51 protein-coding genes and 1 pseudogene (1 of these 52 cut by a window edge) are annotated in these 57,671 nt (G+C 57.7%); 17 read left to right on the top strand and 35 right to left on the bottom strand.

Annotation, left to right across the window (positions count from 1 at the left end; translation table 11 throughout):
- A protein-coding gene (locus D3871_RS15465) for a gamma-glutamyl-gamma-aminobutyrate hydrolase family protein (protein ID WP_119770098.1) crosses the window boundary here: on the bottom strand, window positions 1-273 show its 5' end (the start). It extends 693 nt beyond the left edge of the window; only the first 273 of its 966 coding nucleotides appear in the window; its start codon is at window positions 271-273; the stop codon falls past the left edge of the window.
- 214 nt (window positions 274-487) lie between these two features.
- Between D3871_RS15465 and D3871_RS15470 the strand changes: the two genes are divergently transcribed.
- Window positions 488-847, top strand: coding sequence for an ArsC/Spx/MgsR family protein (locus tag D3871_RS15470; RefSeq protein ID WP_119770099.1), 360 nt, complete (start codon window positions 488-490; stop codon window positions 845-847).
- 15 nt (window positions 848-862) lie between these two features.
- Here D3871_RS15470 and D3871_RS15475 read toward each other — a convergent pair whose 3' ends face one another.
- From D3871_RS15475 to D3871_RS15500, 5 genes are all read right to left on the bottom strand, one after another.
- The gene (locus D3871_RS15475) at window positions 863-2,491 is read right to left on the bottom strand and encodes a tetratricopeptide repeat-containing response regulator (RefSeq protein WP_119769710.1); all 1,629 of its coding nucleotides are present in this window, start codon (window positions 2,489-2,491) and stop codon (window positions 863-865) included.
- A 134-nt stretch (window positions 2,492-2,625) separates the two neighbouring features.
- Entirely contained in the window at window positions 2,626-4,056 is a 1,431-nt protein-coding gene (locus D3871_RS15480; protein ID WP_119769711.1) for a DHA2 family efflux MFS transporter permease subunit, read from the bottom strand.
- An 86-nt stretch (window positions 4,057-4,142) separates the two neighbouring features.
- Window positions 4,143-4,358, bottom strand: coding sequence for a DUF2905 domain-containing protein (locus D3871_RS15490; RefSeq protein ID WP_119769712.1), 216 nt, complete (start codon window positions 4,356-4,358; stop codon window positions 4,143-4,145).
- An 11-nt stretch (window positions 4,359-4,369) separates the two neighbouring features.
- Window positions 4,370-4,567 (bottom strand): DUF2905 domain-containing protein, encoded by a 198-nt coding sequence (locus D3871_RS15495; RefSeq protein WP_119769713.1) that lies wholly within the window; start codon window positions 4,565-4,567, stop codon window positions 4,370-4,372.
- Window positions 4,568-4,622: 55 nt separating this feature from the next.
- On the bottom strand, window positions 4,623-5,786 hold the full coding sequence (locus D3871_RS15500) for a class I SAM-dependent methyltransferase (protein WP_199724779.1): 1,164 nt from the start codon (window positions 5,784-5,786) through the stop codon (window positions 4,623-4,625).
- A 126-nt stretch (window positions 5,787-5,912) separates the two neighbouring features.
- On the opposite strand from D3871_RS15500, the gene D3871_RS15505 reads away from it, so the two are divergent.
- The 3 genes from D3871_RS15505 to ttcA are packed head-to-tail and all read left to right on the top strand — an operon-like array spanning window position 5,913 to window position 8,023.
- The gene (locus D3871_RS15505) at window positions 5,913-6,680 is read left to right on the top strand and encodes an SDR family oxidoreductase (protein ID WP_119769714.1); all 768 of its coding nucleotides are present in this window, start codon (window positions 5,913-5,915) and stop codon (window positions 6,678-6,680) included.
- Window positions 6,681-6,692: 12 nt separating this feature from the next.
- On the top strand, window positions 6,693-7,085 hold the full coding sequence (locus D3871_RS15510; protein WP_119769715.1) for a dihydroneopterin aldolase: 393 nt from the start codon (window positions 6,693-6,695) through the stop codon (window positions 7,083-7,085).
- 14 nt (window positions 7,086-7,099) lie between these two features.
- Window positions 7,100-8,023, top strand: coding sequence for a tRNA 2-thiocytidine(32) synthetase TtcA (gene ttcA / locus D3871_RS15515; protein WP_119770102.1), 924 nt, complete (start codon window positions 7,100-7,102; stop codon window positions 8,021-8,023).
- A gap of 69 nt (window positions 8,024-8,092) precedes the next feature.
- Here the strand turns inward: ttcA and D3871_RS15520 are convergent, their stop codons facing one another.
- Window positions 8,093-8,980: a DUF6279 family lipoprotein gene (locus D3871_RS15520; protein WP_233575623.1), complete on the bottom strand. Its 888-nt coding sequence runs from the start codon at window positions 8,978-8,980 to the stop codon at window positions 8,093-8,095.
- Between the two features lie 18 nt (window positions 8,981-8,998).
- Here D3871_RS15520 and glmU point away from each other — a divergent pair, with 18 nt between their 5' ends.
- The gene (gene glmU / locus D3871_RS15525) at window positions 8,999-10,357 is read left to right on the top strand and encodes a bifunctional UDP-N-acetylglucosamine diphosphorylase/glucosamine-1-phosphate N-acetyltransferase GlmU (protein ID WP_119769716.1); all 1,359 of its coding nucleotides are present in this window, start codon (window positions 8,999-9,001) and stop codon (window positions 10,355-10,357) included.
- A gap of 49 nt (window positions 10,358-10,406) precedes the next feature.
- Here the strand turns inward: glmU and D3871_RS15530 are convergent, their stop codons facing one another.
- On the bottom strand, window positions 10,407-10,877 hold the full coding sequence (locus tag D3871_RS15530) for an Lrp/AsnC family transcriptional regulator (protein WP_119769717.1): 471 nt from the start codon (window positions 10,875-10,877) through the stop codon (window positions 10,407-10,409).
- Between the two features lie 150 nt (window positions 10,878-11,027).
- Here D3871_RS15530 and glmS point away from each other — a divergent pair, with 150 nt between their 5' ends.
- Both glmS and D3871_RS15540 read left to right on the top strand, forming a co-directional pair.
- The gene (glmS, locus tag D3871_RS15535) at window positions 11,028-12,845 is read left to right on the top strand and encodes a glutamine--fructose-6-phosphate transaminase (isomerizing) (RefSeq protein ID WP_119769718.1); all 1,818 of its coding nucleotides are present in this window, start codon (window positions 11,028-11,030) and stop codon (window positions 12,843-12,845) included.
- A gap of 344 nt (window positions 12,846-13,189) precedes the next feature.
- The gene (locus D3871_RS15540) at window positions 13,190-13,708 is read left to right on the top strand and encodes a winged helix-turn-helix domain-containing protein (protein ID WP_119769719.1); all 519 of its coding nucleotides are present in this window, start codon (window positions 13,190-13,192) and stop codon (window positions 13,706-13,708) included.
- A 438-nt stretch (window positions 13,709-14,146) separates the two neighbouring features.
- Here the strand turns inward: D3871_RS15540 and D3871_RS15550 are convergent, their stop codons facing one another.
- The 15 genes and pseudogenes from D3871_RS15550 to D3871_RS31375 form a co-directional block, all read right to left on the bottom strand.
- Window positions 14,147-14,605, bottom strand: coding sequence for a cache domain-containing protein (locus D3871_RS15550; RefSeq protein ID WP_119769721.1), 459 nt, complete (start codon window positions 14,603-14,605; stop codon window positions 14,147-14,149).
- Window positions 14,606-14,726: 121 nt separating this feature from the next.
- Window positions 14,727-14,966 (bottom strand): annotated as a pseudogene (locus D3871_RS31695) (putative quinol monooxygenase); the annotation flags it as partial.
- Window positions 14,967-15,082: 116 nt separating this feature from the next.
- Window positions 15,083-16,777 carry an AMP-binding protein gene (locus D3871_RS15560; RefSeq protein ID WP_233575624.1) on the bottom strand — a complete coding sequence of 565 codons (1,695 nt, stop codon included), beginning with the start codon at window positions 16,775-16,777 and terminating at the stop codon, window positions 15,083-15,085.
- A 396-nt stretch (window positions 16,778-17,173) separates the two neighbouring features.
- Entirely contained in the window at window positions 17,174-17,935 is a 762-nt protein-coding gene (locus D3871_RS15570; protein WP_119769724.1) for an enoyl-CoA hydratase, read from the bottom strand.
- Between the two features lie 48 nt (window positions 17,936-17,983).
- Window positions 17,984-18,958 (bottom strand): NAD(P)H-dependent flavin oxidoreductase, encoded by a 975-nt coding sequence (locus D3871_RS15575; RefSeq protein WP_119770105.1) that lies wholly within the window; start codon window positions 18,956-18,958, stop codon window positions 17,984-17,986.
- A 115-nt stretch (window positions 18,959-19,073) separates the two neighbouring features.
- Complete coding sequence (locus D3871_RS15580) at window positions 19,074-20,258, bottom strand: acetyl-CoA C-acyltransferase (RefSeq protein WP_119769725.1); 1,185 nt, start codon at window positions 20,256-20,258, stop codon at window positions 19,074-19,076.
- 31 nt (window positions 20,259-20,289) lie between these two features.
- A complete protein-coding gene (locus tag D3871_RS15585) occupies window positions 20,290-21,195 on the bottom strand; it encodes an SDR family NAD(P)-dependent oxidoreductase (protein WP_119769726.1) in 906 nt (301 codons plus the stop codon).
- Window positions 21,195-21,671, bottom strand: coding sequence for a MaoC family dehydratase (locus D3871_RS15590; protein WP_119769727.1), 477 nt, complete (start codon window positions 21,669-21,671; stop codon window positions 21,195-21,197). The genes D3871_RS15585 and D3871_RS15590 overlap by 1 nt, the downstream gene beginning before the upstream one ends.
- A 15-nt stretch (window positions 21,672-21,686) precedes the next feature.
- Complete coding sequence (locus tag D3871_RS15595) at window positions 21,687-22,511, bottom strand: SDR family oxidoreductase (protein WP_233575625.1); 825 nt, start codon at window positions 22,509-22,511, stop codon at window positions 21,687-21,689.
- Window positions 22,492-24,240, bottom strand: coding sequence for an acyl-CoA dehydrogenase family protein (locus tag D3871_RS15600; RefSeq protein ID WP_119769729.1), 1,749 nt, complete (start codon window positions 24,238-24,240; stop codon window positions 22,492-22,494). The genes D3871_RS15595 and D3871_RS15600 overlap by 20 nt, the downstream gene beginning before the upstream one ends.
- 17 nt (window positions 24,241-24,257) lie before the next feature.
- Entirely contained in the window at window positions 24,258-25,043 is a 786-nt protein-coding gene (locus D3871_RS15605; protein ID WP_119769730.1) for an enoyl-CoA hydratase/isomerase family protein, read from the bottom strand.
- Between the two features lie 116 nt (window positions 25,044-25,159).
- On the bottom strand, window positions 25,160-26,722 hold the full coding sequence (locus D3871_RS15610; RefSeq protein ID WP_119769731.1) for a long-chain-fatty-acid--CoA ligase: 1,563 nt from the start codon (window positions 26,720-26,722) through the stop codon (window positions 25,160-25,162).
- A gap of 143 nt (window positions 26,723-26,865) precedes the next feature.
- A complete protein-coding gene (locus D3871_RS15615) occupies window positions 26,866-27,543 on the bottom strand; it encodes a Crp/Fnr family transcriptional regulator (RefSeq protein WP_119769732.1) in 678 nt (225 codons plus the stop codon).
- Window positions 27,544-27,644: 101 nt separating this feature from the next.
- A complete protein-coding gene (locus tag D3871_RS31370; RefSeq protein WP_274381742.1) occupies window positions 27,645-27,779 on the bottom strand; it encodes a hypothetical protein in 135 nt (44 codons plus the stop codon).
- A gap of 79 nt (window positions 27,780-27,858) precedes the next feature.
- Complete coding sequence (locus D3871_RS31375; RefSeq protein ID WP_274381743.1) at window positions 27,859-27,984, bottom strand: hypothetical protein; 126 nt, start codon at window positions 27,982-27,984, stop codon at window positions 27,859-27,861.
- A gap of 176 nt (window positions 27,985-28,160) precedes the next feature.
- Between D3871_RS31375 and D3871_RS15620 the strand changes: the two genes are divergently transcribed.
- The 4 genes from D3871_RS15620 (at window position 28,161) to D3871_RS15635 (ending at window position 33,418) form a co-directional block, all read left to right on the top strand.
- On the top strand, window positions 28,161-28,487 hold the full coding sequence (locus tag D3871_RS15620; RefSeq protein WP_119769733.1) for a helix-turn-helix transcriptional regulator: 327 nt from the start codon (window positions 28,161-28,163) through the stop codon (window positions 28,485-28,487).
- The gene (locus tag D3871_RS15625; protein WP_119769734.1) at window positions 28,484-29,782 is read left to right on the top strand and encodes a type II toxin-antitoxin system HipA family toxin; all 1,299 of its coding nucleotides are present in this window, start codon (window positions 28,484-28,486) and stop codon (window positions 29,780-29,782) included. Before D3871_RS15620 ends, D3871_RS15625 begins: the two co-directional genes overlap by 4 nt.
- Before the next feature lie 393 nt (window positions 29,783-30,175).
- On the top strand, window positions 30,176-31,228 hold the full coding sequence (locus tag D3871_RS15630; RefSeq protein ID WP_119769735.1) for a glycosyltransferase family 4 protein: 1,053 nt from the start codon (window positions 30,176-30,178) through the stop codon (window positions 31,226-31,228).
- Window positions 31,229-31,240: 12 nt separating this feature from the next.
- Window positions 31,241-33,418, top strand: a complete 2,178-nt coding sequence (locus D3871_RS15635) for an amylo-alpha-1,6-glucosidase (protein ID WP_119769736.1) — start codon at window positions 31,241-31,243, stop codon at window positions 33,416-33,418.
- 9 nt (window positions 33,419-33,427) lie between these two features.
- Here the strand turns inward: D3871_RS15635 and D3871_RS15640 are convergent, their stop codons facing one another.
- From D3871_RS15640 to D3871_RS15680, 9 genes are all read right to left on the bottom strand, one after another.
- Window positions 33,428-33,799, bottom strand: coding sequence for a VOC family protein (locus D3871_RS15640; RefSeq protein WP_119769737.1), 372 nt, complete (start codon window positions 33,797-33,799; stop codon window positions 33,428-33,430).
- 77 nt (window positions 33,800-33,876) lie between these two features.
- A complete protein-coding gene (locus D3871_RS15645; protein WP_119769738.1) occupies window positions 33,877-34,236 on the bottom strand; it encodes a DUF1428 domain-containing protein in 360 nt (119 codons plus the stop codon).
- Between the two features lie 283 nt (window positions 34,237-34,519).
- Window positions 34,520-35,500 carry a tripartite tricarboxylate transporter substrate-binding protein gene (locus tag D3871_RS15650; protein ID WP_119769739.1) on the bottom strand — a complete coding sequence of 327 codons (981 nt, stop codon included), beginning with the start codon at window positions 35,498-35,500 and terminating at the stop codon, window positions 34,520-34,522.
- 102 nt (window positions 35,501-35,602) lie between these two features.
- Window positions 35,603-37,978 carry a DUF6351 family protein gene (locus tag D3871_RS15655; RefSeq protein WP_119769740.1) on the bottom strand — a complete coding sequence of 792 codons (2,376 nt, stop codon included), beginning with the start codon at window positions 37,976-37,978 and terminating at the stop codon, window positions 35,603-35,605.
- A gap of 304 nt (window positions 37,979-38,282) precedes the next feature.
- Window positions 38,283-38,921, bottom strand: coding sequence for a response regulator (locus tag D3871_RS15660; protein ID WP_119769741.1), 639 nt, complete (start codon window positions 38,919-38,921; stop codon window positions 38,283-38,285).
- Window positions 38,914-40,029, bottom strand: a complete 1,116-nt coding sequence (locus D3871_RS15665; protein ID WP_119769742.1) for a PAS domain-containing sensor histidine kinase — start codon at window positions 40,027-40,029, stop codon at window positions 38,914-38,916. The genes D3871_RS15660 and D3871_RS15665 overlap by 8 nt, the downstream gene beginning before the upstream one ends.
- Complete coding sequence (locus tag D3871_RS15670) at window positions 40,029-41,057, bottom strand: Bug family tripartite tricarboxylate transporter substrate binding protein (protein ID WP_119769743.1); 1,029 nt, start codon at window positions 41,055-41,057, stop codon at window positions 40,029-40,031. The genes D3871_RS15665 and D3871_RS15670 overlap by 1 nt, the downstream gene beginning before the upstream one ends.
- Before the next feature lie 150 nt (window positions 41,058-41,207).
- The gene (locus D3871_RS15675) at window positions 41,208-44,132 is read right to left on the bottom strand and encodes a sensor domain-containing protein (RefSeq protein WP_158597943.1); all 2,925 of its coding nucleotides are present in this window, start codon (window positions 44,130-44,132) and stop codon (window positions 41,208-41,210) included.
- A 126-nt stretch (window positions 44,133-44,258) separates the two neighbouring features.
- Entirely contained in the window at window positions 44,259-44,555 is a 297-nt protein-coding gene (locus tag D3871_RS15680; protein WP_420799650.1) for an ANTAR domain-containing protein, read from the bottom strand.
- A 239-nt stretch (window positions 44,556-44,794) separates the two neighbouring features.
- On the opposite strand from D3871_RS15680, the gene D3871_RS15685 reads away from it, so the two are divergent.
- Complete coding sequence (locus D3871_RS15685) at window positions 44,795-45,826, top strand: GGDEF domain-containing protein (protein ID WP_119769745.1); 1,032 nt, start codon at window positions 44,795-44,797, stop codon at window positions 45,824-45,826.
- Between the two features lie 65 nt (window positions 45,827-45,891).
- On the opposite strand, the gene D3871_RS15690 is transcribed toward D3871_RS15685, so the two are convergent.
- Window positions 45,892-46,524, bottom strand: a complete 633-nt coding sequence (locus tag D3871_RS15690; protein WP_119769746.1) for a LysE family translocator — start codon at window positions 46,522-46,524, stop codon at window positions 45,892-45,894.
- 150 nt (window positions 46,525-46,674) lie between these two features.
- Here D3871_RS15690 and D3871_RS15695 point away from each other — a divergent pair, with 150 nt between their 5' ends.
- The 3 genes from D3871_RS15695 to D3871_RS15705 all read left to right on the top strand — a co-directional run bounded on the left by D3871_RS15695 (window position 46,675) and on the right by D3871_RS15705 (window position 51,870).
- Window positions 46,675-47,121: an Lrp/AsnC family transcriptional regulator gene (locus D3871_RS15695; RefSeq protein WP_119769747.1), complete on the top strand. Its 447-nt coding sequence runs from the start codon at window positions 46,675-46,677 to the stop codon at window positions 47,119-47,121.
- 33 nt (window positions 47,122-47,154) lie between these two features.
- Complete coding sequence (locus D3871_RS15700; protein WP_119769748.1) at window positions 47,155-48,090, top strand: LysR substrate-binding domain-containing protein; 936 nt, start codon at window positions 47,155-47,157, stop codon at window positions 48,088-48,090.
- A 219-nt stretch (window positions 48,091-48,309) separates the two neighbouring features.
- Window positions 48,310-51,870: an indolepyruvate ferredoxin oxidoreductase family protein gene (locus tag D3871_RS15705; protein WP_119769749.1), complete on the top strand. Its 3,561-nt coding sequence runs from the start codon at window positions 48,310-48,312 to the stop codon at window positions 51,868-51,870.
- A gap of 63 nt (window positions 51,871-51,933) precedes the next feature.
- On the opposite strand, the gene D3871_RS15710 is transcribed toward D3871_RS15705, so the two are convergent.
- On the bottom strand, window positions 51,934-52,590 hold the full coding sequence (locus tag D3871_RS15710) for a Crp/Fnr family transcriptional regulator (RefSeq protein ID WP_119770106.1): 657 nt from the start codon (window positions 52,588-52,590) through the stop codon (window positions 51,934-51,936).
- Window positions 52,591-52,832: 242 nt separating this feature from the next.
- On the opposite strand from D3871_RS15710, the gene rarD reads away from it, so the two are divergent.
- Window positions 52,833-53,717, top strand: coding sequence for an EamA family transporter RarD (gene rarD, locus D3871_RS15715; RefSeq protein WP_119770107.1), 885 nt, complete (start codon window positions 52,833-52,835; stop codon window positions 53,715-53,717).
- Between the two features lie 26 nt (window positions 53,718-53,743).
- Here the strand turns inward: rarD and D3871_RS15720 are convergent, their stop codons facing one another.
- Entirely contained in the window at window positions 53,744-55,621 is a 1,878-nt protein-coding gene (locus D3871_RS15720; protein ID WP_119769750.1) for a potassium transporter Kup, read from the bottom strand.
- A gap of 270 nt (window positions 55,622-55,891) precedes the next feature.
- Here D3871_RS15720 and ettA point away from each other — a divergent pair, with 270 nt between their 5' ends.
- Window positions 55,892-57,559 carry an energy-dependent translational throttle protein EttA gene (ettA, locus tag D3871_RS15725; RefSeq protein ID WP_119769751.1) on the top strand — a complete coding sequence of 556 codons (1,668 nt, stop codon included), beginning with the start codon at window positions 55,892-55,894 and terminating at the stop codon, window positions 57,557-57,559.
- The last annotated feature ends 112 nt before the right edge of the window (window positions 57,560-57,671 follow it).

The following is a 57,671-nucleotide window of genomic DNA, read 5'->3' on the forward strand; positions in this document are numbered from 1 at the left end:
TTGAAGGGTCTTGCTTCGCAAACCTTTGGCACCTGCTTCAGGGTGAAAAATTCTGGCGGATACCCCGATTTTTAGAGTCCTTTGGGTGATGCGCCTGAGAATACGATCCGATGCTGCGCGCAAGCGCGCGCCGATAATGCGCTGGGTTTGCGTCCAAGGCGATTCGTTCTTACGTGCCGGTTGCGGTTGTGGAACGCTGGGAGCGGAAGCAGGAGTAGCTTCAGAAAGCCTGTCCGGTACGGCGCTGTCATCAGAGTTGTTTTTTTCAGGCATAGACAGAAGCACAAGAATGTCGCGATAGACCCGGAGATAATTGCACGGCGATAGCCGAACTAAATCGCCGATTCGTTTTTCTGACACAATCAATTGCGGCGGGTTCAATGCCGGCATTCAAGCTTATGGCATGCTGGATTTTACTACCCGCTTATGTTCCCATGGAGAGCGTTAGAATGCTCGGTATAAACAACGCCGATTGTTATTTGGAATCATGCTAACCATCTATCACAACTCCAATTGCTCCAAATCACGCGAAGCTCTGGTTCGTGTCGAACACTATGCGCGCCAGCACGACTTACCGGTCAAAGTAGTCAATTATCTGGAAACGCCTTTAAACATGACGCAGTTAAGCTCCTTGCAAGAACTGCTTGGTGTTGGAGCGCATGACTTGGTGCGAGCAAATGAAGAGGAATATGCTGCTTTAGGCTTGGAACAGGCGGACGACATTACGTTGTTGAAAGCCATTGCTGCAACTCCGAAACTTTTGCAGCGGCCTATCGTCGTCTTTGGGGAAAAGGCAATCATCGCACGACCACCCGAACTTCTTGGCCGCTTGCTGCCGCAAGAATGACGCATTGCCATTTTCTTAACTGATACTTGGCGGCTTGATGCCGTATTTTTTTTGGATCGCTTGATACAGTTCCCCAAGCGGCGCCAGACGAGGATTGTTGGGATCAAGCCGGCGCGCCGATTCGATGTAACCGCGCACCTGTTCACCGCGTTGATTATCCCAACCCACATTTTCAAGATATTTTAAAACTGCAACAGCGGCATTGAAGACTACCTGCGGGTTTTCCGGAAGCTTGCGCACCGCGGCGGTCATCAATGCAACTGCCCCCTCGAAATCGCCCTGTTTCGCTTTTTCGGCCCCGGACGATACCAGTTCCACAACCTGTTTGCGGCTTTCCTTGGCGACTTTTTCCGCGAGTTCGCGACGCCCAGCCTGTTCAAAGACTTTCATCGCCTTTGCCAGCGCAGTTTCATCCGCCGCATTGCTCATCACGTCGCGCATGACTTCGGACGCGCCTTCATCCAGGTTGTGGTGGAGGCAGTTTTTTGCCAGTTCCATCTTCATGTCATTGGAAATGCCATCCGTCTGGCGGCATGCCGCCACGGCCACTGCCAAATCCTGCGCAGCTTGCTCGGCGTTACCCAACTCCGTTTGTACCAATGCCGATGAAAATGCGCGGCATGCGGGCGTCTTGTCGATGTTGTTGAGCGATTTCTCCATATCCCGGATCACCGTCGACGCCTGCTGGGTATCGCCTTTCTTTACCAGCGTGCGGATCAGCCGCACATGATCTTCGGGATCGCGGAATTCGGAATACTTTGCCTTTGCGACTACCTTCTGGAAGGACTTTTCTGCGGTCTCGACATCGCCCGTTTCAAGCGCGACCTCGCCGAGTTTGCGCAGGCGGCGCACTGCATGCGGCGAAATTGCGACTGCGCCGGCGAGCACTTCTTTTGCTTCCGGCAACTGGTCGATCGCCACATGGGTCTTGGCCAGCCAGTCATAGGCATCCATGTATTTGCTGTTCTCTTCCACCAGCGTTTTTAACAGCATTTCAGCTTCGCCGAATTTCTGCTGCATGAAAAGCGTTTTGGCTAGTCCCAGACGTGCCCACGCGACCACCTTGGTAGCAAGCAAGGCCTGATAGATCGCTTCCGCGGCCTCTGCTTCGCCGAGAATGACATGCAGTTCGGCACGCAAACGCATGAAATCGGTCGCATAGCGCCGGTATTTTTCTTCGCCGACTTGGCAGATTTCGATGGCTTCGTGCAGGTTGCCGTGCTCCATCAAATGGTAAACAGGAAGAAATGCCGTGCGCTTTTCGATCGCCTTGCCTATCCGGTCCAGCAGTGTGTCGGCAGTAAACGGCTTGAGGATATAGTCGGTCGGCGCAAGTTCAGCCGCACTGACTACCTTTTCGTACACGCGCTCGGCTGTGACGATAATGAACACCGTCCATAGCGGAATCAACTTGTTGTGCCGCAGGTCTTCCAGCAATTGCTGACCGTCCTGGCCATCGCCCAAGTCGTATTCGCACAGTATCAGGTCATAGGATTTGTTTTTGAGCGGACGGATCGCCGTGCCGGAACTGACTGCATGATCGATCTTCGTAATGCCGCACAGATTGAGCATGTTATGCAAGTTCGCACGCATGCCGGACTGCGGTTCCACGATTAATGCGGTCAAACTTCGAAGCGAGGTCATGTCTAGAGTTCCGTGCAATGCAAACTGATCAGTAGCAGGGGCACGAAGGCTGAAGCCGGCCCGGGGAGCGCACAGCAGCCCGCGCTCAAACCGTCAAAATACCATTGTCATGCGGAAATGCAAGCCTGCCGTGGTCATGCAGGCTCAGGCGCCTGCTCCGCCGCCGGGCGCATGCGCCACGCTGCCAGAACCGCGGCCGCGCACAAGATCGCCACCAAGAGAAAGGTTTCATTGAAAGCCTGCACCCGCTCGCCTTCCTGCGCCACGGACGCGACTTGATGAACGGCGAGCCGCCATTCGAGCACGATGCCGACCAAGCTGACGCCAATGGCGCCGCCCAGCTGGCGGACGAAGTTAATGATGCTCGATCCCTGCGCAATCATGCCGAAAGGAACGCCGCGCATGGCGCCCAGACTGAGCGCCGGCAGCACAAAACCGAGACCGATGCGGCCGATGATGGCAATGCCCATGAGCGCGATATAGCCGGTATTCCTGGAGCCTGCCGCCATCATCCCGAAAGAAAGCGCAAGTAATGCCAATCCGATGGATACGAGGATATTAGGTGGAAACCGGTCGGCAAGTTTGCCCGCCAGGATAATCGTTACGGCCAGAACGATGCCGGCCGGCAGAAGGACCAGGCCTGCTTGCGAGGGCGCATAGTGCAGCGCCATTTGCATATATACCGGCAACAGGTAGGTGGATCCGAACAAGCCTGCGCCATAGATAAAGGCGACCAGCGCGCCCATCGCGAACTGCCGATACCGGAACAGTTGCATGTTCATCAACCCATCTTCGGTGCGCAATTGGTAAACGACGAAGCTTGCAATAACGGCAATGCCCGCCAATAGCAAGGCTACTGCATGGAGCCCGTCGTCGTGCAAATGCACCAGGCCGTTCAACAGCATGATGATGCCGCATGCCGCAAGCACCAGACCCTTCCAGTCCAGCGGACGGGGATCCCCGATCATCGGCGAGTTGACAGCAAGCAGACGTCGCACCATGAACAACACCAAAAGACAGAATGGTACGACCACAAAAAAGATTGAGCGCCAGCCGAACAGCTCGACCAGAAAGCCGCCGACGCTAGGCCCGAGCGCCGGCGCGAGAACCACGCCAAAGCCGAATACCCCCATGGCGCGGCCCTGCTCATGCGGCTCGAACGCCCGCAGTATAACGATCGCGGGAATCGGTTGCAGGATGCCGGCGGCGAGCCCTTCGACCACGCGCATGGAAAGCAGCATTGGATAATTGAGACTGAATCCGCCGACAATCCCGCCAAACAGCAGCAGCAGGATCGCTCCCGAATACGTACGGCGCAAGCCGAAGCGCAACAGCAGCCAAGGGGTAGTCAGCATCGACAGCGTCATGGCAAGCATGAATCCCGCCGATACCCACTGCGCCCGTTCCTGGCCCAGCGTGAAGTGCCGGCTCAGGTCGGGCACCGCGACGTTGACAATTGTTGAAGCAAGGATGGATGCCATGGTACCGATCATCACGGTAATCAGCACCAGCCATTTATAGCGTGCGCCATAGCGCTCGCGCAGTTGTTCCAGGGTCGGTTGCATGCAAGGGACGGAAGGTTGATCCAGCCGGACAGTATATTTGTTCGAGCATCAACACGTTTGCGCCGGGTATAACGATGACAATGGCTCTAACAGAACGCGCAAGTCCAGCTGACGACCTCGGCGATCAGGAATGCGGCCAGTGACCAGATGACGGCGGATCCGAAAGGCAGGCAAAACACGACGCCGCGGAAACGGAAACGAATGTCGGCCGGCATTCGCCCGACACGCAAGCGATCGAGGAAAGGCAGTAGCGGATAAAACACCACCAGGGCAAGAAAGATCACGACAACCCAGCGGATCATGAAGCGCCTTTCTAGCGCAGCAAGCGCGCCACCACGACGACCACCATCGAGAGCAACAGTGTGGATGCGAACGGCAGAAAGAACTTGCGGCCGAACAGCGTGAACCGGACATCACCCGGCAAGCGTCCGACGCCAAGCTTTTCCAGCCAGGGCAAGGCAGCCGAGAACACGACCAGCGCGATAAAAATGGTGAGCACCCAACGGATCATGCGCAATTCCTCGGCAATGTTTTATCGACGACCGTATCGGCGGCAGCGTGTGTCTTCACAGTCGATAGCTCCTGTCGTTGCGATGAAAATGCTCCGGCAGGGCCACATGCTTGCCTGTCACGAGCACCTTGAACAATTCCCCCATTTCAGCCGGCGACATCAGCTTTTGCATCGCATTGGCCTGCGGCAGGTAGCGCTTCGCATCTTCCGCGGGTGTGCGCACCAGCAGGTCGCCGATACCGGCATCGATCAGGAAGGCAGCCTGGCTGGTATAACCCAGCACATCAAGACCGCCGTCGATGGCCGCTTGCGCCATCGCGCTGAAATCGACATGCGCGGTCACATCCTGCAAGCCCGGCAGGTAAAACGGGTCGGGGTGCGCATGATGTCGATAATGGCACATCAGCGTGCCTTGCGAACGTTGCGGATGATAGTACTCATGTGCCGGAAAACCGTAGTCGATCAGGAGCGCTGCGCACCCGCGCCCGGATTGCGCATGGCCGGCTGCAATCATCGCGCCGAGCGAACGCATGAAGGCTGCGGCGACTGCATGCGTCTCGGTGAGGTAACCGGGCGGTAGCGATTCCTGCTCGGGAATCTGCCTGTGCAGCACAGCTCCACAGGGCTGGTCACAAAACCGGAAGCTGCCGTCGGGCGCCAGCGCGACGCCGCGCTCTTGCCAACCGTCGCCGGTCTTGACGACCAGATCGACCGGCATCGCGTCGAGCACTTCATTTCCCAGCACGACACCGGAAAAGGCTTCCGGAAGCTGCTCCAGCCAGGTGACTTCGGGAAAATCACGCAAGGTCTGTTCTTGCCGGGCTCGCAACTCGCCGGATACTTCAACGATGGCATAGCGCTCGACGGCGATCCCCATTGCCTGCAATTCCGTCAACACATCGAACGCCAGCCGACCGGTTCCAGCCCCGAATTCAAGGATTTGAAAGCCGGTTTGCTGCATCAGGCCGGCAACGACCCGCGCGATCGCCCCACCAAAAAGCGGCGTGATTTCGGGCGCGGTTGTAAAATCCCCTTCTTTACCGAGTTTTGCAGCCCCGCCGCTGTAGTACCCCAATCCCGGCGCATACAAAACCAGTTCCATATAGCGAGCGAACGAGATCCAGCCGGACTGGCGTTGGATTTCGCCGGAAATCAGCTGATGGAGTGTGGCCGAGGCGGCCAGCGCGTCGGCGGAAGCTTGGGGCAATTGCAGTTGCATGCCTCGTATTGTATTGAAATCGGCCGGAAGCTTGGAAATTAATCCGATTGATCCGCTGATAAATTCATTGCGGATACGCAGATGCGGCAAACGCAAGATTGAACCATCATTGACAGCTAAAGCATCATGACAACAGGAAACGGCAAAGTTGCTCTTGTGACCGGCGCAGGCAAACGCATCGGACGCGTCATTGCGCTCGCGCTTGCACGTCGTGGCTGGGATGTGGCCGTTCACTATGGCCGTTCGGAAGCAGAAGCCAAGGCGGTGGTACAGGAGATCGCCATGCTGGGTCGCGGTGCCATGGCGATCTCCTGCGAGCTGTCTGACGAGCAAGCGGTCAAGGCCTTGCTGCCGCAAGTAACGCAAGCGCTCGGACCGGTTGGCTGCATTGTCAACAATGCCTCGCTATTCGCCTATGACGACGCGGCCGGGTTTTCGCATGACTTGCTGGACCGGCACATGCATGTCAATGTCGCCGCCCCGCTGCTGCTGGCGCAATCCCTATACGCGCATACGCCGGATGGTGCGCAGTCGGTGGTCATCAATCTCCTTGACCAGAAACTATTTAACCTGAACCCGGACTTTCTTTCCTATACGATGTCGAAAGCTGCGCTGCACACCGCAACCACGATGCTGGCCCAAGTGCTGGCGCCGAAAGTGCGGGTCGTCGGCGTCGCTCCCGGAATTACCCTGGTATCCGGCGAACAGAACGAGGAAGGTTTCGCCAAGGCGCATACGGTCACGCCTCTTGGCCGGTCGAGCACGCCGGATGATGTGGCTTCCACTGTCTGTTTTGTCGCCGAGTCGCCCGCGATTACCGGCACCACGCTGGTCGTCGATGGCGGCCAGCATTTGATTCCCCTCCAGCGCGACGTCATGTTCGTCGCCAAATAACCTGCTTACATTATGCTTTCCACCCTCTCGCATCCCAGCCTCACTGACTGCCGTCGCCTGTTCCTGCGCAACTACGAAGTGATGATCAATATCGGCGTTCACGAATTCGAAAAAAAAGGCGAACAGCGCGTGCTGGTGAATGTCGACCTATTTATTCCGTTGGCCGAATCGACTCCGAAAGGCGACCATCTGCATGAAGTCGTCGATTACGATTTCATGCGCGACACGATTGCCAAGCGCATGGCGCAAGGCCATATCCATCTGCAGGAAACCCTGTGCGATGACGTGGCCCGTGAAATGCTGAAGCATCCGAAAGTGCGTGCAGTGCGCGTATCCACCGAAAAGCCGGACGTTTATCCCGACTGCGACAGCGTCGGCGTCGAAGTCATTCACATCAAGTCATGATGGCGGAGCAGGCAATGAATCAGGTGATGAACGAGGATCCGAGCATCAGCATCAAGAAGGCGGAAAAGATCGCCTACGAAAACAACAAGTTGCACAAGCGGCTATGCCGCCAGGTTGGTCAAGCCATTGGCGACTTCAACATGATCGAGGCAGGCGACAAGGTGATGGTCTGCCTGTCGGGCGGCAAGGATAGCTACGGCTTGCTCGATATCCTGTTGACGCTGCGCGAGCGCGCGCCTATCGATTTCGACATCATCGCGGTTAACCTCGACCAGAAGCAGCCGAACTTCCCTGCCCATGTGCTGCCCGCGTATCTGACCAGGATCGGTGTGCCATTTCATATCGAAAACCAGGATACCTATAGCATCGTCAAACGCGTGATCCCTGAAGGGAAGACCACTTGCTCGCTCTGTTCGCGGCTGCGGCGCGGCATCCTGTATCGGGTCGCTGATGAACTCGGCGCGACCAAGATCGCGCTCGGCCACCATCGCGACGATATCCTCGAAACCTTTTTCCTCAACATGTTTTTCGGCGCCAAGCTCAAAGGCATGCCGCCCAAGCTGCAATCCGACGATGGCAAGCACATCGTGATCCGCCCGCTCGCGTATGTGAAGGAAGCGGATATGGAACGCTATGCCGAGGTCAAGCAATTCCCGATCATTCCCTGCGACCTGTGCGGCAGCCAGGAAAACCTGCAGCGCAAACAGATCAAGGCCATGCTGCGCGAATGGGAAAAGAAGCATCCGGGCCGCGTGGAGAATATTTTTTCATCCTTGTCGACGGTCGTGCCTTCGCATCTGATGGACAAGGACATGTTCGGTTTTGCCGATCTGAAGGCGACCGGAGAAGCGGTGAGCGATGGCGACATCGCGTTTGACGAGGAACCGTGCGCGCCGCCGACCGCGAATGTCGTGCGCTTCGGCGGGCTCGAGGACTAATTTTTGACAGGCCAGGTTTCAACTGGGGCGCTCGCAACAGGCCCCCTGTTCTCGCCCTGATACCGGCCTTCACCTTGCTGCCAGCGTATGGCAGTCATCGATCCAGCCTTGCAGCCGCTTGGCTGCGTGCGCGCGCTGCTCGGGTGTAGCCACATTCGCCATCACCGCCAGCATGTTCGACGCGCTCGTTCGCGTGTTATCGAAAAACTCCTTGTTTTCGGCATAGCTGAAATTTTCGAAGCTGCGTTCGACATACTGGCGCAGCATCGCCGAGACTGCTTCCTGCGACGGCTGTTCCGCCTGGATTTTTTTCAGGATGCGCAGCAACTCCTGTTGCCGCAATTGGCGCTCGGCCGCCCATAGTTCGTTATCCAAAGGACGCGCATCGGACGCTGCCCGTATCTGCGCTTCCTGTTGCGCATCGAAATCGCCGAACCAGTATTTGGCCTGTTTCATGACTTTCTTGAAACGATGGAGTTGACGGTCCTCAAGGTCGCCCTTCAGGTACTCTTTACGATAAGCGTCGTTGTTGGCGGCGAACTTCTTTTCCAGGCGGGCGATTTGTTCAGGCTTCAAGTCCATGGCCAGCTTGCTTAACTCGGGCAAGGCTTTGTCGACGACCAGCATGACGCGCTTTCTGGTTGCCGCATAATCGCCCATGACCTCTTCCGGCGTGACGCGCTGCTGGATGCGTTGCTGAACCTGTGTGAGCCATTGTGCATAGTCGTTTAATTGGGTCTTGCGGTGCCATCCCATCAACTGGTCGATATCGGCCTTGATCCAGGGTTTTTGATCATCGGTGAAGTCGATATACCCGTTGAGCCACCAGTACATCACCGTATCGCCATTTGCATAGCCGAGTCGTATGGCACTGCAGCCGGCCAGCATGAAGGCGAATAGAAAAACAGTCAGCCAGGGTAGAAAGCCACGGTTAAGGCGCATGATAAAATTTTGCATCACTCTCATTGGTATTCTATGAACGTTGTCATTCTCGCTGCAGGCATGGGTAAGCGCATGCAATCTGCATTGCCCAAGGTCTTGCATCCGCTCGCCGGCAAGCCGCTTCTCTCCCATGTCATCGATACCGCGCGCGCATTGTCGCCGACGACACTGTGCGTCATTTACGGCCATGGGGGCGACGCAGTGCCCGACACGGTGAAAGCGCCGGACATCGCCTTCGCAAAGCAGGAACCGCAACTCGGCACCGGCCATGCGGTCATGCAGGCAGTACCGAATTTGCAGGACGAGGTACCGACGCTGGTGTTGTATGGCGATGTTCCGCTGACAACAAAGGATACGCTTCGGCAATTGTTGGACAGCGCCGGCAGCAATAAGTTGGCGATCCTCACGGTAGAGCTTGACGATCCCACAGGATATGGCCGTATTGTGCGTCGCCATGGAAACATCGTCGGCATCGTTGAACAGAAAGATGCAAGCGAAGACGAGCGCGCAATCCGCGAAGTCAACACCGGGATCATGGTGGTTCCAACCCGCAAGCTGAAAACCTGGCTCTCCACGCTTTCCAACGATAATGCGCAAAAAGAGTATTACCTGACCGATATCGTCGCCCGCGCGGTGGCCGATGACGTCGCGGTGGTATCGGCCCAGCCAGCGGCAATATCGGAAACATTAGGGGTCAACAGCAAGGTGCAATTGGCGGAACTGGAACGCATCCATCAGCGCAACCTTGCCAATGCCTTGCTGGAACAGGGTGTCACCCTTGCCGATCCGGCGCGCATCGATATCCGCGGCGCGCTGACTTGCGGCCGCGACGTGACGATCGATGTCAATTGCGTCTTTGAGGGCAAGGTCGAGATCGAAGACGGCGCAACCATCGGCGCGCACAGCGTGATCCGCAATGCGCGCATCGGCAAAGGAGCAAGCATCAAGCCGTTTTGCCATATCGAGGATGCCGTCGTCGGCGCCAGTTCGCAAATCGGGCCGTATGCACGTCTGCGTCCAGGCACTGAACTCGGCGAAGATGTCCATATCGGCAACTTCGTCGAAGTCAAGAACAGCCAGGTGGCCGCGCACAGCAAGGCAAATCATCTGGCTTACATCGGCGATACGACGGTCGGGGCGCGCGTCAACATCGGCGCCGGCACCATTACCTGCAATTACGATGGCGCCAACAAATTCCGCACCGTCATTGAGGACGATGTATTCATCGGCAGCGATACGCAACTGGTGGCGCCGGTACGGGTCGGCAAGGGCGCCACGCTGGGCGCGGGTACAACCTTGACGAAGGATGCGCCGGAAGGAAAACTAACGGTATCGCGCGCACGCCAAACCACCATCGATGGCTGGCAGCGGCCGGTCAAGGTCAAAAAATAAGTTCCGCCGCGAACGGCATCGGGCATGCGCCGGATGCCGCTCGCAGATCTCATACCGCGATACGCGTTTCGAACTTGCTGCGGTGGATGGAAAAGAAACTGCGCACGTTCCGTACATTCGCATGCGATGCGAACAACCGATGCGCCAATGCATGGTAAGCCGGCATGTCGGCCACTTGCACCACCAGCACAAAATCCGGGCCCGGCGAAACACGGTAACACTGCAATACGGCTGCTTCGTTCGCAACCAAGGCTTCAAACTCGGTCATGTTCTCCGCCGCCTGCCGGTCCAGGGTAATTTCGACAATAGCCGTCAACGCGGCGCCAATCATTTCCGGTGCCACAATCGCCACCTGACGCGCGATGACCCCGGCATCAACCAGACGCTTGACACGACGCAAGCATGTCGGCGGGGAAACATGCACACTTGCTGCAAGTTCATTATTTGTCTGAGCCGCGTTTGTTTGCAGCGCATTCAAAATGCGACGGTCTAGCTCATCGAGCACAAATAATTCACTCATTTAACAAAAATATAGATGGTTTTTGAAATTATATTTCACATACCAATGAATGAGAAATATAAGTTCACATATCGATTAAATTAGACAGCATATTTCATGCGCGCTCTTCTACGATACAACCGTCAATCTTGAACCACGAAGGGAGTCAACATGTGCGGCATAGTCGGCGCGGTAGCGCAACGTAATATCACCCCTATCCTCCTGCAGGGCTTGAAGCGCCTGGAATACCGCGGCTATGACTCCTGCGGCGTCGCGCTTCATGTCGATGGCAAGTTGCAGCGTTCACGCAGCACCTCGCGCGTTGCCGACCTCGAAATGCAAGTGGAAAAAGCCAGCCTGGAAGCCTTTACTGGCATTGCCCACACCCGCTGGGCAACGCATGGCGCGCCAGCCACCCACAATGCCCATCCGCATTTTTCGCGCGAGCGCATCGCTCTGGTCCATAACGGCATCATTGAAAACCACGACGAGTTGCGCGCCGAACTGACTGCTGCCGGCTATGTATTCGAAAGCCAGACCGATACCGAAGTCATTGCCCACCTTGTCGACCACATGTACACCGGCGATCTGTTCGAGACCGTGCAGCAGGCAGTCAAGCGCCTTCATGGCGCCTATGCGATCGCCGTATTCAGCCGCGACGAGCCGCATCGCGTCATCGGTGCGCGCCAGGGTTCGCCGCTGATCGTCGGCGTCGGCAAGGGTGAAAACTTCCTCGCATCCGATGCGATGGCATTGGCCGGCACCACCGACCAGATCATCTTTCTGGAAGAAGGCGACGTGGTCGATCTGCAATTGCAGCGCTATTGGGTGGTCGACCATGCCGGCAAGCCGGTGGAGCGTGAAGTCCGCACCGTGCATGCGCATACCGGCGCGGCCGAACTCGGCCCCTATCGCCATTACATGCAAAAGGAAATCTTCGAACAGCCGCGCGCGATCGGCGACACGCTCGAAGGCGTTTCCGCGATCATGCCGGAACTGTTCGGCGACAAGGCATACACGGTATTCAAGCAGATCGACTCGGTCCTGATCCTGGCCTGCGGCACCAGCTATTACGCCGGCCTGACCGCCAAGTACTGGATAGAATCGATTGCCCATATCCCGGTCAATGTCGAAATCGCCAGTGAATACCGCTATCGCGACAGCGTGCCGAACCCGAATGCGCTGGTGGTCACGATTTCCCAAAGCGGCGAAACCGCCGACACCCTTGCCGCGCTCAAGCATGCGCGCGCGCAGGACATGGTCAATACGCTGACCATCTGCAATGTATCGACCAGCGCAATGGTGCGCGAATGCATGCTGTCCTATATCACGCGTGCCGGCGTCGAAGTCGGCGTCGCGTCGACCAAGGCCTTTACCACGCAGTTGACCGCATTATTCCTGCTGGCGCTGTCGCTGGCACAAATACGCGGTCACCTGAGCGATGAACAGGAAGCCGCGCACCTGAAAGCCATGCGCCATCTGCCGGTATCGGTTAGCGCGGTACTGGCGCTGGAGCCGCAGATCATCGCCTGGGCCGAAGAGTTTGCACGCAAGGAAAACGCCCTGTTCCTCGGGCGCGGCCTGCATTATCCGATTGCGCTCGAAGGCGCCCTCAAGCTCAAGGAAATCTCTTACATTCACGCCGAAGCCTATCCGGCCGGCGAGCTCAAGCATGGCCCGCTCGCACTGGTGACGAAGGAAATGCCGGTGGTCACTGTTGCACCGAACGACACGCTGATTGAAAAGCTCAAATCCAACATGCAGGAAGTCCGCGCGCGTGGCGGCGAACTGTATGTATTTGCCGATGCGGATTCGCGCATCACATCGAGCGAAGGCATTCATGTGATTCGCCTGCCGGAACACTATGGGGCGCTGTCGCCCATCCTGCACGTCGTGCCTTTGCAGTTGCTGGCATATCACACCGCGCTGGCGCGCGGCACCGATGTCGACAAGCCACGCAACCTGGCAAAGTCGGTGACGGTGGAGTGATGCACATGCCGCCTGAAGGCGGTTGAAGAATTCCAATTGTGTCTGTAATTTTTCTAATAATGTTTGCAAGTTTCAAATTGGGTTTGTAAATTTCCTCATATACATAACTGAGAAGGCGGGATAACGCATCGCCACCGGCATCCCAGCCTTCCGGGTCGGCATGCGCCGCTGTCTCAGTGTCGGTTGGTCCAAAGGCGCAGGACCATCTTGTTGAAAAGCAGTCACAAACAGTAGCAGGCCGGTGACCCAAGTAGAACGGGCGACTTACTGAGCGTTCAGCCGGTACGTGACAAACAGATAGCGTATAAAGAGCGAATGACCTTGCACTAGCAGGAGGTTATTCCATGGCAACGAAGCGAACCAAGCGCGATTTTCTGGCGCTGGAAGAACGACGTAAAGAGGCAGCCCAACTCCTGGCCCGAGGAATGAAGCACGTCGACGTGGCGCGTGTCCTTCAGGTCAGCCAGCAAAGCGTGTCCGTATGGACCAAGGCGCAAAGGCTTGACCCGCAGGCGTGGCGCCGCAAGCCTCTGGGTTCGACACCCGGCTTGGGGCCAGCGCAGCGACAATGGCTCGGCCAACTTCTGGTCCGGGGCGCCGAAGCGAACGGATTTCCCGCCGATGTCTGGACGCTGCGACGCATTGGACAGGTGATCCATCGCGAATTTGGTGTTGCGTATGGAAGGACGAATGTTTGGTTGTTGCTCAAGACAATGGGTTTTTCCTGTCAACGTCCGACTGGACGGGCCAGCCAGCGCAATGAAGAAGCGATTGGGCAGTGGCGACGCGAACGCTGGCCGACGCTCAAAAAAAGGCCTGTCAGGAAGGCAGGACCATCCTCTTCATCGACGAGAGTGGCTTGAGCGAGTATTTGATACGGCCTCGTTCCTCTGAATCTACACCCATAACTATTAGATAGAATCTATAAGCGCTGTACTACCGTACAGGCCGGATTAAGCCTTTCATAATCGTCCGCCGCAACTTTATACGATACTCCCTGTATAGCAATAACCTGCGTCATCCCGACCTCACAATTCATCACAAGGACTTCGTATTCATGACTTCCGATCGGGACTTCATCCTGCACGCCCCGGCGTGGCTCGAATTGTTGGTCAGTCATCGCAGTAGTCATTTTTCTCGTCTTGGTAATTGGAATCACTTGCGTAGCGTTGCGGAAAATTCTTCTCGGAGAGGCTTAGGGCGCCTATCAAAATGCGTAGCGGCCTGCCTCGGGTTGAGCAGTAACTTTGAGGAAGTGCGCGCACTACGAGGCGCTGAAAGACATGACCATAGGCCCTCTGCTATTTATATATGCCGACGGCAAATCCGAGCTTGTCGTACGATTCGACGTAGGTTGTCTTGTCATCGACGCCCTTTGTCACGGGGTTGGGCCACTTGTAATTAGCCCAACCTTTGGAGCCAGCCTGGACGATCTTGAGGAGTTCAAAAGCAAAAGGGTTTCCGTCTGCGTCCTTCAGCAGCGCCATCGACTTTCCCACTATTCTTGCGTTATCTCCGTGGGCGAGCATGGTACCGTCCAGATCGGCGATGAACACATACAAGTCTTTGTATCTGAATTTGTCGGATTTGCCGTTTACCTCCACCAATGTCTTTTCCAAACCGTTCTTCTTGTAATAGGCGATAGCGGCTTGAGCAAGCGCTACTGCCTCTTCCTTCGTGCCATGCTCCTGCGCCATGGTTGATGTCGACGCCGACAAAAAGACCATTCCAGCGACAAAGAAATTTTTGAACAATCCCATAGTCTATTTCCTTAAAAAATAATCGATCAATGATCCGATGTGGATGGGTTATTGATTTCAAATAACAGAGCGAAGTGCATTTTGTACATGAGCGATATGAAACGCTTAATGACTCGAGAGCTTATAGTTCCGCCAGTCTCCTCAAATATCGCGTATGTCCGTCGACAGCGTTGCCGAAGCTTGCGAGTGCGGCTCCCTCGCCGTGGGTCTTCAGCAACTCCTTGTTTTCCCAGAGTTCATGCAAATAAAAAGCGTGTGCTTGCTTGATGTCCTGGTGGGGCTGATATGAGATGCACCCAGCTTCCGATCGGGAATCGCGGGCAAGCTTGTTAAGTTCTGCGGCGACAAATTCCGTCGATTCCGGCTTTGCCTGTCATTACTTTCGACAATGTCGGCCCCCAACAAAACTCGCACAGCCAGTGCATCCTTGAGCAACAAGAGTTTGAGAAACCCATCATCTCGCCACGCTCACTATAATCACGCGTGGTCATGCCAGACAACGGGACTCCCTCGCTTAAACCATTGGTCATAGTGTTTTCGGTAATGCGCCTCCAGCGCATTTCGCTTGAGCTTGAGCGTAGGAGTGACCAAGCCCGCCTCCACTGTCCATTGCTCCGGGACAATGGCCACAAACGATAGGTGTTCATGCTGATCTAGCTCAGCGTTGATCCGCTCTACATGGGCAGACACCTGGGATGTGAACTCAGATCGCGCGCCCGGATTGCGCATGGCTGACCACCGCCCTTCAGGCAACATCACAATGGCGAACGGCTGATGCGACTCCGCACCGCCGGTGACAAGGCATGCCTCAATACCAGCCAACGCTGCAAGTTTGCTCTCTATGGGAGCAGGTGCGACGTACTTGCCCTTGCTTGTTTTGAACTGTTCCTTCATGCGGCCTACAATTCTCAATCGACCTTGATCGTCAAGTTCTCCGCAGTCGCCTGTCTTGAGCCAGCCATCCTGCGTGTATGCGTCACGGGTTTGCTCTGGATTCAGGAAGTAGCCCTTCATGTGCGCCGGCCCACGGGTCAGAACCTCTCCCTGATCAGAGAGCTTCACGTCACAGCAAGCAATAGACTCACCGACAAAGCCGACACGCATCCGACCGGGCACCGATATCGTCGCAAAGGCAAACTGCTCCGTCATCCCATAACCCTCAAGCAATTCGAGACCAAGATGCCTATACCAGGCGACAACCGAAGGCGGTAATGCTGCCGCGCCCGTCCCCGCAAAGCGCACAGAGTCAAGCCCCAGGCCATGCAACACTTTCTTTCGTACCACTCGACCCAGCACTGGCAGGCTCAACAGCAGATTGAGCTTTCGGGACGGCATTTTCGCCATCACGCCCTGTTGGAACTTCATCCACAAGCGCGGCACGGAGAAGAAAAGCGTCGGCCGCGCACGTTGCAGATCCTGCACAAAAGTATCCAAGGACTCGGCAAAGAATACCGGCGCGCCAGTATACAAACTGAACCCCTCTACCAGACACCTTTCAGCCACATGGGCTAATGGCAGGTAGGAGAAAAACCGGTCTGCTTGCGTTCCTCGGAGAAGTTGATGGAGCGCTTTGCTCGTATGAGCAAAGGCTGCAAAATCGTGCATCGCTCCCTTGGGGAAGCCTGTAGTTCCGGAGGTGTAAATAACGGTTGCCAATGCATCGGATGCAGGTGTGTGTTTGCCTTGCAGCGGCTGCGTAGTGGCGACAATGCTTTCCCAAGATTCTTGGGTTTTGATAGCACACAACGGCGTGCCGACTTGGGCAACGGAACGAGGAATGCCCTCGATCATGGATTGTGGATCGTCCAATTTGCCCACAAACACCAGCTTGGAATCGGAATGCTCCAGGATTTGGCGAACCGAGTCCGATTGCAGGTTAGGGTAAATTGGCACACTCACATAACCGGCCATCCAGATCGCGAGGTCGGCCATGATCCACCAAGCAGTGTTCTTGCTCATAATGGCTACGCGCGCCCCCTGCTCCCAATCTTGCGCCTTCAGCCATGCTGCCATTCGACGTGCTTCATTCATTGCCTGTGCCCAGGTCCACTCGCGAATCTTCCCCTCTCCCATGGGCTGGGACAAATAGACACTGTTCGCGCGCTTCTTCTCCCAATAGAAAGCCCGCTGCAAGGGAAGATCTTGCATCGTTATGGTGGTGGTAGTAGCCATGCTCTGTCTCCTTAGTTTTAATTTGCTCATAGGCCGTCGCGCTTGCTGAGAGGAATGCTCTTGCCTCCCCGGGGTACTGCGTAATTCCCTTCCGAGCCCCGATGCGACTATGTAAGCTGTTCTTGGGGCCACGCCGCGCAGCGGGGATCTTTTGCTTCCTTCAGCACAAGTATTCGATTGATCGCATCCTCTCCAGCGCGAAGACAATCGTGCATCTTTAGTACATTGCCCTCGCCCAAATCACGGTTCGAAGCGCCCGGGACCGACTGCCAAATCAAAGCAGCCTGTCCATACTTGTTCCGCCCCTCGGGCGTGAGCGAGACCAAGCGCGTGCGGGACACCGGACCTATCGACTGCACGACCATTGGCTTCGGATCCACGCTGATCGAGGTCGCTTCATACAAAGCGGCTGAAATCAGGCTTACGCTTACGGAAGAAGGCCTCAAGCGCTTCCCTGGCCTCCGCTGAATGCAGCAACTGGATGAAGCTGTCACCCTCCTGGCGGAAGCGCAGGGCTGCCTCCTCCTGGGTTTCCTGCTTCAGCAGGGCCTTTGTCAATCTGACGGCGGCTGGGGGCAATTGCGCCACCTTGATAGCCTGCGCCATTGCGATATCAACTACCTTGTCGTCGTCGACGACGCGATTCACGAGCCCCGCTTGCTGAGCCTCCTCGGCGCCAAAACCTTCACCAATCAGAAGCATCTCCGACGCTCTCTGGTGCCCGGCAAGGCGCGGAAGCAAAAGCGAGGCCGCAGCTTCCGGGCATAAGCCAAGCTGCAGAAACGGCAAGGAAAATGCAGAGCCACGCGCGGCGTAGACCATATCGCAGTGGAGCAAAATGGTGACCCCGATGCCAACCGCAAAACCTCGAACTGCCGCCACAATGGGTTTGTCGAAGTCCATGATCTCCCGAACAAATTTGAACGCAGGAGCGTCCTGGTCTTTCGCCGGAGAGTTCTTGAAATCGTCGAGATCGTTGCCAACCGTAAAATCCTTGCCACCCTTTATGAGTACACAGCGCACCTGGTTTTGCTGCGAAGCACGTTGCAGAGCCTCGGTCATTGCAACGTACATCTCGTGGGTGATGGCGTTCTTTTTGTCCGGACGATTCATCGTCAAGATGAATACGCCATTTTTGATTTCAATCTCGATACTCATGGGGGGCTCTTTCGGCTGAAGGGTTTCATCAAGAAAAGCTGACGAGGTTCACGGGAGAAAATTCGCAAGGCGAGAGTGAACGATGGTGCGCGCATCTGTAACCATCCGGTCGATCAGTTCCTGAACCGTTGGAACATCGTTGATGAGACCCGCAACCACGCCGCAGCTCCAGGCGCCCGAATCCATCTGCCCATTGACCATGACCTTCGGATAGACGCCAGCGACTTGCTCATAGATGTCCGATATCTTCAAGTCGCGGCCCTTTTCCTTCTCAATTTCAAGCAACTTGTCGACACCCGGATTGCGAAGGACACGCTCTGTATTGCGAAGCTGACGCATCACCAGACGCGTGTCGAGTTCAGTGGCTCCGACAATCGCTTTCTTGACGTTCTCATGGACGGGCGCCTCTTTGGTCGCGAGGAATCGGGTGCCCATATTAATGCCATCAGCCCCGAGCGAGAGCGCCGCAACAAGACCACGCCCATCGGCGATGCCACCCGAGGCCACGAACGGGATACTGAGAGATTCAGCTGCACGAGGCAGCAGGATCATGTTGGGAATATCGTCTTCACCGGGGTGCCCGCCGCATTCGAAGCCATCAACACTAACCGCGTCACAACCGATCTGCTCGGCCTTCATCGCATGGCGAACTGAGGTGCACTTATGGATGACCTTGATTCCCGCAGCTTTGAACTGCGGCATGTACTTCTCCGGGCTTCGGCCCGCAGTTTCTACTATTCGTACACCCCCGTCCTTGATGGCGGCGATGTACTCTGCGTAGGGAGGGTCTGAAAATGTTGGAAGAAAGGTAAGGTTCACCCCAAACGGCGCATCAGTCATGCTGCGGCAACGGGCAATCTCTTTAGCCAGGAGTTCGGGAGTTTTCTGAGTCAGCCCGGTGATGATTCCCAGGCCGCCGGCATTGGACACAGCCGATGCGAGTTCGGCAAAGCCGACATAGTGCATGCCACCTTGGATGATGGGGTAGCGAATGCCAAACAGTTGGGTAATGCGGGTCTTCACCAAATGCCTCTTTTAAGTTTCATTCGAAAATCCGCCAGCCCATGATGAAGCCAAGCTGGCACCCAGCACTCGAAGTACTGCAGTGGTCACTATTGCGACCGGACTAATTGAGTAATTAAACGACCTCGAAAAGACCTGCCGCGCCCATGCCGCCGCCAACGCACATGGAAACAACGACGAACTTCACACCGCGGCGCTTGCCTTCGATCAGCGCATGGCCGACAAGGCGAGCGCCGGTCATGCCATATGGATGACCGATGGAGATGGCGCCGCCGTTTACGTTGTAGATTTCCGGATCAATGCCGAGTTTGTCGCGGCAGTAGAGAACCTGACAGGCAAAAGCTTCATTGAGCTCCCACAAGCCGATGTCCTCCACCTTCAGGCCATGCTGCTTGAGCAATTTAGGGATGGCGTAGATGGGGCCGATACCCATCTCTTCAGGCGGACAGCCAGCGACGGTCATTCCACGATAGATACCCAGCGGCTCCAGGCCACGACGCTCCGCGAACTTGGCTTCAGTAAGCACACAGGCAGAGGCACCATCAGACAACTGACTTGCATTGCCAGCAGTGATGATGCCGCCTTCGAGCACTGTTTTCAGGCTCGCCAAGCCCTCGTAGGTTGTGTCCGGTCGGTTACCTTCGTCCGCGCTAAGCGAGATGTCTTGGTAACTTATTTCGCCGGTGTTCTTGTCGGCAATCTTCATCCGTGTTTGGATGGGGGCGATCTCGGCGCTCAGGCGGCCCTGCTCTTGTGCCAGGGCGGTGCTGCGCTGCGACTCCAGAGAGTAGCGGTCCTGCGCCTCGCGAGAGATGCCGAACTTCTTGGCCACGTTCTCAGCGGTATACAGCATGGGCATATACGCATGAGGAACCTGTGCAACCACGTTGCTGTCCGCCTCCCGCCCGGCCCAGGCGAAGTACTCGTTTTGGACCGCCGAGATGTTGTCCTGCCCGCCTGCAATGCAGGCTTCCATGCCATCGAACGTAATTTGCTTGGCGGCCGTGGCGATGGCCATCAGGCCAGAGGAACATTGACGGTCAAGCGTCTGCGCGGAAACAGAAACGGGCAACCCAGCAGCGAAGACGGCCATGCGCGCCAGGTTGCCACCGGCAGTACCAGCGCCCAGCACTGTGCCGATAACGACATCTTCGAAGACTTCTCCTTCTAGACCGGAGCGCTCAACGGCATGCTTGATAGCATGGCCCATCAACGTGGGCGACTTGGTGTCATTGAACGCGCCACGATAAGCCCGGCCAATAGGCGTACGGGCGGTAGAAACGATAACTGCTTCACGCATTTTGCAATTCCTTTATAAGCATGGATGGGGCTCAGTGGGCGGCGGAGGCCTTGGTGACGAAGCGCATCGTCTGCTGCGTTGCACCTTCCAAGACGTGCTGGACCGAGGGATCGGAGATCGCCTCAAAGTGGGCAGCAACTCCCTCGGGCGTACGCTCCTCCTCAGGCAGATATACGCCTTCGGTTTCGTAGATGTAGCTGCGCGCAAAAACGCCGCAACCTGCACCGAGAATGACCTTGGACGGAGCTTGTTCGCTCGCCAGAAAGAGCACGCCAGGAGTGACAGTTTCCGGAGCAAGCAGGGGTTGGACGTTCGGAGGAATGAGACCTTCGGTCATCCGGGTCGCTGCCGTGGGAGCCAAGACATTCACGCGAATGTCGACCTTCTGGCCTTCCTGATGGAGCACATTCATCAAACCGACCATGGCAGCCTTGGCAGCACCGTAGTTCGACTGCCCGAAATTGCCGTAAATGCCAGAGGCAGAAGAGGTCAAAATAATGCGGCCATACTTCTGCTCACGCATGGTCTCCCAGACAGCCTTGAGGCAATTGACAGTGCCTTTGACATGCACATCCATCACTGTCCAAAAATCGCTCAGCGGCATCTTCGAGAAACTGGCGTCACGCAGAATGCCTGCATTGGCAATCAGGATGTCGACTCTCCCCCAAGCGGCCTTGGCTTGTGCAAACATGGCCTCTACTTCCTCATAAACCGCTACGTTCGCACCATTGGCAATTGCTTCTCCCCCCAAATCGCGAATTTCTTTTGCGACGGCTTCTGCGGCCAGGAGACTACCGCCATTGCCGTCGCGGGCACCACCGAGGTCATTGACCACTACTTTTGCGCCGCGCGCTGCCAAACCAAGCGCATGGGATCGCCCCAGCCCATTGCCTGCGCCGGTGACGATAGCGACCCGTCCGTCAAATCGAATGGTCATCACTTGCCTCCCGCGTTCACCAGACCGATGGCGATCCACTCGGCGATGAGGGCCGGCTTGTCCTCGCCCTCAATCTCCACGGTGACGGTCGTGACCTGCTGATAGCGCCCCGGAGCAGGCTCCGTGAACTCACTGATCACGAAGCGGGCACGCACCCGCTTGCCACTGCGCACGGGGGACAGAAACCGGATCTTGTTGTAGCCATAATTCACCGTGACCTTGACGTCATCGGGAATTGGCACCGACTTTTCGATCAGCGCGGGCAGCAACGACAGCACCAACAATCCATGTGCAACGGTCCCTCCAAAGGGGCCGTTCTTGGCGCGCTCTGGGTCAACGTGGATAAACTGATGGTCACCCGTAACGTCGGCGAAACTATTGATACGCGCTTGGTCGACCAGGGTCCACCCGGACGGATCGAGCTCTTTGCCCACCAGGGAGCGAAGCGCCTCGGGATTGATTCTTTGGATACTCATGATTTCTCTCCTACTTCAGCGCGTGGTGGAGTAGCCACCGTCCAGAGGAATTACGGCGCCAGTGATATAGGCAGATGCGAGGGACGCAAGGAAGATCGCGGTCCCTGCTACGTCCGAGGGCAAGCCCGTGCGCCGGCGCGGAATCACCGAAACGATCTTGTCGCCCGCTTGTTTGAGCATCTGCGCCGTCATCTTGGTTTCAAACGGACCGGGGGCAATCGCATTAACGCTGATGTTCTCCGCAGCCAGGTGCTTGGCCATGTGCCGCGTGAGGTGGTGCACGGCCGCTTTGCTGGCCGAGTAGGAGTAGTTCTCCATGTCCGGGCTGGTCAACCCATCGATGGAGCCGATATTGATGACGCGGGCGGGGTCTTGCGCCGTGGCGGCGGCACGCAACGCCGGCGCAAGCTGCTGGGTCAGAAAGAAAATGGACCGTACATTAAGATCCATCACTTTGTCCCAGCCACTCTCGGGGAACTCGGCGAAGGGTGCCCCCCACGTCGCGCCCGCGTTGTTGACGAGGAGGTGAATCTTGGGCTCGCGCTCCAGCATGGAGTTGGCAAACTGGGCAACCGCGGTGGGATCGCCAAGATCGGCGCTGAGGCCAATGGCCGTCCCATGCTTGCTCAGAGACGCTGCTGCCTCCACGCAGGCGTCGTGCTTGCGTGAGACCACATAGGTTTTGACACCCGCCTTGACCAAGCCTTCGGCAATCATGTAGCCGATGCCACGCGTGCCACCGGTGACGACCGCGACCTTCCCTTGGAGGTCGAACAAGGATGCAGTACCAGACATGTAAGTTCCTTTGAAAAACGAAAAATCAGATGAAATCCAGCTCATGAGCGAGCAAGGCGTCTTGCACTTCGCTGGCAGCGTTGAGGCGTGCGGCGCGCACATCGACCTCAGGGTGAACAAAGGCAAAGTAGAAATCGGCTTCTGCACGTTTGCTCTGCGCATTGATGGGCAACTTGTCGCCCTGGTCGATGGTTTGCAGCGTCCGCAGCCAGAGCACTCCCATCACTCCATGGCCCACCAGCCACAGGAATTCGCGAGCCATCTCCAGCGCGGAGAACGGTGAGGCTTTGAGCTGCCCGGCCAATGCCACTGCAGCGCCCTCGATCAAGTCCAGCGTCCTCGAGACTTGCGCTGCACGCCTCCCCTGGGGCAGGAAGGCGACTTGTCCGCGCATCCAGGCCAGCAGCTCCGGACAGCCTTCTTCCAGACGTCGCAGCACGATGTCTAGCGATTGCACATCGTTCGTGCCTTCGTAGATGGGCAGGATCTGCACGTCTCGCAGCAGAACCTCGACGCCGCTCTCGCGAATATATCCGTGGCCGCCCAAGGTCTGCATCGCGGCGGTGGCGACCTCCACGCCATACTCGCTGGCGACCACCTTGGACAGGGGCATCAGCATGGACAGCAGACGCTCCGATTGCACGGCCAGGGCCGGGTCTGGACTCGCGGTCGTCTCCTGGGTGATGCTGGCGAAGAAGGCCAGCATGCGCGCACTGGACGTCAACGTACGCATGCGCACCAGTTCACGGCGGATGTTCGGGTGCTCGATGATAGGCACGGAGCCCTTACGGCCACCCACCAGATCGCGGCCCTGGACGCGCTCCCGGGCATAGGCCAATGCCTTTTGGCTGGCGATCTCGGCCACGCCGATGGCTTGGAACGATGTCCCCAGACGGGCGAGTTTCATCATGATGAACATGCCCGCCAGGCCGGTGCCGGGCGTGCCGACGATCCAGCCATGTGCGTCTTCAAAGAGAAGCTCGGCCGTGGCGGAAGCGTGAATGCCCAGCTTGTGCTCGACACGGGGGCATCGCACCCCGTTGGGCACCGTCCAGGCTCCCGATGCGTTTTTTCGGAACTTGGGAACGATGAACAGGCCTAGGCCCGCCAAGCCCGAAGCACCGCCCTGGACACGCGCGAGCACCAGATGCGCGATGTTCTCGGTCAGATCGTGGTCGCCACCCGTGATGAAGATCTTTGTACCAGAAATGCGGTAGGTTCCGTCTCCCGTATCGGATGCGGTCGTGCGCATCAGGGAAAGATCGGTGCCGCACTGCGGTTCGGTTAGACACATCGTGCCATTCCATTCGCCCGACCCGATGCGACTCAGATAGTCTGACTTCAGTACATCAGATCCCAGGGCATCGATCACTTTGTACACACCCAGCCGAAGCGATGCGTAAAGAGCAAAAGACATCGACCCGCTGCTCAGCACTTCGTCGCACGCCAAGCCTGCGGCCAACGGCAGACCCTGCCCGCCATGTTCCGGCGCAACATGCAATGATGCCCACCCTGCGGCAGCCAATTCCTTGTAGACCTCCGGATAACCCCTTGGCGTGCGGACAGAGCCATCGGCCACAGTACAGCCTTCTTCGTCAGCCAGAACCGACAGGGGTACCAAACGTTCTGCGACGAATGTACCTAGCGTGGCCACGATCTCGGATAGAGTGGCCGCGTCAGCATCTGCAGCGCCAGGCATCTGCAGATACTCCGGCGCAAGCACGTGCCCCGCGAGGAAGCGGTAGTCGGAAGAAGGCGCAATGTAGTCAGACATTTCTTCTCTCCTTGCCCTTAAGTACCGCTGAAGGTCATGCCCTTGAAAAGGGATTCGATGCCTTTTTCCTGGACCCTATTGACCGCGCTCTTCATGTCATTGGTATCGAAGGTCGCCGGGGCCAGGGCGATAGTCATGTCATCGGCAGCACTCAGGCCGCTTGCTGCCGACGCGTTCACGATGGCCTTGTTCACCGCATGGGCAATCGTAGGGCCTTCAGACAGTTGCTTGGCGTAGGAACGTGCTTTGGCCTCGACTTCGCTGTCAGGAAGAATGCGATTGATGAGGCCCCACTCCAGCATGGTCTTTGCCGGGTACGGGCTCGCAGAAAACACCATCTCCTTGGCACGCGTTAGCCCAATCCGTTGAACCAGACGCGGCCCGCCACCCAGAAGCGTTGCCGTACCAATGCGTGCTTCCACCTGCCCAAATTGGGCAGACTCCCCCGCCCAGATGATGTCGTGAATCTGCGCAAGCTCCAGACCGCCCCCCAAACACATGCCTCGAACGGCGACCACGGTGGGAAACGGCAGTTTCTCGAAACGCTGAGTCAGCAAGTAACTACGGTTGAGCATGCGACGACCGTCGTTTCCGTCCTTGTTGAGGAAGTTCTCCGTCACATGTGCGCCACCGCAGAAGTGTTCGCCGGTTGCCAGTGTGAGCAACGCACGTGCCTTGTTTTTGACAGCCAGCTCCATGCCCTCTTCAAATCCCGCGAAGGCAGAATTGCCAAGCAGATTTAAAGGCGGGTTATCGAACGTTACGATTGCAAGATTTCCATCCATTTCAAACTTGATGCCCATTTCTATACTCCTTCAGGTGGTATGGGTGCCGTATGGGCGGCCCGGGTTAAGGCCCGATGGGCCTGGTCAAAAAAATAAAGGTTGATTGACTGCCCCCTGCCGAGGGGCAGTGACGGCTATCCGACTTGGCGGCTCTGATTAGCCCAGTAGGGCTCACGCAAGTGACGGCGCAGAACCTTCCCAGTCGCATTTCTTGGAAGCGCTTCCACGAAATCAATGGATTTCGGAACCTTGTAGCCAGCGATGAGCTCTTTAAGAAACGTGAGAATCTCTGCCTCGGAGGTGATTGCCCCGGACTTGAGGACGACCGCAGCCTTGACTGCCTCGCCCCACTTTAGGTCTGGCACCCCAAATACCGCCGCCTCTGCGACCGCCGGGTAGTTGAAAAGCGCGTTCTCCACTTCCGCGGGGTAGACGTTCTCTCCGCCCGAAACAATCATGTCTTTCTTGCGGTCATGAAGAAAGACGTAACCCTTCTCATCCATGTAACCAAGGTCACCGGAGTAAAGCCACCCATTACGAAGAATCGCAGCGCTGTCCTCGTTACGATTCCAGTAGCCCTTCATGACCTGGGGGCCACGTCCGACAACCTCGCCAACCTCACTGCGCGGGAGCTCGACACCGTCGTTGTCAACAACCTTGACCTCGGTATCAGGCAGCGGACGGCCACAGGACAAAGTGAGATGGATGTTGCCGGCGGCGATCTCACGATGGTCCGAAGGAGACAGATAAGTGATGGGTCCATTGGTCTCTGTCAATCCGTACACTTGGCCAAATTCCGCCTGAGGAAACGCGGCCATCGCTTGCAACAGAGACTCAGTGGCCATGGGTGCCGCACCGTAAATCACCAACCGAAGACTCTGACAGTCGCGAGAGCCCTTAGGCAATGCGGCAACCAGCGCGCGAATCATCATAGGAACCATCATGAGAACAGTGATGCCCACGGACTTGATGGCTTGAACCAGCGTGACTGGATTGAAGTCCTTGAAAACCACCAAGGTAGAACCCGCATACAAGCCCGCCAGTCCCGCACCTGCCCCTGCGACATGCCCATGGGGAAGAATACACAACACCACGTCGGCAGGGTTCATGCTCGTCCACGGAGAAGGCACACCAACGTCAAGTGGAGCGAACGCGCTCGTTACATTGGCGTTGGTCAGCTGAACTCCTTTTGGCTTCGTGGTCGTTCCACTCGTGTAGAGCTGGATGCAGACTTCATTTTTCTTGGATGTTGTAGACGGCTCAGTGGCCGACTGTGAATTTCTCCAACGGGTGAACTCATCCCCGGTAGGAATCACCTTCTCGACGAAGCTCAGTTCCTCTTTTGCCTGTTCGAGCATAGGAAGATATGCAACGCCAGCAAACACCACCCGCGCGCTGCAATCCGATATCACAGTCACTGCTTCAGATTGTGTTGACCGTGAATTCATCGGAACAACTACAGCGCCGATGCGCGCTGCACCAAGCCACACCTCATAAAACTGGTCGCTATTTGTATCCAATAGGACCAGACGCTCGCTGCTTTTTACGCCCAATGCCAAAAGCCCGTTCGCGACTTGGTTAACACGTTGATTCAGTTCTTTGTATGTGGTGCGGCGATCTTCAAACACCAATGCAATCTGCGCTGGTCGCTCATGGGCATGATGGCGAACCACATCCGAGATGTCTTGAGTAATCACTTTGTCCCCTCCTCATCGCAAGTCAATGCGTTTCGTTTTGATGAGGATGAGTATAGGAATGGATGCGTCTCGACACCGTCGGCTAGCCGACACTTGGGGGGCAGATACCCCATAAAGTTTACGATAGTGCAGGCGGCAGTCGCCTACACGGCCTTGCGGGCCCGAGATGAGTACTCCCGCAGTCCCGCCAGGTTTTTGACAATGATTTTCCCGTATCTCGTCTCTATGAAACCTTCGCGCTTGAGCTCATTCACTATAGCGCTAACCGTCTGACGCGTTGTTCCAATCATGAGCCCGAGATCTGCTTGAGACAGTTCAAGTTCTTGACCATTCTCCGTCAAGTATTGATGTTCAGCCAGGATGACTAGATGGGATGCAACCCGCGATGCAACCGGAAGGGTCACGAGTTCCTGAATGATCTGCAGAGTTCCCCTTAGGCGATGACACGCTTGCGTTGCAATGGCGATGTCGTATACAGGGGAGACCGCCCTGAGCTCTATGAGGTCCTGAACAGTCCATACCCGCAGCAAGGTCTCGCCTTGGGTGGCAATAGTCACGGGATAAGGGCTTCTGTCGAGGGCGGAGCTGTCTGCAACCACATCGCCTTTCCCGTAGACGTACAGCAGCACTTCCTGGCCTGCATCGTCCAGAACGTACTTTCGGATTGACCCATCAAGGATTTGAAAAAACTGATGGGTGATGTCGCCCTGCCGGTAAAGAATCGTCGAATCAGGGAGTTTCCTCAACCTTGCCCTGTCCAGCAGGTTTTTTCTTGCCTCGGGCCCTAGGGTTTCAATCCAGTTAAATCCAAGGTATTGCATGACATCTCCTTGGGCATCCAGAGGCGCCCCCGTTTATCGTTGTCATCAAACGCTATTAGGTACTCCGAGAGCTGCATCATTCGCTCGGATGTGATCGCAATTTACTTAGCGACGTTGTCCAGCGAGAGGATGGCGATATGCCCATCCATTGTCATGGTCACCTGCGATTTGCTTTGCTTGTCATCATTCATGATCAATTCCACCAGATGCAATAGTTCTGGACTTAGTCGTGTCATACCAAAACGCCTCGAATGGACCAAACAGTCTACAGCATGATCAAAGCGAAAAGCTATGATGGCGAGACACAGCCCTCTGTTAGATCAGGATACCCGCACCTGCTCCCACTTTTCCTAATGGAGCCAACACAAATGCCCGCTGGCCCAGGCAAGAAATCGGTGCCCCGTGGTCTCCGCTGGTGTCGTTCTTGAGGGAGTGCGGCATGCGGCGCTCCTGTCATTGAATGTTGCGATAGAGATATCGCCATTGCCCCCAGTTTTCCTCGCGCGAATGATTATTTCAATGATCAGTTACAACCCAATTGCTTGTCATAGTTAGCATTGCCTTTACCGATATGCGTGCTATTCTAAGTTATCTTTTTCATTGTAATGATTACTGGAATGAGCATCTTGATCGAAATGGCAGGCGCACGCAAGGCCGCCGGGTTGGCGCAGGAAGCCGTCGCCGAAAAGGCCGGCTTGAATCGCATGACGGTACAGAAGATCGAGGCGCAGACTATCGACCCGAAGCTTTCGACGCTGGAAGTGCTGGCGCGCGCCTTGGGTATGGAAATCATGCTGGTGCCCGCAGCGCTACGGCCCAGCCTGGAAGACTTCGTGCGTGCCGGTGGCAAAGTCTTGGGGCAACCGGCCGGCCTGGAAGCGCCGAGATCGGCGGTCGATGAATTGGTGCATCCACGCATGACGTTGCCTAAGGGTCGCCCATGAGCACCGCGATCCGCTACCTGCGGCTGTATCTGCATAGCCCACAAGGCAAACGGCCGATCGGCTACCTGTCGCAGTACGGCGACATCTTGCGCGTGTCGTTCGACCTCGATTACATCCACGATCCGCAGCGCCCGATGCTTTCCTTGAGTTACCTCGGCAGCACAGAAGGCGGGACGCGGCAGATCCTGAGCGCCGCGCGCGATGAGCGCTTGGCCCGCAACGATGGCAAGTGGCCGGCATACTTCCAAAATTTGTTGCCGGAAGGGCATAACCGCGACCGTCTCGCGCAACAACGCGGATGCCGGCCGGAAGACGAATTTGAACTCTTGGCAGCAGCAGGGCACGATTTGATGGGCGGCATTGAAGTCGCACCGGTGCCAGAAAATGAAGGGGTGCCGACCGTGGTGCGCCACTGGCATACCGCACTCGGCCTGGATGTGCTGGAGCCCGGCTTTGTTGAGTTTCCGGTGGAAGACGCCGCCGCGCTGCCAGGCGTGGTCACCAAGTTTTCCGCTGTGCATGACGGCCGCCGTTATGTGGTCAAGCGACACGGCGCGGCCGGCTCGTTCATCCTAAAGCTTCCCAGCTCCCGCCATTCCGACCTGGTGGCCAATGAATTCATGGGTTACCAGCTCTGCCAGGCACTTGATCTGGATTGCTCGCACGCCACGGTGATCTCGCGCGATGAGGCAGAACTGCCTGAGCAGGTGCCGTTCAATGACATTCTGGCGGTGACGCGCTTTGACCGCAGGGTGGACGGCACACGGCTGCACATGGAGGAATTCACGCAGGTGCTGGGCTACGAACCGCGCCACAAATACGGCAAAGGCTTACAGGCCGATTATTCGGCCATGCTGAGCGTGCTGAATCGGTTCTCCGGCAACCCCGCCACCGACGTCCAGGAATTCGTGCGCCGGTTTGTGGCATTCATCCTGATGGGGAATACGGATGCGCACCTGAAGAATTGGGCGGTAATGTATCCGGACGGCGTCACCCCGCAGTTGACGCCCCTGTACGATCCGGTGTGTGTGACCGCCTTTTTCGATGATGTGGCGGAGAGCGAGTATGCGTTGAATCGTGCGATCGACGCGAAGGTGCGCGCGCTAAGCTGGGAGGACGTCGAGGCCTTGTTGCGGCAAGCAAAGGTGCCGCGCCTCAGCCGCCTGCTGCAGATCGCCAAGAGCACCGTCAAACAAGCGCAGGCGGAATGGCCGAAATTGCTAGAAGGCGCGCCGGTGAATATGCAGCGTGCGATCACAGAGCGACTGAGCGGCGGTGTTACGCTGACCAAATGACGTGGCGATCCCAGAGACAACAAAGCCACCGGTTTTCCAGTGGCTTTGCTTTTTACCATCGCGACAGTCGATTCAACACGTTTAACCGACCGGCCCGCTTGCGGAGTGCCGATCATCCGACAGACTTTATTTGTCGTGATCAGCGGCATTTATTCTTCTAGCATCGCTGCAATAGGTCAAATACGTAGATGGGTATCGCCGGTCCGATTGCCTGCATCGCGAGCTTTTGTTGCAGCTCAACACAGCTCTTCGGCAGAGGGTGAAGACTACGCTTTTGTACTCAAAGCGATATAAGCGAATGATGCATTAAGAACATGTTTTTTAAACATGTTCTTATTACCTGCCATGTTGGTTCAGGTGGCATGTCATTTTTCGCTGAAGCTACCTACGTTAATGAAAATTGCCCAGGTTGCGCCAGTTTTTGAACGCGTCCCGCCCAAGGCTTATGGCGGTACAGAACGTGTGATTTCTTATTTGACCGAAGAACTGGTGCGGCAAGGTCACGAAGTGACGCTTTTCGCTTCTGGCGACTCGATCACCCGAGCCCGACTGTTATCCGCCATGGAACAAAGCCGTCGATTCGATGCGAGGGATCACGAATGGTTGATGTATCAAACCATTGCAATGGACCAAGTCAATTCACTGGCAACGGAATTTGACGTCATTCATTTCCATACCGATTATCTGCATTTCCCGCTTACCAGAAAACTGGCAGTTCCTCATGTCACTACTTTGCATGGGAGACTGGATTTGCCTCAACTCGTGCCGCTATACCGCCATTTTCATGATATCCCTTTGGTATCAATATCCGAGAGCCAACGCCTTCCCTTGCCGGGGGCGAACTGGCGCGCGACGGTGCACCATGGCTTGCCAAGCGATCTATACGAATTTCATCCGCAGTCAGAGGGTTACTTTGCATTTGTCGGCAGAATCTCGCCCGAGAAACGTGTCGACCGGGCGATCGAAATCGCCGTGCGCTGCGAAAGACCGTTATACATTGCGGCAAAAGTCGACAAGGCAGACGAACCGTATTTCAACGAACAGATCAAGGCACGGCTAAATCATCCACTGATTGAATATATCGGCGAAATTGGCGACCAGGAAAAGCAGCGTCTGATTGGAAATGCCGCAGCACTCCTGTTTCCCATTGATTGGCCCGAACCATTCGGGATAGTGATGATCGAATCGTTCGCTTGCGGCACTCCGGTCATCGCCTACAGGCACGGTTCTATTCCAGAAATCCTGCGACACCGTGCGACGGGCTTTGCCGTAAGCAACCAAGAGGAAGCCATTGCGGCTGCCACATGCATCGGCGAAATCGATCGAGAGGTTTGCCGAAAGGAATTCGAGCACCGCTTCACTGCGAAACACATGGCGGATAATTATTTACGCGTCTATCAGCAAGTGCAGCAGGACTACGAAAGCGCGGGTAGACGCATTCAATAGCTGGATAAGATCATGATCAAGAAAGTCCAACTTGGTGATCAATGGTACATTTTGGCGACTGCATCGCCTGCGGATGAACGAAGGCGTGTACTCAAATATAACGATACCTTCGCCATCTTCGATCGTTTTGGCGATGTCCAATGCATTGGCATGGGGGAAGAGGGTATTTACCACGGCGATACGCGTTTTCTGTCACACCAGGATTTGCTGATCGCCGGGGTAAGGCCGATGTTTTTGAACTCTGCAGTCAAGGAAGACAACGGGCTGTTCGTCATCGAATTGATGAACCCCGATATCCCGCTTGCCGGCGGTGGCCGAATCGAAAAAGGCTTGCTTCATATTTTCCGGGCCAAGCTTTTGTGGGATGGCGCCTGTTATGAACATGTGCGCGTCGTGAACTTTGGGCTGGAAGCCATCGAGACATCCATTTCCATGGAATTCGGTGCGGATTATGCCGATATCTTTGAAGTGCGGGGATTTGAACGCAACCGGCAAGGCGAACATTTTTCGCCAGCCGCCACCCGCAACAGCCTCGTGTTCGCATACCGAGGAGCGGATGGTGAAACGCGCAAGACGCAGATCGACTTCGACCCCGAACCGGAACGCATCGCCAATCACCGCGCCGACTTTCGTGTGGCATTGGCTCCCAAGGAGGAGGCACATTTCTACGCTACCGTAAGGTGCCAGCTCGACAGCCAGCCAATTCAGGCACAGGATGAGACAGGGGATTATTTGTCGGTATTGAAGCAGGCCAATACGGTGCTCGGCAAACGCTTGAACGAGTCTTGCAAGGTGACGACATCCAATCCCTTGGTCAATCACTGGATCGATCGCTCCTCGTCGGACCTGGTCATGCTGACTTCGACGCTACCGCTAGGAAGGTATCCGTATGCCGGCGTACCCTGGTATTCCACTACCTTTGGACGCGACGGCATTTTGACTGCGTGGGAATGCTTGTGGATCGATCCCGACCTCGCCAAGGGCGTACTGAAAATACTGGCGGCGACCCAGGCCACCAAGGAAGACCCGACATGCGACGCCGAGCCGGGCAAGATATTGCACGAAGCGCGACAAGGCGAACTGGCCATCCTGGGCGAAGTGCCGTTTCGCCGGTATTACGGCACTGTCGACGCGACGCCGCTCTTTGTCGGCTTGGCCGGCGCCTATCATGAACGCACCGGCGATATCGGTTTCATCCGGTCGATCTGGCCAAATATTCGCCGTGCTCTCGACTGGATGGACCGCTATGGCGACGTCGATGGCGATGGCTTCGTCGAGTATGCACGGCGCAGCGAAACGGGCTTGGTACAGCAAGGCTGGAAAGACTCGAATGATTCGGTATTCCATGACGACGGACAGCTGGCGGACGCGCCGATTGCGCTATGCGAAGTGCAAGGCTATGTGTATGAGGCGAAGCGCTATGCCGCCAGGATGGCCACAGCACTTGGCGAGAGCGCTTACGCGGACCAATTGCAGAAGGCTGCACAACTGCTGAAGAAAAATTTTAACGAGGCTTTTTGGTGTGAAGCCATCGGCACCTATGCGTTGGCGCTGGACGGCAAAAAGCGGCAATGCGCGGTGCGCTCTTCCAATGCTGGCCACGTCTTGTGGAGCGGGATCGCAGATCCTGTTTTGGCCGAGCGTGTTGCGCAGCAGCTGGTCAGTGAAGAATTCTTTTGCGGCTGGGGTATTCGCACCCTTTCCAGCAAAGAGGTGCGCTATAACCCAATGGCCTATCACAATGGCTCGATCTGGCCGCATGACAATGCCTTGATCGCGGCCGGCATGGCCAGATACGGTTTTACAGCCCACGCGATGAAAGTGTTCTCCGGTCTGTTCGATGTCAGTTTATTTGTCGATCAACATCGTTTGCCTGAATTATTTTCCGGTTTTAATAAACGCGCGGGGGAAGGACCGACACTGTATCCGGTGGCATGTTCTCCCCAGGCATGGGCAGCCGCAAGCGTCTTTTCTTTGTTACAGGCATGTCTTGGACTATCGTTCAATCCCGAAACTTCCGAAGTGCGATTTCGTCATCCGCATCTGCCGGAATTTATCGACACTCTTGAAATCCGCGGCCTGACCATCAACGATGCCGTCATGGATCTGCGACTGCAACGTTATCCGAACAACGTGGGTATCAACGTTCTTCGTAAAGAGGGTCATGCCGAGGTGGTTGTCATCGCCTGACGGGAGTGTTTACTGCATCGAATGCAATCCGATCATATTGCCTTCGGTATCGACGATCAGCGAGATGAAACCATAGGGACCGATGGAGGTTTTTTCTTTTTCCACCTTGCCGCCGGACGCCAGCGCCCGGCCTTCCTCCACCTTGCAGTCGGCACAGCTGAAGTAGACCAGCACACTGTTCGCGCCCGAAGCAAAGCCCGGCATGCGGACAAGCGCACCGGCCGCTCCATACGCTTCGTTCTGCATCGGGAACGCCAGCATTTCCAGATCCGGGGCGTCGAGGTTTGTGAGCTCGATACCTAATACGTTCTCATAGAAAGCCTTGGCGCGCGCCATGTCTTGCACATAGATTTCAAACCAGCCAACGGGATTGTTATTCATTACAAGATCCTCTCAGGATGAAAGAAGAAGAGACGGAACAAAACAGCGATGCGGCAAAGCGATGCCGCCGCGGTTACTCAAAGATCGACCAGCATATCGAACCCGCCATAGATCATCCGCTTTCCATCGAAGGGCATGGCGCCAGGGTTCATCATGTCGGCCATGCGCGGATCCTTCATGACTTTGTCATTGACTTCATCGCGATGGGCGCGCGACTTGAACACGATCCATGAAAACACCACGGTTTCATTGTCTTCAAGATTGACGCTTTGCGGAAACGAAGTCAGTTTGCCCGGCTTCACATCCTCGGCGATGCATTCACGGAATTCCAGCGCACCATGCTCGCGCCAGATCGCTCCGGCCTTGGTCGCCATCTCGCGGTAAGCATCGAGATTCGTCTTCGGAAGCGGAAGCACAAAACCATCTACATAAGCCATGACATTCTCCTCGGGGAATAGATTTTCAGGATTTGAGACAGGTAGGAAACGAGCGTCCGCGACCGATTGCACGGCTTTTCTTTCGCATGGCGTATCGAAAAACCTTTCGGACACCTGACACCAGCTTAACCTCAAAGAACGAACGCGTCTTCATCTCTATCAACAGGCCGCTCACATAACAAAAAGCACCACATTCCATCATGGAATGTGGTGCTGTATGTGGTGCTCATCGCTCATAAAAACGCAGCGGCAGGCTACATGCACACTATCGCATTAAAAACCGCTAGGCCTTCCGCGCCAAGCCCATGCTTTCAATCAATTCCTTCTCTTCCTTGAAGGTATCCTGCGCAAACTTGGTATAGGTTGCGCTATCCATGTAAATGATAGGCTGGTCGAATTTTTCCAGCGTGGAGACGACGAGCGGGTCTTCCAGGGTTTTCTTCAACGCATCCTGCAGGCGCGTCACCAGCGCCGGGTCCATGCCTTTCGGTCCGCCGATGCCGAATGGCGAATCGGAAACGGTCTGGTAACCGAGTTCCTGCAGGGTCGGCACGTTCGGCCAGCGCTTGGTGCGCTTGCTGCCATAAGTCACCAGCAGGCGCGCACGTCCCGCCTCCACTGCCGACGCCCAGCCGGTCGCATCGCTGTGCGCCATCACATGTCCGCCCAGCAAACCCTGCATGCCGTCCGCGTTGCCCTTGAACGGAATATGCAGCAACTTGATACCGGCGCGCTTGGCGAACTGTTCGACCACCAGATGCGGCGTGGTGCCGGTTCCGGTGGAACCGTAGCTGAAGCCGTCCGGGTTCTGCTTCGCGTACTCCACCAGATCCTTGACGCTCTTGATCGGCGAATCGGCGCGCACCACCAGGCCGAAGGTATAGCCGGTCAGGCAAGCGATGTAGGTCAGGTCCTTCATCGGATCGAAGGCAACCTTTTGCATGTGCGGCAGGCGGAAAATACCGAGTGGCAGTTGCGACAGGGTATAGCCGTCAGGACGTGCATTGCTCAGTTCAACGGCACCCAGAATACCGCCGGCGCCCGGTTTGTTTTCGATTACCACGGTGCCGCCAAGCTGTTTCGACAGGCTGTCTCCGAACGCGCGCATCACGACGTCGGTGGAACCACCGGCCGGCCACGGGCAAAGCAGACGCACTGGCCGGTTCGGATATTGGGCCTGTGCAAGGGAGGGAACGGCGATCGTGGCGCCTGCAGCCACGGAGGCCTTGATGAAATCGCGGCGGGTGATCCTGTTTTGTGTCATATCTGTCTCCTCGTACAACGAATGAACGCAAATAATGCGTTCCCTAGAATAGCAAAAAGGCCCGCATCCGACAGGATGCGAGCCGTGTTACGAAAAAAACGATCAGCGTGGAGCCGATACCGGCGCTGCGGCAATCGGTTGACCACCGCCGGCGCTGAAGTTCAGCGCTCCTGCGGCTTCCTGCTGGGCTACGCCCGGCTTGCTCCAGTCGCACACGCCACCCGGGAATACTGCCTGCATGCGCTGCAGTTGTGTCGCGCTCAGTGCCTGGGGAGCGTAATCCGCAACATTGAGCGGCTTCAACTGGCACTTCAGGATGTCTTCTGCCAACGGTCCGCCCGCAATCTGGCGCGGCGAACTGGCCGGACGCAGGAACGGATCGGTATCGCACTGCGCCCGGTTGGTGACCTTGGTGCTTTGCGTTGCATCACTGCTCAGGTAGCAGAAATCGAATGCTTCGGCCGGCTTGGCTTTGACCACTTTTTGCTCGATTGGCGTCGCGCTGGTGTCAGCCTTCAGGTTGGTCAGCCACTTGTCCATGGTCAGGAAGGAATCCAGCGCCACTGCAGTGCTCGGCACGAAACCGGTACGGCCAAAACGCCACATCACATGGTTGTCGTGATTGCCGTTGGCCTTGTCCATACGCTCACGCAACTGGAAACTGCGCCAGGTGTGGTGAATGCCAGTCAAGCCTGCAGCGGATCCCGCCAGACCGATAGGCAGCGGGATGATGGTCGAATCGTCCCAGCCGCGCATATCGATGATGGCCGTCTTGGCGAGCTGCTTGCCGCTGGTGACGATACCGGCACGGTAGGCAATCGCCAGTCCCTCCTGATCGGCAATCGTCCTGCTGGCAGACAGCACCGAATCACGGGTCGCGCCGCCGATCCTTTCATTCAGCGTCACGAACTCTTCGGCAGTGATGCCGCCGCTGACGAATGCCTTCAGGCCATATTGCACCCCGACATTGTCACGCGTATCGCGCGGGTAGATGGTGCCCGGCACTTTGCCGAAGACAGCGACCGCACTGTCGAGCGCTCCGCAACGCGGACCGTTCGGGTTGGTGACCGGATCGTAGACGACCGAAGCCGGCAATCCGCAATTGTTGACCGATGTCGGCAACTGGGTGATGGCGCCAGTTGCGTTATCGCTGACGACACGGGCAAAGAAGTTACCCGGCTTGCCGTTGTTGCCGAACAGGTTGTTCCAGGCATGGCAGGCCGTCTGGTCGACATGGCCGTTGATCGCTGCCTTCTTCGCATTGATCTGCGCCTGGGTATAACCGGAAGCCGTCATCAGCGCCAGCCATTCCGGCTTTTGATAAGCCTCGACCAGCAGGACGCAATCCAGCACTTCCATGGTCGTGGTTTCCGAGTCCGGATAGGTACAGGTCGGCTGGATGCCATCCAGCAGGCCCGGCATGATCGACGATGCGGTGTTCTGGTTGATCGAGCCGCCCGAGCAGCCTGCGCCCATGGTGAACTTGATTTCGCCGTAATTCTTGGTGATGCGTTCTTTCATCATCATGACGGTTTCCGTCATCAGCACGCGATTCGAGTTGTATTGCGAATCGGTCAGACTGTTTTGCACCACCATATAACCGCGCGACAGCGACTTGTCATCGGCCCAGGAACCTTGCGGACGGAATTGCTTGCGCGGCTGGCCGGTGCTGGAGCCGAACTGGTAGAGCACCTTGCCGTTCCATGTGGATTGCGGCGCGGTTGCGGTCCACGGCTTGCTCGGGTCGAACAATACCGCGATATCGTAAATGCCGCGATTGACGGTACCGCGCTCGCGCCGAACGATATACGGAACGGTCACGCCGGCATCGGTCGTGGTGGTCGCCAGGTCGGCTGGCGCAGGCGCCGCCGGATCGTAGGGCTTGAAGCAGGCGGTGGCTGGCGCAGTCGCCGGCGGTGTCGGGTCGGGCAAGACGTTGGTGCAACCCGCCGTTCTGGTTTTATAGAAGTAGCGGGTTTCGGTCTTGATATTGCACTGAGCGTCGGTTGCGGCGCTGGACAGGCCGCTGCCATTGCTCGACGGCGTGGTACCGGATTCCGGCTGCGCGGTCGAGGTCGCACAGACCCAGGGCTGTACCTGAGGACCGGAAATGATAGGGCCGCCGATCGGGAAATTGGTGACTTTCAGGCTGGAAGGCTTTATGCCGTTGCCTTGCGCGGTAATGGTGTTGTCGCCGTTAGCCAGTCCGGCGACTACGCCGGTCAGGCGGCCATTACGCAGCGCGAAAGCACTGCTGACATCGCGTCCGCCGACGTCGACCTTGATGTCCGACGCATTGACGCCTGCCGGAACCGCGACCTCGACCAGCGCATCGCCGCCGCTGACGAAGTCGGCGCGGCTGGACAGCACCTTGATTTCCGGCGCTGGCGCATCATTGCCGCCGCCACCGCAGGCGGTTAGTACGAGGCTGATGGCGGTCACGGGGACTGCCCGCAACCACGGCATGTTGTGAATCATGTTGTCTCCTGTATTAGTTTTTAGTCGCCCGAGAGCGCTCCGCGGCACACTGTGTCGCAGATGCAAAAATGATAGGAATTGACAGCCTTGCAAGCAAGTCGGAAAGCGCATGCGGCGATGTCAGATAGTTCTGACATCGCGCGCGCGGCAGTGATGGTGCGCTGCGATTTTGCGTGATCGTCGGGCTAATCGCGGCAAAAGCCATGGCATGGATGCGCGCGCATCGGTCAGCGAGAATCGGTTATTTGATATTTGTCAGATGCGGGCGCGCCACAACGACGAGGCGGGAGGCTTAAGCGCCGCCTTAATCGATCAGGTTGTTGCGCACCGCGTATTGGATCAATTCCGCATTGGTCGTCACGCCACGCTTTTCCAGAATGCGGCTGCGGTAGGTGCTGACTGTCTTCACGCTGATCGACAGGCGCGATGCAATCATGGTCAGCGATTCGCCGCGCACCAGCAATTCAAAGATCTGCGCTTCGCGGATCGACAGCTTGCGCGGTTCCGAGGGATCGTCGGTCGAACCATTCAGTGACGAGATCAGCATCTCGGTCACTGCCGCCGACATGTATTTTTTGCCGTTCAGGACCGTGCGCACCGCACCGATCAGGTCGGAGGCTTCCATATCCTTGGCCACATAGCCATGTGCGCCGGCACGCAAGGCGCGCAATGCATATTGCTGTTGCGAGTACATGCTGAGCATGATCACGCGCAGCGCGGGAAATTCGGCATGGATGACCTCCAACAGATCGAAACCGCTGCGTGCGGGGAGATTGATATCGAGCAGAACGACATCGAGTTGTTCGTGACTGCGCAATTTCGCCAGGCCCTCGGCCCAGTCGCCCGCTTCATCGACCACCTGAAAATCCGGTTCGTCCTGCAGCATTTTTTTCAAGCCGGAGCGAAACATCGCGTGGTCGTCAATGAGCATCAGCTTAATCAAGTGGCAGTTCCTCGTTTGCATCAAGTGGCGCAACCAGGACGATGCACGTTCCTTGCCCGGGTGCGGAATCGATGCTCAGCGTACCACCCAGCTCACGCGCGCGTTCTTTCATCGACAGGATTCCAAAGCAGGGCGCGCTCAGGTCGGGCGTCGCATTGGCGCGCAGGGGCATGCCGATGCCATTGTCGCGAATATCGACACGGAACATGTCGGCATCGATCGCTGTGACTACCGTGACCTCGGTGGCCTGCGCATGGCGGGCGATATTGGTCAGCGCTTCCTGCAATATCCGGTACGCCATGGTGGCGCGGGAATTGGTCAAAGGCAGATGCAACTCGGTCGGATGCATCGTGACGCGGATACCGGAACGCTTTTCGAAACGCTCCAGATGACTTGCCATTGCCGTCGTCAGCCCCAGGTATTCAAGCGCCTGCGGATGCAGCGACTCGGAGATTTCGCGCACGTTATTGATGGCTTCCTGCAGCAAGCCGTTGAGGTCGTCGGCGATTTCGCGTATTTCGTGCTGCTCGCCGTGGTCGGTGCGGCGCAAGATACGTCCGACATTGAGCTTCATCGAGGTCAGCAGGCCGCCGAGCACATCATGCACTTCGCGCGCATAGGCCGAGCGCTGGCGCTCGCGCACCGCGATCAGATACGCGGCAAGTTCCTGGTACTGCTGCCGCGACTCTTGCAACTGCCGGGTCTGTTCGAGCTGCTCGGTGACTTCGATGCCGACGCCGACCACCGCCGGGCGGCCGCGATATTCGAGCGCCATGCCATGCACATCGATGAAGACGATGCTGCCGTCGCGATGCAGGCCGCGCACGATGAAGCGCATGCTCGGCTCGATACCCGAGACGCGGCGGTGATAGCGTGCGCTGACTTCGGCCGCATCTTCCGGCGGCACGAAGCGCGACACCGGCTGTCCGATCAGTTGTTCCGGCACATGGCCGGTCATCGCGGCCCAGGTCGCGTTCGAGTACTGGAATACTTCATCCTGGATGATGTAGACGCCGGCCAGCGCCTGTTCGACCAACCCGCGAAACGGGATGCTGGTCACGTCGAATCCCTGCGACGCGTCCCCCGTGTCGATTCCCGGGCCGCACATCAGTCGAGCTTGGCGCCGGAGCGCTTGACCACGCTTTCATAACGCCGGTTTTCGCGGCGCACGAGGTCGGCGAACTGTGCCGGCGTGGTGGGCGCCGGCTCTGCCGCCAGTTTCTGCATCCGCTCGCGCACCGCCGGCGAGCGCAGTGCCGCAGTGAATTCCTTGTTCAGCCTGTCGACGACCGCCGGCGGTGTTCCGGCCGGCGCAAAGATGCCGAACCAGGTGCTGATATCAAAATCCTTGAAGCCCGCCGCGCCGCTCTCGGCAATCGTCGGCAGGTCGGGATAGGCGGATGCGCGGCGCAAGGTGGTGACGCCGATCGCCTTGATCCGGCCATCGCGTATGCGCGGCGCGGCCGAACCGAGATTGTCGAACATCAGCTGCACATCGCCGCTGAGCAGCGCGGTCTGTGCCGGCGCCGCGCCGCGATACGGTATGTGCACCATGAAGACGCCGGCCATCTGCTTGAACAGTTCGGCCGCCAGATGGCCGCCGCTGCCATTGCCGCCAGAGGCGAAATTGAGCTTGCCGGGATGGCGCTTGAGATAAGCAATCAGGTCGGCAACGCTGCGTATATTGTTTTGCGCGGCGAAATCGGCGTTCAGCACCAGCACATTGGGCAGATCGGCCACCAGCGTAACCGGCTGAAAATCCTTCAGCGGATCGAAAGGCATGCGTGGATATAGCCAGGGATTGATGGCGTGCGTCGACAGCGCGCCCATGCCTATCGTGTGTCCGTCCGGGGCCGCTTTCGCGACCACATCCATACCGATATTGCCGCCCGCGCCGGAGCGGTTGTCAACCACGACATTGCCCAGCGTAGGCCGCACGGCTTCGGCCAGGATGCGGGCGGCGGCATCGAGCGGCCCGCCGGCCGGAAATGGCACGACAAAGGTGATCGGTTTGCCGGATGCAGAAAAATCCGTGGTTTGCGCACTGGCCCACGGAGCTTGGGCAGCCAGTGCCAGCACGGCGATGGCCAGGATGCGGCGGCGCAGGCTAAACGATGCATTGCGCTTTAAGTTCATGCGGGACTCCAGGATGAAAAGGATGGTGAAGAGACCGGAAGAGTATAGCGATCACTTGCGTCGGGCGCACAGGTTCCGGTTTATGCATGCGGCGACAGCATGCTGTGCGCAGCTGCAGCACCATACAACCTGGTGAATTGTTAACAGGTCCTAATGCAAGTCCTTGGAGGCCAGGACTTCATGCGTTCCCGGAACCCGATTCACGCGCGACCAGCTGCCGTTGAGCATCAGCTCTTCAAACTCGTGCGCCGGCACCGGCGGACTGAAGATGAATCCCTGCGCGCCGGTGCAATCGCGCGCCTTCAGATAGGCGAGCTGTTCAGCGGTTTCGACGCCGCCCGCCACCACCCTGATGCCCAGATTGTGGGCAAGGCTGATGATGGCCGAGGTGATCGCGGAATCTTCGCGCCGGTGCGGTATGTGCTGGACGAAGGCCTTGTCGATCTTCAGTGCATCGATCCCGAAATCCTTGAAATCGATCAGCGCAGTCGCCCCGGTCCCGAAATTGTCTATCGTCAGGCGGATGCCCAATGCCCGCAGGTTCGACAGTTGTTCCTTGATTTCGGGGTGCTTGGCCAGCATCGCTTCCGGCACTTCCAGTTCCAGGCTGGATGGCATCATGCCTTCGTCTTCCAGAATGAAGGGAATCATCGCGACGAATTTCGGATCGTTGAATTGCCGCGCCGAGCAATTGACCGACAGGCGCAAATCGCTCAAGCCCCGCGCCTGCCAGCGTCGCACCTGGTGGCAGGCTTCGCGCAGCGCCCACTCGCCGATCTCGACGATCAGTCCGCTCTGCTCGGCGATTTCCAGGAATTCGCCGGGCAGTACGGTTTCCAGCTCGGTCGCATTCCAGCGCAACAGGGCTTCGACGGTGGCGATTTTCCAGCTGCTGAGATCGACCAATGGCTGATAGTACAACTCGAATTGATGATTTTTCAAGGCGCCGCGCAGCGCGGCTTCGCGATCTTTTTTCCAGGTCTGTTCGGAGAACAGGTCGGAGGTATAGAGCTGAAAATTATGCCGGCCGAAATTCTTTGCGCGGTACAGCGCCAGGTCTGCACGTTTGAGCAATTCGACCGAATTCTTGCCATCCTTCGGAAACACGCACAGGCCGATGCTGGTGCCGCTGATGACTTGCTGGCCGTCGAGCTCATAGGGACGTGCGAGTTCCAGCACCAGCTTGCGCGCCAGCGTCTCGGACGCATCCGGCTGCGACACATCGGTTTGAATAATGACGAATTCGTCTCCGCCGAGCCGCGCGATGAAATCGGACTCGCGAATCGATGAACGAATCCGCAATGCCACTTCCTTGAGCAAGAGGTCGCCGGTATGGTGGCCGAAGGTATCGTTGACGTATTTGAAACGGTCGAGATCGAGCAGCAGCAAGGCCAGCGGCATCCCGTTCCGTTGGGACAGCGCGAGTGCCTGATGCAACTGGTTGCTGAAATAGACGCGGTTGGGCAGGCCGGTCAGCGCATCATGGTTGGCAAGGAAGTGGGTCTGCTCTTCAGCCAGGCGCTGCGTGGTCTGGTCGCGCAGGATCTTGACATAGCCGCGCACCAACCCATCGGTACTGCGCAGCGGCGTGACGGCGCCGGTCGCCCAGAAGCGGTTGCCGTCCTTGCGCCGGTGCCAGCGGTTGGCGTCGGAACGGCCGCGGACGCGCGCTTCTTCCAGTTCGCGCATCGGTTCGCCTACGGTGCGATCCTCCTTGGTGAACAGACACTCCATATGCTGGCCGATCGCCTCCTGCACCGGGTAGCCAAAAATATGACTGGCACCGGAGTTCCAACTGAGGATGCGCCCCTCGATATCGATCATCATGATCGCGTGGTCGGTCGACGCCTCCACCAGCAGGCGAAAGTCCTGCTGCGACTGCTTCAACGCGCGCTCGACCTCCACCTGCTGGGTGATATCGGCATTGGTTTCGAGATAGCGCGACGGCTGATCGGCGTGAAATTCGAGCGCCCATTGGCTGAACACGATGATTTCGCGGCCATCCTTGGCGACGTGGATCACCTGCCCTTCCCAATAGTGCTCGCGCTGTACGATCGCACGAATCTCGTCCAGTGGAATCGGAAAGCGCGTGCGCAGCAGCACATGACTGACCTGGCCGATCGCCTCGTCGCGGCAATACTGGTAAAGCTTTTCCGCGCTCTGGTTCCAGTAAGTGATCACATCCTCGGTCGTTCGCGCCAGGATCGCATCGCGTGCCAGATCAAGCAGACTGGCCTGTTCCTGCAGCAGGCGCGACTGACGCGCCGTATCTACCGCGCGCCGCCGCAGCTCGGTAATGTCGTGGAAAACCGCGACGCCGCCCACCAGCGCGCCCTGGCTGTCGAGCAGCGGTCGGGCGTTAGCGCTCACCCACACACCGGCGGCATCGCTTCCACCCGGAATGAATGCCAGCAAACCATCCACGTGTTCACCCCGCAGTGCGCGCGGGATCGGACGTTCCTGATACGTATAGATGCTTATCTGATCGGGCCGGTACAAGGTGATGGCGTCGAGCGATTTTCCTTGGCTCAGTTCGGTGCCGTCGATACCGAACAACTGTTGGGCGGCTGGATTGACCATGATAAGGCGTTCGGACAAGTCTGCCACGACCACGGCGCCCGCCATACTGTTGAGCACAGACATCGTGATGGTGGCTTGCCGGTGCAATTCCTCTTCCAGCCCCTTGCGCTGGGAGATGTCCCGTAACGACGCGAAGAAGATCACCCGGTTCGGCGTCTCCATCGATGTCACCGTCAACTCGACAGGAATTTCGCTGCCATCCTTGCAGCGCGCCGGCATTTCCACGCGCCGGTTCAGTATCCGCGAGGCACCTCCGTCCAGATAGCGCTTCAGGCCCGCATCATGGCTGGCCCGAAAGCGTTCCGGAATAATGGTCTGGGTCAGCGGGCGCCCGACGGCTTCCTGTCTGGTCCAGCCAAAGATTTCCTCGGCATGGTCGCTCCACTCCAGAATGCGGCTGTCTCTATCGATAGCGATAAAAGCGTCGAGCGAATGGTCGATGATGAGCCGGTAGAGTTCGTCTGCCTGGCTTGCATCCTGGAACAAACTTTTCATTGAATTGGTCGGGATCGGCGCAGTACGCATCCTGATCTGACCATGGCTTGCGCCGGCGGGTTCGCGGCATCTGCAGCATCGGTGAGAATCCGCAATTTCCCGCCCGCAAAGAGGTTCAAACCACACTCATCCTTTTGGGCGGCCGCGCTCCGCAAATGCCTGCTTGAACGCATTCAGGGTTTCTTCGGCTTTCAGCAGGTCTTCCGCGATCTCATTGATCTTGCGTCGGCGCGAACGGGCGTGGTCGCGCAAGACGTCGAATGCAGTGTCACGGTCGCTCTGGAACCGTGCCATCAGCAGCCCGACCGCCATGCTGATCTCGCGTCCGGCGGCCAGCGCGACCCGCCTTCGGCAAGCATTGCAAATCGCCCTACACCGGCAAGGCACTGCTGTTTTCGCCGGGATACCACACTGCAACGACATAAATACGACAGGCGTCTACACTTTTGCCGATTCGGGATAGAATAGCCGCAAGCTGTTACCCACAATAACTAAAAGTATGGACTGGTTTCCACGCTGCAGTGCAGTAGGCAACCGCTTCGAAAATATCGCTACTGCTCACAAGAATCAGGACCATCCGCTTTCATGCTGAACCCATTCTGCGCAAAAGGCCGGCAGCACCTGGTTCACTATCCTCTCTCCGGACAACCAGGATCTTGACCATGGAAGCGCTGCTCAAGCACCTGGTGGACATCACCTGTCAACGCGACCATACCTTGCTCGACAGTTCCATCGTGTCGGCATTGCATGAACTGGTGGGGGCTTCCCAGGTCTGCGTGCATGAGCTATTCCGTTTTCGCGATGAATTGTATGTCCGCCCGCGAGTGGGCATGCAGGATGGCAAAATTGTAGCTATGGAAGAGTCGCCGGATAACAACGGAGAACCGATCTCCCGCTATCCGGCACTGCTGGCAGCCATCAAGCAGCGCAAGACCTGCATGGAAGAGATGACGGCAAACGGCGACCGCATCCTTTGGCTGCCGGTATGGCTGAATGACAAAGTCAGCACTTGCCTGAAAGTGAGCAACCCGACTCCGTATGGCAGCGGAACGCTGCCCATGATGGAAGGCATCCTTAGCGTCTACCGCAATTATCAAAACATCCTCGATTACAGCGAACGCGATTCGCTGACCGGCCTGTTGAACCGCAAGACCTTCGATGAAAAGTTTTCACGTCTGTTGTCCGCCAACACGCCGGAAAACTCGCTGCAAAACCAGGAAGAACGCCGGCATCAACCGGCCGAGGGCATCGGGCAATGGCTGGCGGTGGTCGATATCGACCATTTCAAGCGCGTCAACGACCAGTTCGGCCATTTGTACGGCGATGAAGTGCTGATTCTGGTCGCGAACTTGCTGCGCCAATCATTCCGCGCGCAAGATAGGGTGTTCCGCTTCGGCGGTGAAGAGTTCGTCGTATTGCTGCGTTCGACCACGCTGGAAGACGCCCGCAAGATTTTCGAGCGCTTCCGTGCGAATGTCGAACAGCACGACTTCCCCCAGGTCGGCAGGGTAACGGTCAGCCTGGGCTTTGCCAGTATTTCCACCGAATCTCCGGTAGTCATTCTCGGCCACGCCGATCAGGCGCTCTATTACGCCAAAGCCAACGGCCGCAACCGCGTCTGCTACTACGACGAACTGGTCAGCAGAGGCGAACTGCATTCCGAAGTCTCGAACGACACCGTCGAATTCTTTTGACGTTTCGTTGACATCTTGCGGCCGCGTCCGCCTTTCCACAGTTCGTCATCCGCTTCCAATGCTATTCAATGCGCCGCGCGCTTTACCGTCGCCATCAGCGCGCCCGCCAGCATCAGCAATGCACCGGCGGTGCGATTACTGGCTGTCACAAAGCGCGTGTTGGCGGTAAAGCGCTGCGTCTTGCTGCCCAGCCATGCGTACAAGCTATACGCGGCGGTATCGAGACCGATGCAGGTAATGCCGAAGATCAGCAATTGCCGGCCAACCGGCTGCGCCGGGTCGATGAACTGCGGCAGCAAGGCGACGAAATACAGCAAGGCCTTGGGATTGGACAACTCGACCACCATCGCCTGCCAGAATGCGCGCAAGCCGCCAGTGGCCTGGCTGGCGTCGCCGGTTACGGTCAAGGCGCTTGCCTTGCTGCGGATCGCAGAGATGCCCAGATAGAACAAGTAGACGACACCCACCCATTTGATGACGGAAAACAGCGTTGCGCTCGCCACGATCAGGGCCGCCACCCCGGTAGCCGACAAGGCGAAGTAAATGGCATTGCCGACCGCGATGCCGGCAATCGCCCAGTATGAACGCCGGAAGCCGTTCGACATGCCCTGCGCGACAACCAGCAATGCAGCTGGCCCGGGCGTCAGACAAACGACCGCCGTGGTGACAAAAAATATGAAAAAACTATCCCAGCTCATCTTGCTCTCCTATTAGTGGCTGTAGTGGGTGCGACATTCATCCGGTTTACGGATATCAAGTGTAGGTATCCAAAAGAACAGTTTGAATAGATAATTAAAGTTAAAAATGATGAATCACCTTGTCTTTAACTGAAATTCTATGGAATCACCATGAAGATTGATTTTGATGTAATGGATGGCCGTATCCTGGAGATCCTGCAAGCCGATGCGCGGATCACGCTTGCTGAAATCGGCCGACGCATCCATATGAGCCAGCCGGCCGTGGCCGAACGGGTAAGGCGCATGGAAGCTGCCGGCGTGATCACCGGTTACCATGCGCGGGTCAACCCGGCCGCGCTGGGTTATGGCATTACTGCATTCATCCGCGTCTCCAAGCGCAGCCATGAAACGCCGGTCGAAGTGGTCGCCGCCCAAGTGCCGCAGATTGTCGAATGCCACTCGATCACTGGCGACGACTGCAGCATCGTCAAGGTAGTCGCGACCTCGGTCGGTGAGCTGGAAAAGGTGATCGTCGAACTGACGCGCTGCGGCGTCACCTCGACCTCGCTGATCCTGTCTTCCTTCATCGAACGCAAGGCGATCAAACCGTCTGCCTAAAGCTCTAGCGAGAAACCCGGTTATCATCCGCCCATGGAACTCCGCCAACTCCGCTACTTCGTGGCAATCGTCGATCATGGCTCGTTGTCGCGCGCGGCACGGGTGCTGCATGTCGCCCAGCCGGCGCTGACCCAGCAGATCCAGCAGCTGGAAGACGAGCTGGCGGCGCAGCTGCTGCACCGCTCGGCGCAAGGCGTACTGGCGACCGATGCCGGCAAGACGTTTTACGAACACGCGCTGGCGATCCTGAAGCAGGTCGAGGATGCCCGTTCCGCGGTGGCGCAATCCGCCGACAAGCCGTCGGGAACGGTTGCGCTCGGCATTCCGCAAAGCGTTTCCAGCGCACTGGCCTTGCCGCTGCTCACGGCGGTCCGCCATACCTATCCGGAAATCTCACTGCAGCTGACCGAAGAATTGTCGGGCACCCTGATCGACCAACTTAAATCGGGCCGCATCAATCTCGCGGTCCTGTTCGACGACGGACAGCTCGGCGCCTTTGCCACCACGCCGCTGGTCGAAGAAGACATGATGTTCATCGCGCGCGCCGACTCGCGGTATGCGCCGGCCGGCACCAGCATTCCGCTCTCGCTGGCAGTCAAGGTGCCGCTGATCCTGCCCGGCCTGCAGCATGGCGTGCGGCCGAGGATAGAAAATTGCGTGCGTGCCGCCGGCCTGTCGGTCGACAACGTCATCGACATCAATTCGGTCGCGATCCTTAAATCCGCCTTGCTGGCCGATCTCGGCGCGACCATCTTGCCGGTCGCGCCGCTGCTGAGTGAAATCGAGCGCGGCCAGCTGATCGCGTATCCGATCGACGGCGTCCACATCTCGCGCACCGTGTCGCTTTGCTCGTCAAAGAACATTCCGCTCACGAATGCCGCAGCTGCGGTAAGAAAGCTGGTGCTTGCGGTGGCCAGAGATCTTTGCGACAGCGGTCAATGGACCAGCGCTCAGGCGCTCGGCGCTTAATGGGTATGATTTTGGGTATCATTTTTTCTTATACCCCCATCCGGATTCCATATTTGCATCTTCATTCGCCCCGCCCTACACTTGACTCCATAGCAAATTCACACCCGAAGTTGCTGTAGGGACCCGACAACGGTCCAGCGACATTGGCATGTCATCCGCCTTATCCGGCGGCCCAAATGCCAAGCGCAATCTGAAATCACCATTTTGGAGACGAATGTAATGCAAGCCGATACAGCAGTGGCCACTGCTGGGCTGACAGACGCCGCACCTGCCGGCGCTTCTGCTCTCGCCCCCGTCAAACTCGACGACAAATACATACTTACATCAGGGAAGATTTTCCTATCCGGCATACAGGCGCTGGTGCGTTTGCCTTTGATGCAGCGGCAGCGCGACCTTGCCGCCGGGCTCCATACCGCCGGTTTCATTTCCGGCTATCGCGGCTCGCCCTTGGGCGGACTCGATGAAACCCTGTGGAAGACGCAAAAGATCCTTGATGAAAACCACATCAAGTTCGTTCCCGGCGTCAACGAAGACCTGGCTGCGACCGCAGTCTGGGGTACCCAGCAAGTCGATCTGATCGGGCCGGCCAAATACGATGGCGTGTTTGCCATGTGGTATGGCAAGGGACCCGGCGTCGACCGCTGCGGCGATGTGTTCAAACACATGAACCATGCCGGGACCGCCAAGCATGGCGGCATCCTGCTGGTGGCCGGCGACGATCACGGCGCTTACTCGTCGACGCTGCCGCACCAGTCCGACCATATTTTTTCCGCCTGCATGATTCCGGTGCTGTATCCCTGCAATGTGCAGGAATACCTCGACCTCGGTTTGCATGCCTGGGCGATGTCGCGTTACTCCGGCTGCGCGGTCGGTTTCAAGGCGCTGGCCGATACCGTCGAATCGACCGCCTCGGTCGATGCCGATCCATTCCGGCTGCAGATCGCCTACCCGACCGACTTCATCATGCCCGAAGGCGGCCTGAATGCAAGGCTGTCGACCGACACGCTGGGCGTGCAGGCACGCAAGCAGGAAGCGCTGATGCAGGATTACAAGATCTACGCGGCCCTGGCCTATGCGCGCGCCAACAAGCTCAACCACACCACCATCGACAGCCCGCAGGCGCGGCTGGGGATCATCGCATCAGGCAAATCCTATCTCGACGTGCTGGAAGCGATGGAAGAACTCGGCATCAATGAAAAGATGGCGGCGGAAATCGGCATCCGGCTGTTCAAGGTCGCAATGCCGTGGCCGCTGGAGCCGGACAGCGTGCGCGAATTCGCGCAAGGCCTGGATGAAATTCTGGTGGTCGAGGAAAAGCGCCAGATCGTTGAATATCAGTTGAAAGAACAGTTGTACAACTGGCGCGACGATGTGCGTCCGCGCGTGATCGGCAAGTTCGATGAAAAGGGCGAATGGGTGCACCCACGCGGCGAATGGCTGCTGACCTCGAAAGCCGACTTTTCGGTGGCCCAGATTGCGCGCGTGATTTCAAGCCGCATCGCGCGTTTCCATACCAGCGATCTGATCAAGGCCCGCCTGGCCTTCCTCGAAGCGAAGGACCAGGTGCTGACCAAGGCCGTCAACACGCCACCGCGCCCCGCGTATTACTGCTCGGGCTGCCCGCACAATACCTCGACCAAGGTACCGGAAGGCAGCTTCGCGTTGGCCGGCATCGGCTGCCATGTGATGGCCACGGCGATCTACCCCGAATTCAACAAGACCACCACCCATATGGGCGGCGAAGGCGCGCCATGGATCGGCCAGTCGGCGTTTTCCAAGGTGCCGCATGTATTTGCCAACCTGGGCGACGGCACCTATTTCCATTCCGGCTACCTGGCGATCCGCGCGGCGGTCGCGGCCAACGTCAACATCACTTACAAGATCCTGTACAACGATGCGGTTGCGATGACCGGCGGCCAGCCGGTCGACGGCATCACGTCGGTGCCGATGGTCGCCCAGCAGATGGCAGCCGAAGGCGTGAAGCGGATTGCGCTGGTGACCGAAGACCTGACCCGGTACAGCGACCGCTCGGAGTTGCCGGCCATCGTCACGCTGCATGATCGCAAAGACCTCGATGCGGTACAGCGCGAATTGCGCGAGCATGCGGGCGTGTCGGTGCTGATCTATGACCAAACCTGCGCGGCAGAAAAGCGGCGCCGTCGCAAGAAAGGCGAATACCCCGACCCGAACAAACGGCTGTTCATCAACGATGCGGTATGCGAAGGCTGCGGCGATTGCGGCGTGCAATCGAACTGTACCTCGATCCTGCCGCTGGAAACCGAATTCGGCCGCAAGCGCACGATCGACCAGTCGTCGTGCAACAAGGATTATTCCTGCGTCAAAGGCTTTTGCCCCAGCTTTGTCAGCGTCGAAGGCGGCACGCTGAAAAAATCGAAGACCGGCGCCGCGCAGCAGGATGATTTCGGCCCCTTGCCGGAACCGGCGCTGCCGGGCTGCGACGCGCCGTTCAACATCCTGTTGAATGGGATCGGCGGCACCGGCGTCATTACCATCGGCGCACTGATCGGCATGGCTGCGCATCTCGAAGGCAAGGGCGTCTCGGTGCTCGACATGACCGGCATGTCGCAAAAGAATGGTTCCGTCACTTCGCATATCCGCATCACACGCGTACCGGGCGCGATACGCGCGCAGCGCATTGCGACCGGCGAAGCCGACCTGATCCTCGGCTGCGACATGCTGACTACAGGTTCGCAGGATGCGATCTCGAAAATGCGCGCCGGTCGCACGCGCGCGGTCGTCAATACGCACCAGCAGCCGACTGGGCATTTTGCAAAGAAGCCCGACTGGCAATTCCCGTTCGAGGACGTGCAGGCGCTGATCAATGAATCGGTCGCCAACCGCGCCGACTATATCGATGCGACCCGACTGGCAACCGCGCTGATGGGTGATGCAATCGCAACCAACTTGTTCATGCTCGGCTTCGCGTATCAGAAAGGCGCGTTACCGGTGTCCGAAGCAGCGCTGCTGCGTGCGATCGAACTCAACGGCGTGGCGATCGACTCCAACAAGAAAAGCTTCCTGTGGGGCCGCCGCGCGGCGGTCGATCTGGCACGCGTCGAGGGCATTGCGGTGCCGGTCAAAACGGTCACGGTGCAACTGCCGCAAAGCCTCAACCACCTGGTCAAGCAGCGTGTCGCCTTCCTGACCGCTTATCAGGATGCAGCCTACGCAGCGCAATACGAGAAGCTGGTCAACAGCGTGCGCAACGCCGAAGCCCAATTCGGCAAGGGCGACAAGCTGTCGCGCGCCGTTGCGAAATCCTACTTCAAGCTGCTGGCTTACAAGGATGAATATGAAGTAGCCCGTCTCTACACCGATGGGCAGTTCGTCGACAAGCTGAAGCAACAGTTCGACGGCGACTTCACGCTCAAATTCCATCTTGCTCCGCCGCTGCTGGCCAAGAAGGATAGCAAGGGTCATCTGCTCAAGGCGCAATACGGGTCGTGGGTGTGGCAGGGCTTCCGTCTGCTTGCTAAGCTGAAGAAATTGCGCGGCACGCGGCTGGATGTATTTGGCTATACCGCGGAGCGCCGGATGGAACGGCAATTGATTGTCGAATACCACGACATGATTCTGTCGCTGCTCGATACCCTCAGCGCGGACAAGCTGGCACTGGCGGCCGATATCGCAGCCCTGCCAGAAAAAGTGCGCGGATTCGGCCATGTGAAGGAAGCGGCCGTTGCGCAGTATCAGGCCGAACGAAAGGCCATGCTGCACAAGTATGCGGCGCACCAGCCGGGATTGCCGCACGCGGCATGATCGATGAAAACGGCGGGCGTCACATGCCCGCCGTTTTTATTTGCGCTTATACCTGAATCGCGCTTATCCCTGAAAAGTACGCAAGCCGTCGAGGTCCAATACGACGATGGCACCATACTCGGCACGCACCAGCCCGGCCTGCTCCAGCACGCGGATCGCACCATTGACCCGCTGACGCGATGCACCGCACAGGTAACCAATCTCTTCCTGGGAAATTTTCAGCTGCGGGCTGATGCCGGGATTGAGGTGCGGATTGAACAGTGCTGCCAGACAGCGCGCAAGCCGCGCATTGGTATCAAGCATGCGGTCATACTCGACCAGCGAGATGAACATGCTGAGCCGCTCGTTCAACAGCGTCATCACAAAACGGTTGAAGCCGATGCTGCTGTCGAGCAGCGACTGAAAGGTAGCACGCGGCATTTCCGCCAGGCGGGTATCGCGCAATGCCACCACATCGTATTGCCTTGGCCCGGTCTTGAGCAGCGAACCTTCGCCGAACCAGGCGCCGCCCAGCACGCCGGTAAAGGTGATGGCCTTGCCTTCCGGCGAGACACTGCTCATTTTCAGCAAGCCGTCGATGGTGCCGATCCAGTGGTTCACCGGCTCGCCCTTGCGGCACACATAGCCGCCGGCCGGCACGAAGCGTTCGACCACGTCATGCTCGACTTGCGCCATTTGTTCGGCGGTCAGCGATTGCGCCCATGCAGCCTGACGAATCATGGTGATCAGGGAAACCGGGGGCGAAGTCATCGTTTGTGTAGTGGAAGCCATGCGGTCGATCATATAACGGTGGTGCTGCGCGTGCCAAGCGCGATCAGGAAAGCTGATCATATCGGCAATTGTCCATTCTTGCGCATGACTCGGGGCAGGCAACGCGGCCTCCGGCGATTGCTGACATAATGAGCAACGCTGCACCGTTGCGCCTGCCGCGCGACACGTCCTCTCCCTTCAACCATATCACCATGAATCCTGGAATACTATACGCCGCCACGGCCTATGCGTTGTGGGGCATTTTCCCGCTGTACTTCAAGGCTTTGCAGGAAGTGCCTGCTTTCGACATTCTTTTGCACCGGATGATGTGGTCGCTCGTCTTTGTCGTCGTGGTGCTGGGCTGGCGCCGGCAATGGGCGTGGCTGGGCGAGGTCATGCGGCGTCCCAAGGTGCTGGCCGGTTTTGCCGCCAGCGCCGTGCTCTTGTCGAGCAACTGGTTCATTTATATCTGGGCGGTCAACAATGGCAACGTGGTGGAAGCCAGCCTCGGCTATTTCATCAATCCGCTGTTCAATGTGCTGCTCGGCTCGCTATTCCTGCGCGAACGGTTGCGTCCGATGCAATGGACCGCGGTGGCGCTGGCGGCCTGCGGCGTCGCCTGGCTGACCTGGCATGGCGGACAACTCCCCTGGATCGCGCTGATGCTGGCGGCGACATTTGCCCTGTATGGTTTGCTGCGCAAGACGGCGTCGCTCGGCGCGCTGGAAGGCTTGACGCTGGAAACGCTGCTGCTGTTCCCGTTGGCATTCGGCTGCCTACTCTTTCTCGCCGCCCGGGGCCAGAACAGTTTTGCAGCGGCATCGACCGCTACCCAATGGCTATTGGCCGCCGCCGGACCGATCACCGCGATCCCGTTGCTGCTGTTTGCAGCCGGTGCGCGCCGCATACCGCTGTCGTTGCTGGGCCTGCTGCAATATATCGGTCCGACCATCCAGTTGCTGCTCGGCGTGTGGCTGTACCACGAACCGTTCAGCGGCGTACGGCTGGCCGGCTTTGCCTTGATCTGGGGCGCGCTCGCGGTGTATTCGCTGGAAGGCTTGTGGCAGGCATGGGGCCGCAGACCGACCAATGCCTGAGACAGGCCGTTGCCATTGAAGCGTGTTCAGATCGTGATCTGCGTGCCCAGTTCGATCACCCGATTCGGCGGCACCTGATAATAGTCGGCGGCGCCACGCGCATTGCGTGACATGCCGACGAATAAATGTTCGCGCCATGGCGCCATGCCACGGCCGGGACCATGGATTACGGTCTGGCGGGCGATGAAGTACGAGGTTTCCAGCGTTTCGAATGTCAAGTTGAATGCTTCGGCGGCTTCCAGTGCGAGCGGAATATTCGGCTCATCCTTGAAGCCATAATGCACATTGAGCTGATAGCATTCCTGTCCCAGCGCATGCACGCGTACCCGCTCCGAGTCGGGCACCCAGGGCACTTCATGGATGATCACGGTCAGGAAAATCACCCGTTCATGCAAAACCTTGTTGTGCGCAAGATTGTGCAGCATCGCATGCGGCACACCATCGGTTTCGCCGCGCAGGTAAATCGCCGTTCCCGGCACGCGCAACGGCGGCGCGACGAACAGCGACTCCAGGAAAGCTTCCAGCGGTATCGCATGCTTTTGCAAATTGTCGAATATCAGTTCGCGCCCATGCTTCCAGGTCAGCATCACGGTAAACAGCACCACGCCCAGCAACAGCGGGAACCAGCCGCCATGCAGAATCTTGAGCACATTCGAGGAAAACAGCGATACGTCGATCACCAGGAAAAAGCCCGTCGCGAAAAAGCACAACGGTAGGTTGTAATGCCAGCGATAGCGGATCACGAAGAAAGTCAGTACGGTGGTGACCAGCATGGTCGCCGTCACCGCGATGCCATAAGCCGCCGCAAGGTTGGTCGAAGAACCGAAGCCGATGACTGCAAGCAGCACAACCGCAAGCTGCAGCCAGTTCACCATCGGCAAATAGATCTGTCCCATTTCGGAGGCCGACGTATGCTCGACCCGCATGCGCGGCAGGAAGCCGAGTGCGATCGCCTGCTTGGTCATGGAAAACGTGCCCGAGATCGTCGCTTGCGATGCAATGACCGTCGCCACGGTCGACAGCGCCACCAGCGGATAAATGCTCCAGGGACCGAGTTGCTGGAAGAAGGGATTGTCGACCGCTTCGGGATGCGCAATCAGCAGCGCACCCTGGCCAAAATAATTGAGTGCCAGCCCGGGAAAGGCGACCAGGAACCAGGCCATGCGAATCGGTTTCGATCCGAAGTGCCCCATGTCGGCGTACAGCGCTTCGGCTCCGGTAAACGCCAGCACGACTGCGCCCAGCGCAATGAATGCCACCAATCCGTTCTGGCGCATGAAATCAAGCGCATGCAAGGGGTTCAACGCGGCAAGCACTGCCGGTTCGGCGATGATATTGATGATGCCCATGACCGCCAGCGCGGCGAACCAGACCACCATGACAGGACCGAACCATTTGCCGATACCGGCGGTTCCGCGCGCCTGCAACGCATACAGCCCCACCAGCACGATCACCGTAAGCGGCACGACGAAAGGCTGCAGCCCGGGTGCGGCGACTTGCAAGCCCTCGATTGCCGACAATACCGAAATCGCCGGCGTGATCACACTGTCGCCATAGAACAGTGTGGCACCGAACAAGCCCATCACCATCAATGGAAAATAAAAAGGCCCGGTCTTGCTGACCGAGGACAGCGCCAGCGCCATCAAGGCCATGATGCCGCCCTCTCCGCGGTTATTGGCGCGCAGCACCAGCGTCACGTATTTGAGCGAAACAATGATCGTCAATCCCCAGAAGATCAGGGAAACGATGCCGAGCACATTATCGAAAGTCAGCGGCAGACCATGCGCTTTCGAAAAGACTTCCTTCATTGTGTAGAGGGGACTGGTACCGATATCGCCGTAGACGATACCGACGGCAGCAAGGGTCAGGGATGCAAGACCGGATTTCTGATGGGATTCAGCCACGTGGTTTGAAATATTGTTATGGTGCAACGCACAATAAGCGGCACGTCAAAAAATGACAAGCGGTTTTTCAGGATGGCGGCGATGAACAAAGGCAGCGTTGAGCATGCTCAATTGCATTGCTGCATTGCCAATGGGATTTCGCAACGGTGCCGACAGTGCGCCCGCAATGGCCACCTTGATCGCATTGATGTGTCTGTTTCATGCCTGCCGTGGGCATCATCGGTTATGCTTGCGGTCTTCCCTTTTTTCGCATGACTCCCTGATATTTCTATGGCTCAATACGTCTACACCATGAACCGGGTGGGCAAGATCGTCCCGCCCAAGCGCCAGATCCTCAAAGATATTTCGCTCTCCTTTTTTCCGGGAGCCAAGATCGGCGTGCTCGGCCTGAATGGCTCGGGCAAGTCGACGCTGCTGAAAATCATGGCGGGTATTGACAAGGATATCGAAGGCGAAGCGATACCGATGCCAAACCTGAACATCGGCTACCTGCCGCAAGAGCCGCAGCTCGATCCCGAGCAAACCGTGCGTCAGGCGGTTGAGTCGGCGCTGGGCGAAGTCTTTGAAGCACAGGCCAAGCTGGATGCGGTGTATGCCGCCTATGCGGAACCGGATGCGGACTTCGATGCGCTCGCCGCCGAACAGGCGCGGCTGGAAGCGATCATCGCCGCCAGCGACGGCAACAACGTCAATCTGCAGCTCGAAATGGCAGCCGATGCGCTGCGCCTGCCGCCGTGGGACGCGAAGATCGGCGTCTTGTCCGGCGGCGAAAAGCGCCGCGTCGCGCTATGCCGGCTACTGCTGTCCAAGCCAGACATGCTATTGCTGGACGAGCCAACCAACCACCTGGATGCGGAATCGGTCGACTGGCTGGAGCAATTTCTGCAGCGCTTCCCCGGCACCGTGGTCGGCATCACCCACGACCGCTACTTCCTCGACAATGCCGCGGAATGGATCCTCGAACTCGACCGCGGCCATGGCATTCCCTGGAAAGGCAACTACAGTACTTGGCTGGAACAAAAAGGAGCCCGCCTGAAGCAGGAAGAAGCGACCGAATCGGCACGTCAGAAAACCATCGCCAAGGAACTGGAATGGGTGCGGCAAAATCCGAAAGGCCGCCAAGCCAAGAGCAAGGCGCGTCTGGCCCGCTTCAATGAATTGTCGGAACACGAATACCAGAAACGCAACGAAACCCAGGAAATCTTCATTCCAGTCGCCGAGCGGCTGGGCAATGAAGTGATCGAGTTCAAGAATGTCAGCAAGGCTTTCGGCGACCGCCTGCTGATCGACAACCTGAGCTTCAAGATTCCGGCTGGCGCGATTGTCGGTATCATCGGTCCGAACGGCGCCGGTAAATCGACACTGTTCAAGATGATCGCCGGCAAGGAACAGCCGGATAGCGGCGACCTGGTGATCGGACCGACAGTCCGCCTGTCACTGGTCGACCAGTCGCGCGAACAGCTGGAAAACAAGAAAACCGTATTCGAAGACGTCTCGAACGGTGCCGACCTGTTGACCGTGGGCCGCTTCGAAATGCCGTCGCGCGCCTATCTGGGCCGCTTCAACTTCAAGGGTGCGGATCAGCAAAAGATCGTCGGCAACCTGTCCGGCGGCGAACGCGGCCGCCTGCATCTGGCCAAGACCCTGCTGATGGGTGGTAACGTGCTGCTGCTGGACGAACCGTCCAATGACCTCGACGTCGAAACCCTGCGCGCACTCGAAGATGCGCTGCTCGAATTTGCCGGCAGCGTGATGGTGATCTCGCACGACCGCTGGTTCCTCGACCGGATCGCTACCCACATCCTTTCGTTCGAAGGCGATTCGCAAGTGGTGTTCTTTGACGGCAATTACCAGGAATACGAAGCGGACAAGCGCAAGCGCCTGGGCGAAGAAGGCGCAAAACCGAAGCGCGTACGCTACAAGCCGGTCACGCGGTAAGACGATGTGGGGTTGCAGTGAACGCTGGCTCGCCGCGGCCCTGTCATAAAAAATGCCTTGTAAATGCCTCGTTCAACGAGGCATTTTTTCGAGTACAAACTCCTACCTTTAC

This window comes from Noviherbaspirillum saxi, from assembly GCF_003591035.1.
Lineage (GTDB): Bacteria > Pseudomonadota > Gammaproteobacteria > Burkholderiales > Burkholderiaceae_D > Noviherbaspirillum > Noviherbaspirillum saxi.

Bases quoted from the DNA above. Each gene is read 5' to 3' on its own strand.
- D3871_RS15710 (WP_119770106.1), bottom strand. From the start codon at position 52,590: ATGATTCGTCAGGCTGCATGGGCGCAATCGCTGACCGCCGAACAAATG.
- D3871_RS15650 (WP_119769739.1), bottom strand. From the start codon at position 35,500: ATGACACAAAACAGGATCACCCGCCGCGATTTCATCAAGGCCTCCGTG.
- ettA (WP_119769751.1), top strand. From the start codon at position 55,892: ATGGCTCAATACGTCTACACCATGAACCGGGTGGGCAAGATCGTCCCG.
- D3871_RS15700 (WP_119769748.1), top strand. From the start codon at position 47,155: ATGGAACTCCGCCAACTCCGCTACTTCGTGGCAATCGTCGATCATGGC.
- D3871_RS15665 (WP_119769742.1), bottom strand. From the start codon at position 40,029: ATGTGCGGCCCGGGAATCGACACGGGGGACGCGTCGCAGGGATTCGAC.
- D3871_RS15595 (WP_233575625.1), bottom strand. From the start codon at position 22,511: ATGAGCTGGATTTCATCTGATTTTTCGTTTTTCAAAGGAACTTACATG.
- D3871_RS15580 (WP_119769725.1), bottom strand. From the start codon at position 20,258: ATGCGTGAAGCAGTTATCGTTTCTACCGCCCGTACGCCTATTGGCCGG.
- D3871_RS15630 (WP_119769735.1), top strand. From the start codon at position 30,176: ATGAAAATTGCCCAGGTTGCGCCAGTTTTTGAACGCGTCCCGCCCAAG.
- glmU (WP_119769716.1), top strand. From the start codon at position 8,999: ATGAACGTTGTCATTCTCGCTGCAGGCATGGGTAAGCGCATGCAATCT.
- D3871_RS15495 (WP_119769713.1), bottom strand. From the start codon at position 4,567: ATGATCCGTTGGGTGCTCACCATTTTTATCGCGCTGGTCGTGTTCTCG.
- D3871_RS15635 (WP_119769736.1), top strand. From the start codon at position 31,241: ATGATCAAGAAAGTCCAACTTGGTGATCAATGGTACATTTTGGCGACT.
- D3871_RS15540 (WP_119769719.1), top strand. From the start codon at position 13,190: ATGGCAACGAAGCGAACCAAGCGCGATTTTCTGGCGCTGGAAGAACGA.
- D3871_RS15690 (WP_119769746.1), bottom strand. From the start codon at position 46,524: ATGAGCTGGGATAGTTTTTTCATATTTTTTGTCACCACGGCGGTCGTT.
- D3871_RS15615 (WP_119769732.1), bottom strand. From the start codon at position 27,543: ATGCAATACCTTGGATTTAACTGGATTGAAACCCTAGGGCCCGAGGCA.
- D3871_RS15655 (WP_119769740.1), bottom strand. From the start codon at position 37,978: ATGATTCACAACATGCCGTGGTTGCGGGCAGTCCCCGTGACCGCCATC.
- D3871_RS15530 (WP_119769717.1), bottom strand. From the start codon at position 10,877: ATGAGTGAATTATTTGTGCTCGATGAGCTAGACCGTCGCATTTTGAAT.
- D3871_RS15585 (WP_119769726.1), bottom strand. From the start codon at position 21,195: ATGACCATTCGATTTGACGGACGGGTCGCTATCGTCACCGGCGCAGGC.
- rarD (WP_119770107.1), top strand. From the start codon at position 52,833: ATGAATCCTGGAATACTATACGCCGCCACGGCCTATGCGTTGTGGGGC.
- D3871_RS15510 (WP_119769715.1), top strand. From the start codon at position 6,693: ATGCTTTCCACCCTCTCGCATCCCAGCCTCACTGACTGCCGTCGCCTG.
- D3871_RS15500 (WP_199724779.1), bottom strand. From the start codon at position 5,786: ATGCAACTGCAATTGCCCCAAGCTTCCGCCGACGCGCTGGCCGCCTCG.
- glmS (WP_119769718.1), top strand. From the start codon at position 11,028: ATGTGCGGCATAGTCGGCGCGGTAGCGCAACGTAATATCACCCCTATC.
- D3871_RS15705 (WP_119769749.1), top strand. From the start codon at position 48,310: ATGCAAGCCGATACAGCAGTGGCCACTGCTGGGCTGACAGACGCCGCA.
- D3871_RS15640 (WP_119769737.1), bottom strand. From the start codon at position 33,799: ATGAATAACAATCCCGTTGGCTGGTTTGAAATCTATGTGCAAGACATG.
- D3871_RS15605 (WP_119769730.1), bottom strand. From the start codon at position 25,043: ATGGGCATCAAGTTTGAAATGGATGGAAATCTTGCAATCGTAACGTTC.
- D3871_RS15625 (WP_119769734.1), top strand. From the start codon at position 28,484: ATGAGCACCGCGATCCGCTACCTGCGGCTGTATCTGCATAGCCCACAA.
- D3871_RS15520 (WP_233575623.1), bottom strand. From the start codon at position 8,980: ATGCAAAATTTTATCATGCGCCTTAACCGTGGCTTTCTACCCTGGCTG.
- D3871_RS15505 (WP_119769714.1), top strand. From the start codon at position 5,913: ATGACAACAGGAAACGGCAAAGTTGCTCTTGTGACCGGCGCAGGCAAA.
- D3871_RS15670 (WP_119769743.1), bottom strand. From the start codon at position 41,057: ATGAACTTAAAGCGCAATGCATCGTTTAGCCTGCGCCGCCGCATCCTG.
- D3871_RS15480 (WP_119769711.1), bottom strand. From the start codon at position 4,056: ATGCAACCGACCCTGGAACAACTGCGCGAGCGCTATGGCGCACGCTAT.
- D3871_RS31370 (WP_274381742.1), bottom strand. From the start codon at position 27,779: ATGACACGACTAAGTCCAGAACTATTGCATCTGGTGGAATTGATCATG.
- ttcA (WP_119770102.1), top strand. From the start codon at position 7,100: ATGAATCAGGTGATGAACGAGGATCCGAGCATCAGCATCAAGAAGGCG.
- D3871_RS15620 (WP_119769733.1), top strand. From the start codon at position 28,161: ATGAGCATCTTGATCGAAATGGCAGGCGCACGCAAGGCCGCCGGGTTG.
- D3871_RS15560 (WP_233575624.1), bottom strand. From the start codon at position 16,777: ATGGCTACTACCACCACCATAACGATGCAAGATCTTCCCTTGCAGCGG.
- D3871_RS15695 (WP_119769747.1), top strand. From the start codon at position 46,675: ATGAAGATTGATTTTGATGTAATGGATGGCCGTATCCTGGAGATCCTG.
- D3871_RS15590 (WP_119769727.1), bottom strand. From the start codon at position 21,671: ATGAGTATCCAAAGAATCAATCCCGAGGCGCTTCGCTCCCTGGTGGGC.
- D3871_RS15470 (WP_119770099.1), top strand. From the start codon at position 488: ATGCTAACCATCTATCACAACTCCAATTGCTCCAAATCACGCGAAGCT.
- D3871_RS15490 (WP_119769712.1), bottom strand. From the start codon at position 4,358: ATGATCCGCTGGGTTGTCGTGATCTTTCTTGCCCTGGTGGTGTTTTAT.
- D3871_RS15645 (WP_119769738.1), bottom strand. From the start codon at position 34,236: ATGGCTTATGTAGATGGTTTTGTGCTTCCGCTTCCGAAGACGAATCTC.
- D3871_RS15600 (WP_119769729.1), bottom strand. From the start codon at position 24,240: ATGTCTGACTACATTGCGCCTTCTTCCGACTACCGCTTCCTCGCGGGG.
- D3871_RS15570 (WP_119769724.1), bottom strand. From the start codon at position 17,935: ATGAGTATCGAGATTGAAATCAAAAATGGCGTATTCATCTTGACGATG.
- D3871_RS15550 (WP_119769721.1), bottom strand. From the start codon at position 14,605: ATGGGATTGTTCAAAAATTTCTTTGTCGCTGGAATGGTCTTTTTGTCG.
- D3871_RS15680 (WP_420799650.1), bottom strand. From the start codon at position 44,555: ATGTCGTTGCAGTGTGGTATCCCGGCGAAAACAGCAGTGCCTTGCCGG.
- D3871_RS15475 (WP_119769710.1), bottom strand. From the start codon at position 2,491: ATGACCTCGCTTCGAAGTTTGACCGCATTAATCGTGGAACCGCAGTCC.
- D3871_RS31375 (WP_274381743.1), bottom strand. From the start codon at position 27,984: ATGCCGCACTCCCTCAAGAACGACACCAGCGGAGACCACGGGGCACCG.
- D3871_RS15685 (WP_119769745.1), top strand. From the start codon at position 44,795: ATGGAAGCGCTGCTCAAGCACCTGGTGGACATCACCTGTCAACGCGAC.
- D3871_RS15675 (WP_158597943.1), bottom strand. From the start codon at position 44,132: ATGAAAAGTTTGTTCCAGGATGCAAGCCAGGCAGACGAACTCTACCGG.